Below are 48,479 nucleotides of genomic sequence, written 5' to 3'. Positions count from 1 at the left end.
TGTGATTAATACCTTCTCAAAAGGAAGCCAGCCTGCAAGAGACGGATTCCGCATTAGACGCGAATCTGTTGAAAATGGTATTCCATGCTTAACATCTTTAGATACAGCAGAGGCTATTCTTCGGGTAGTCGAATCCATGACTTTCTCTACAGATGCAATGGAGCCAAGCAAAATGCAACCGGAGGCAGTGTTAGTATGATTAAAAATGAAATCTGCACAGTAGTCGAACAGAAAGTAATAGCTGAAAATATTATGGAGCTCACCTTAACTGGTGAGCTTGTCTCTGAAATGAACGAGCCAGGGCAATTTGTTCATATTAAAGTAAGTGATAGTGTAACGCCTTTATTAAGACGTCCGATTAGTATTTGTCGGATTGATCAGGAAAGAAAAACATTTACGATGATTTACCGAGCAGAAGGAGCGGGCACAAAGCTTCTTGCCAAAAAAACAGCAGGAGAGACGGTTGATATTCTTGGACCTTTAGGGAATGGATTTCCAGTCGAAGAATGTGAATCAGCACAAACAGCCTTATTAGTTGGTGGAGGAATCGGTGTGCCTCCTTTATATGAATTAGCTAATCGTCTAGTTGCCAAAGGCGTGAAGGTTATTACAGTATTAGGATTCCAAACAGAATCCGTTGCTTTTTATGAAGAGAAGTTTGCTTTACTTGGCGATACGTATGTTGCAACAGTGGATGGCAGCTATGGGACACAAGGATTTGTCACAGATGCAATTTTTCAAGAAGGGCTGGAATTTGACGTATTATACTCCTGCGGTCCAACTCCCATGCTTAAAAATCTAGAAAGAACATTTCCAGACAAAAAGGTCTTCATTTCTTTAGAAGAAAGAATGGGCTGTGGGATCGGTGCATGTTTTGCTTGTGTATGTCATACAGCAGATGATCCGACAGGCTTTAGCTATAAAAAGGTATGTACAGATGGACCAGTATTTAGAACAGGGGAGGTTGTCCTATGAACCGACTTGAAGTAAATCTTCCGGGATTACAGCTTAAAAACCCAATTATGCCTGCTTCTGGCTGTTTTGGATTTGGACGGGAATACAGCAACTTATATGATTTAAGCAAGCTTGGTGCCATCATGATTAAAGCAACTACATTGGAGCCACGTTTCGGAAATCCAACACCACGAGTAGCAGAAACAACTTCTGGGATGCTCAACGCTATAGGTCTTCAAAACCCCGGTCTTAAAAAAGTGGTTGGCGAAGAATTGCCTTGGCTTAGCCAGTTTGATATACCGATAATTGCAAATGTTGCTGGATCAGTGGAAGAGGATTATGTTGCTGTTGCAAAAGAAATATCAAAAGCATCAAATGTTAAGGCACTAGAATTAAACATTTCTTGTCCGAATGTAAAAACAGGAGGCATTGCTTTCGGAACAATTCCAGAAGTTGCAAAGGAATTAACGAAAAAGGTAAAGGAAGTATCAGAAGTTCCGGTATATGTAAAGCTTTCACCAAATGTAACGAATATTGTTGAGATGGCTCGTGCGGTGGAAGCTGGAGGAGCAGATGGGATTACCATGATTAACACCCTTGTTGGCATGCGTCTTGATTTAAAGACAGGTCAGCCGATTTTAGCTAACAAAACGGGAGGATTATCTGGACCAGCCGTTAAGCCTGTAGCAATCCGGATGATTTATGAAGTAAGTCAGGCTGTTAACTTACCGATTATCGGCATGGGTGGAGTAACCACTGCTGAAGATGTATTAGAGTTTTTCTATGCAGGCGCAAGTGCAGTAGCAGTTGGTACAGCAAACTTTGTAGATCCATTTATTTGCCCGAAAATAATAGATGAATTACCTGAGCTGTTAGACAAATACGGATTTGAACATATTTCAGAAGTAACGGGAAGGAGCTGGGGAAAGCATGAACAATTCGCTTATCATCGCGCTTGATTTTGCAAGTAAGGACGAGGTGCATTCCTTTTTAAAAGGCTTTAACGGAGAATCATTATTCCTTAAAGTTGGGATGGAGTTATTTTACAAAGAAGGACCAAGCATCATCCACGAATTAAAGGAACAAAATCATCAAATTTTCCTAGACTTAAAACTACATGATATTCCAAACACGGTTGGAAGTGCTATGAAAAATATTGCTAGCTTAGGTGTTGATTTAGTGAATGTTCATGCAGCTGGTGGAATCGACATGATGGCTCGTGCAGTTGAGGGACTCGTAGCAGGTACACCTTCTGGAATGAAGCGAGCGAAATGTATTGGTGTGACACAGCTAACAAGTACTTCGGAAGCAAGCATGCAGAAAGAGCAATTAATTAAAGTTCCTTTACATGAATCCGTATTGCATTACGCAGCGATTACGAAAGAGGCTGGGCTAGATGGCGTCGTTTGCTCAACTTTAGAAGCGGCAGCGATTCGTGAGCGATTAGGGGATTCATTTTTAACAGTAACTCCAGGGATTCGTTTAAAAACAGATGAAGTGCAGGATCAAGTACGTGTAGCAACACCAAAGGTTGCGCGTGCAAACGGGGTATCAGCAATTGTTGTAGGGCGTTCGATTACAAGAGCAGATAATCCATATGAAAGCTATTCATTATTTAAATCAGAGTGGGAGGGCATCACGATATGAAACATGAAATTGCAGAACAACTATTAGATATTAAAGCCGTTTTTTTACAACCAAATAATCCATTTACATGGTCTTCAGGGCTGAAATCACCGATCTATTGCGATAATCGCCTAACCTTGTCCTATCCAAAGGTGCGTAAAAATATTGCAACTGGATTAGCTGAATTAATTAAAGAGAAATTTCCAGAAACAGAGGTAGTGGCAGGAACTGCAACAGCAGGTATTCCCCATGCAGCATGGGTGAGTGATATTCTTGATTTACCGATGGCCTATGTACGCTCCAAAGCAAAAGCGCACGGAAAAGGGAATCAGATCGAAGGAAAAGTGGATAAAGGGCAAAAAGTAGTAGTAGTCGAAGATCTAATTTCAACAGGCGGAAGTGTTATTACAGCTGTTAATAGTTTACGAGAAGCAGGCTGTGATGTTCTTGGGGTCGTTGCTATTTTTACATATGAATTACCAAAGGGAAAAGAGCTCCTTAGTGATGCTGAAATTGCAGCATATTCATTAACAGACTATACAAGTTTATTAGAAGTAGCACAGAAAAAAGGCTATATTGAAGAATCAGATTTAGTAAGCTTAAATGCTTGGAAGGAAAACCCAGAGAAATGGTAAAATAATTAAATGGAAAAAGGCGAATTCGTGTTGGATTCGTCTTTTTTCATGTTGTTTTCGTATATTTCCATTTAATGAAGTTTAACAGATAAAAGGACAAAGTTCTATTTCGCAGCAGACACTGTCCTTTCAATACTTCTATAGGCTACTGTTCCTTTCCATTCACGAATTTAATTAATAATAATTAAAATCGCAATATAGTAGGAAGTACGAATTAAGCTTCTAAAAAATTTGTGCAAATGTACAAAATTTTTAGTAAATATGACTATATCAATCCAAAGAAAAATAGAGTAATATTTTTAAATAGAAAGCGCTATCTATACTTTTTTATTTAAAAAGAAAGGGGTGAGTAATCATAAAAAACGATTTTGTAATTGTTTTAGCTCCAGACTCTTTTAAAGAGAGCATGACAGCAAGAGAAGCATGTGAGGCTATGGAAAGAGGGATTAAGAAAGCAAATAATCGGATTACCTGTCTCCAAGTGCCAATGGCAGATGGTGGAGAAAGCACAATGGAATTGCTAGTAAATGCTAATAAAGGTAAAATATACAATGTAAAAGTATTAGATCCTCTTGGGCGTGAAGTGACAGCATCATATGGTATTTTAGAAGATAGCCAAACAGGAATTATTGATATGGCTAGTGCAAGTGGCATTCATTTGGTAGCAAATGAAGAAAGGAATCCGCTTATTACGACTACTTATGGAACTGGTCAATTAATAAAAGCTTGTCTAGATCATGATATTAAAAAACTTATCGTAGGTATTGGTGGAAGCGCTACAAATGATGGTGGTGCTGGGCTGGTACAGGCTCTAGGTGGAAAGTTTTTTGATGAAAATGGAAAGGAGCTCGGGTTTGGAGGTGGAGAATTAGGACGGCTGGCAAGAATAGATATAAAAAATTTAGATTCGCGCATAAAAGATCTATCAGTTGAGGTTGCGTGTGATGTTAATAATCCCCTCTGTGGTGAGCAAGGAGCATCCTATGTGTTTGGACCACAAAAAGGTGCGACATTAGAAATCGCTCAACAATTAGACAGAAATTTAATGAATTATGCGGCTATAATTAAAGAAGAATTTCACATAGACATTCTTAATGTACCAGGTGCAGGAGCAGCAGGAGGCTTGGGTGCTGGATTGATGGTGTTTTTAAATGGAACGTTAAAAAAAGGCATTGATATTGTCATTCGATATTCATCATTGGAAGAGAAAGTGAAGGGGGCGGATATGGTCTGGACAGGTGAAGGCTGTATAGATTTCCAAACCAAATTTGGAAAAACCCCTATAGGTGTTGCTTCGGTCGCTAAAAAGTATAATAAACCCGTAGTGGCCTTTGCTGGTAAAATCGGTAATAATATTGATTCATTATATGAAAAAATTGATTCTATTTTTTGTATCATGCAAGGAGTAACCACGCTCGAGGAGGCATTAGCAAATGGCAAGCAGAATCTAGAGCGTACTTCTGAGAATATGATACGATCGATGAATTTAGTCATGTAAAATGGATACCTCGTAAGAAAAGGTGATGGGATGAAATTATCGAAACAAATTGCGGAAAAGGTAGCAAAGGAAATGATGAATATCATCCCTTATAATATTAATCTTATGAATGAAAAAGGAATCATTTTTGGAAGCGGAGATAAGAAAAGAATCGGAACTTTGCATAAGGGAGCATCAAAGGTTCTTGTTACTCAAAAAATCTATGAGGTTTATATGGAAGAAGAGTCAATGAAACCTGGAGTCAATGAACCTATTGTAATTAATGATGAAATTATAGGAGTTATCGGAATTACTGGGCATCCAGATGAAGTGAGACCATTTAGTAAGTTGGTTGGCGCTACCGCCAAATTACTAATTGAACAGGAAAGCGTAAATAAGAAAACGCAAAACGACAGAATGAGGCGTGAGAAATTTTATAACGAATTATTACTAAGAAAAACATGCTATGACGATGAATTTTTGCAACAAGGAAAATTTTATGGAATTGACCTTACGCAGAAATGTCAAGCAATCGTCATCAAAGGAAATTTAAATACAAAAGCTTTTAAGACATTTTTAGAAGATTTTAGACATTACTCTACCATTAATCCTAATAAAATTGTTCTATTTATTACGGAACAAACTAAAGTGATGGAAGTAATAAAAGGCTTAATAGAAAGAATAGAAATAGAAAAAATAGCAATCGGTGACAAGGAGGAGTTAGCTGCTGTTTCATTGGAACAAGCAGACAGTGCATGGGAGGTCGGAAATAAAATAAAGCCATCAGAAAAAGTCTATTACTATGATGATTTTAAATTATTTATTCATCTTACTTCCTATGAAAGAAATAATATTGATTCCAGTTTAGCAGGGTTAGATAAGTCAGGAAATAATAAAGAGCTTTTTCATACATTGCAAATATTTATAGAAGAAAATGGCGATATTCACAACACGACGAAAAAATTGAATATTCATAGAAATACTTTGAACTATCGATTAGAAAAAATTAAGGATTTAACTGGGAAGAATCCGAAAGTGTTTTTAGAATTATTCGAATTATTTTGTTCAATCATTTGGTATAAATAATAGCGATAAGTATAGATAATAAAGCTCTTTTTGATTTGATCATTTTGTAAGCGCTAATATGGAGTGAAATCAAAAGTATCACTGATATAATGGCATACTTTGCTAGTACTACCATCCTACATAAGAAATCGATAACAATTTAAAGGTGATAGTAGGCATTGTGTTTTCGTATTGAATGGACGATAGGCTTAATTTAGAAGAGCTGTGAGAGAAAAAATTTTTTATCTAATCTTTTGTTCGATAAATAACTATTTTTGGAAAGGTGATAGAAATCACTCCAAATACGAGGAAGCATTCATATTGTATGAATGGAACAATAATTAGCAAAAAGGGGGATAAATATGAACACAAGACTTGCAGAGAACATTCCGGTGGTTCCCACAGTAAAAATTAGAACGAAAGAAAAACTTGGCTATGCCACTGGAGATTTAGCTTGTAATTTTATCTATCAAACAGTGAGTAGCTATCTATTATTCTTTTACACGGACGTTTTTGGAATCACAGCTGCAGCAGCTGGATTGATGTTCTTAATCGTTCGGCTAATTGATGCCGTTCTCGATCCATTTATTGGAACACTTGTTGATAAAACCAATACAAAATACGGAAGATTTCGTCCATATCTTTTATATGGTGCTTTTCCCTTTGCAGGTGTAGCAATTCTTTGCTTTACAACACCAGGATTTTCTGACCCGATGAAACTTGTTTATGCCTATATAACTTATATTTTATTATCAATAACCTATTCCGTTATTAATATTCCGTATACAGCCCTTACGTCAGCTATCACTCAAGATAATAAAGAGGTTGTTAGTTTAACTTCTTATAGAATGCTATTTTCCAATACTGGTGGATTAATTGTTTCTTTCGGTGTGCCACTTTTAGCTGGAATCTTTACAGGTGTATCTGGCGCAACAAGTACTGGTTGGCAAATCACGATGTCTATCATGGGAATTGTCGGAGCCTTTTTATTGATTTATAGCTTTTATAATACAAAAGAACGCGTACCTATTTCTCATAAGGAAGAAGATAAGATTACATTTAAGGATATATTTATTCAATTAAAGAGTAATCGTCCGCTTCTCATCGTATGTTTATTCTTTATTCTTAACTTCGGCGTGAATTCGATTGTTAACTCTGTTGGTATTTATTATGTTACGTATAACGTTGGGAAACCAGAACTTGTAAAATGGTATGGGTTATTAGGAACACTTCCAGCACTTGTTCTTATGCCATTAATGCCAATGATGTATAAATGGATGGGAAAGAAAAAATTACTATTTACAGCTTTATCTTGTAAGGCTATTGGTTTGATTGCTCTATTCCTAGTGCCAGCTTCCATGGTTCCACTTGTTTTTGCATCAAGAGCTATTGCAGCAATTGGTACAATCACAGCAGGCGGTTTTACATGGGCGTTAATTCCGGAGACGATTGATTATGGTGAATATAAAACGGGTAAACGTGCAAGCGGTGTCATTTATGCTTTAGTTGGTTTCTTCTTTAAGTTCGGTATGGCTATTGGCGGAATCGTTCCAGGTTTAATCCTAGCTAATTTCGGCTATGTTGCCAACCAGATTCAAACAGCAACTGCATTACATGGAATTTTAATAACAATGACAATTATTCCAGCAGTCTTTGTCATAATTGAACTATTTGCTATCTATTTCTATAATCTTGATGAAAAGGAACATAAAAGAGTACTTTCTGTGTTAAGTACTAGAAAATAATTCTGATTGCATAAGGTTATATTTAGAAAAACTATTAATCTTTCAGCGTTTATTGGATTTTTCCATTTGGAAACAATATATTTCCCGTTAGTTTAATAAAATAGTCAATTAATAAGCAAAGTTACCCGCTGTTTTTTGACTATTTTATGTTTGAAAAATAAAACATTTGCTAGGAAAGGATGGTTATAATAATGGAATTACTTCAAGTAGAAAATAATAAAATTATCGGTGCATCAGGTAAACCAATTCAGTTAAGAGGGACATGTATTGGTGGTTGGATGAATATGGAAGACTTTATTAATGGGTATACAGGAACAGAACACGCACTTCGTTATACAATGGCTGAAACGATTGGTAAAGAAAAAGCTGAATTTCTATTTGATCGATTATTACATTATTTTTTCGGAGAAGATGATATAAAATTTATTAAAAGTTGGGGAGCAACTGCAATCCGCATTCCTTTAAATTACCGACATTTTGAAGATGATGAAGCACCATTTATTTATAAAGAATCGGGATTTGAACGTTTGGATAAAATCATTGATTTATGCGAAAAGCATAAGCTTTATGTTATTCTCGATCTCCATGCAGTCCAAGGGTATCAAAATACGCATTGGCATTCAGATAATGATGTACGCCATAGCTTTTTCTGGCATGATAAAACCTACCAAGATCGATTTGTTGCTTTATGGGAAGAATTTGCAAGACGCTATAATGGCAGAAGTGTGATTGCAGGCTATAATATCATGAATGAACCATGTGTGAATACTCCCCACGGAGACTTCCCTCACACCTTCTTTAAGAATTATAAACCAGACTGGGAAAGAATGAATCGAATCTACAGAAGAACGGTGGAAGCAATCCGTGATATTGATTCTGACCATATTATCTTCCTTGAAGGGGATAACTACTCGAAGTTATTTGAGGGATTAGAAGCGCCTTTCGCTACCAATTTAGTTTATAGTAGTCATAATTATACTGCTGCAGGGTTTGGACCTGGTCCATATCCAGGTGTAGCTGATGCTAAGACTGCTCGGGTTGAAAGTGGAAAGCATTGGGATTTGGATGTTCAAAAGGAAGTATTTAATAGCCATGAAGGAACACAATTTGCAGACAAATATAATGTTCCTCTTTGGGTAGGAGAATTTGGTTCCGTATATAATGGGCCAGAAAATGAGATTTCCGACCGTTTAGACGCCATGGATGATCAATTAGGTATCTTTGAGGAATTTGGTGCACACTGGACAACTTGGACCTATAAAGATGTAGGAGTAATGGGCTTAATAACCCTTGATGCAGAGTCAGAATATTTACAGAAGATTTCATCGATTTTCAAAATGAAGCATTTGCTTAATACAGATGATTGGATGATTTGGTTACCAGGATTTAAGGCAAGACAATCTGTTGAAGAATTAGCGACTCACCTTGAAGAGGTGGTTAATCCAGAATTGTCACATAGCTTTAATCTTTCCAGCCTGTCACAAGCAATTCTAACTATTTATGCTGGGGCATTAATCCAGCCTGAGTATGCAAAGATTTTTAAGGATCTTTCTGAAGAAGAAATTGATCTTATCATACAGTCGTTTGCTTTTAAAAATTGTAAAGTCAATGAAGGTTTGCTAAATGTATTGGAAAAGCATACAAATAATAAACACAGTTCTTTAAAAGTAGGGCAGTAATAAATAAAAAACTGGGAGAAAATAGATTTTTCTCCCAGTTTTTTTATACTGCTGTATTATTACGTTTCTCTTTTAATCGAATCACTGTTTCTTCATCTGGCGTTACATAAACAGTTTGCTGATTATCATAAATGACAAAGCCTGGTTTTGCACCGCTAGGCTTTTTCACATGGCGGACTAGGGTGTAGTCTACTGGAACAGAGCTTGATTGACGGGCTTTGCTAAAATAAGCGGCTAATTTTGCTGCTTGCAGAATTGTTTCCTCCGAAGGTTCCTTGCTCCGTATCACGACATGGGATCCAGGAATATCCTTTGTATGCAGCCAAATTTCATCTCTTGCAGCAACTCGATTGGTTAAATAATCATTCTGTTTATTATTTTTACCTACGATTATTTCCGTTTGATCATCGGAAAAATAATAATCTAGTACTGGCTTTACATTTTGCTGTTTTTTTGTTTGTTTTTTCTGTCTTTCTCGCAGGTAGCCTTCTTCTACTAACTCTTCGCGAATTTCCTGAATATCTTTCGGTGAGGCAGCGAGAATTTGCTGGTATAATGTTTCGAAATATTCATATTCTTGTTCTGCTAGTCGAATTTGTTCTTTGATAATTTCAATAGAATTTTTCGCTTTTTGATATTTAGTAAAATATTTTTGGGCATTTTCAGAAGGGGATAGTCTTGGATTAAGGGGAATCTTAATCGTCACCCCGTCCTCATCATAGTAATTGATTACTTCTACTTCTGCTAAGCCTTTTTTTATGGCGTATAAATTAGCTGTCAAAAGTTCACCAAGTAACTGATACTCCTCTGCATTTTCTGCTTCCGATAAAGAACGTTCAAGCTTTTTAATCTTTTTGCTGTTTTTATCACGTTCATTTACGATAAAACGTTCAAGATCATTGCTTTGCTGTTTCACTCGGTCACGTTCTGCTTTTCCGAAATAATAGCGATCGAGCATTTTGCTTAATGTAGGGAAAGGTTTAACTTCGCCTTTCACATGCTCGATTGGCTGACAGTAAAAGTATTCTTTGTCTGCAGTATCCATAATAGAAGGAGCGTAGTTTCTTTTCTTTATTGGATCCATTATGGCAAGAAAAGCTTTTGGCAAGGTTTCGCGGTTAGCAAGACCGGCATGGTAGAAAATTTCTTTAGCGATTAACGGAGAGAATCCGGCAAACTGCTGTACAAGCTGCTTATCTAATTTCCCACTATTAAAATCAATTGCTCGTAAAACGTCTTCCTCTGTAGCTGTATAAGGATCCTGCTTCTCTTGTTTTGGTGGAGCTTTGTATTCATATCCAGGGAGAATGGCTCTGTGGCTATTAACAGCATAGGAAATATGTTTAATACTATCTAAAATCGTATTTTTATCTCGATCGACTAAAATAATATTGCTGTGCCGTCCCATAATTTCAATCATCAGTTTTTTATAGGAAGTATCGCCAATTTCATTTCTTCCTCTAATTTCTAAAACAATGATACGTTCATTGTCGATTTGATAAATGTCTTCTATAAAATAACCTTCTAAATGCTTGCGCAGGAGCATACAGAACATTGGTGGTTCTTTCGGATTTTCATAGGATTCTTCGGTGATTTGCACTCGTGCATAGCTTGGATGTGCAGATAAAAGCAATTTCTGATTTTTTCCATTTGCACGAATGGATAAAATAATTTCATTTGTAAAAGGCTGCTGAACTTTGTTAATTCTGCCTCCTAGTAAAAGCTCTTTTAATTCAAGAGACATTGCTCTTGTAAATAAACCATCAAATGACATAACTAACGACCTCATTTATAATAATTTCCCTCTTTACTCTATCTTTAATTCCGAATAAATACAAGGATTTGGCAAGCGTATCTAGAGAAAAGTTAGGATTAGAGGAAGATGAAATGGCGATTTTTGTATAAATGAAATAAAAATCCATCCCGATAGCATTTTTTCGGCCAAGCCTGAATATGATTTCCATAGAGTGGTGTTGGGACAACTATGTATGTTAGTTAGAATTGCTAACCTTTTGTTCAGAACTACTACGCATTACTTCGCAAAAGTGCTATTCGCGAACGGTGAATGAAAAAGGGGGAAGTGAGATGGCCGGATGAACTATCATGAAATGAACGAAAAAGAAGTAGAACAAACATTGAATACTGATTTTTCGGCTGGGTTAACGGATGAAGAGGCGGAAAAGCGACGAAAGAATTTTGGATTCAACGAATTAGAGGAAGGGGAAAAGCAATCCCTATTGCTTATTTTCTTCAGTCAATTTAAGGATTTTATGGTACTTGTTCTTTTAGCTGCTACGCTTGTTTCAGGTTTATTGGGCGAATATATTGATGCGATTGCCATTATTGCAATCATCATTCTCAATAGTTTTCTTGGTTTTTTTCAAGAAATACGGGCAGAGAAATCTTTGTCTGCGTTAAAGGAGCTATCACAGCCCCATGTACATGCACTTCGTAATGGGGAATGGATCAATATTTTATCGAAGGAATTGGTTCCAGGTGATGTTATTAAATTCGCTAGTGGCGATCGAATTGGTGCAGATGTAAGAATAATAGAGTCTAGAAGTTTAGAGGTAGAGGAATCTGCATTAACAGGTGAATCTGTACCTGTTCCAAAGACTGTATCTGCCATTAAGAATAATAATTTAGCGCTCGGTGATATGGAGAACATGGGATTTATGGGTACGATGGTCTCTCGGGGGAGTGGCGTTGGTGTTGTAATTGGTACGGGAATGAAGACAGCGATGGGGCAAATTGCCGATTTACTGCAAAATGCAGATTCGGTGACAACTCCATTGCAAAGACGACTGGAGCAATTAGGAAAAATTTTAATTGTTACTGCCTTGCTATTAACGGTATTAGTTGTTGTGATTGGTGTTCTTCAAGGAAATGATTTATACACAATGGTGCTTGCAGGAGTATCATTAGCTGTCGCGGCAATACCAGAAGGGCTACCTGCGATTGTAACGATTGCCTTATCACTCGGTGTTCAGAAAATGATCCGCAAAAATGCGATCGTCCGTAAGCTGCCTGCAGTAGAAACGCTAGGATGCGCTTCTGTTATCTGCTCAGATAAAACAGGTACATTAACGCAAAATAAAATGACAGTGACAAGAACGTGGATTGGTGGAAAAACGTATACAGTAGATGGAACAGGGTATGAACCTCAAGGGAAATACTATGTAGACGAAAAATTAGTCAATCCTACTAAAGATAAGGCACTGCAACAACTTTTAACATTTGGAATGCTTTGTAATCACGCAGAGATTCTGCAAAAGGATGGAGAATATGTTTTAAATGGCGATCCGACAGAAGGGGCTATTTTAGTAGCTGGCATGAAAGCAGGATTCACTCGCTCCCAATTATTAAATCAATTTACAATTGTTAATGAATTTCCTTTTGATTCGACTAGAAAAATGATGAGTGTTATTGTGAAGGATCCATCTGGACGACAGTTTGTCGTTACAAAAGGGGCACCAGATGTGTTAATCGGTCAGAGTAAATCGATTCTTTTTGAAAATCGCTCTCAAGTATTAGGAAGTGAACAGAAGAAAGTAGTTCAAGAAGCGATTAACGGCTTAGCTTCACAGGCACTTCGTACGATTGCTATTGGTTATAAGGAAATATCTCCAAACACAATTATTTTGCATGAAAGAGAAGCGGAAAAAGATTTGATTTTTATCGGGCTGCAAGGAATTATTGACCCGCCAAGACCAGAAGTAAAACAAGCTGTCAAAGAGTGTAAAGAAGCTGGCATTAAGACAGTTATGATTACCGGAGACCATGTCATTACGGCAAAAGCAATTGCCAAACAACTTGGTATTGCCAATAACCGTTCGAAGGTAATGGAAGGAAAAGAACTTACAGATTTAAGTTTACAAGAATTAGAGGATATTGTGGAAGATGTTGCTGTATTTGCACGGGTGTCACCAGAGCATAAACTGAAGATTGTGCAAGCATTCCAAAATAGAGGACATGTGGTTGCAATGACTGGAGACGGTGTGAATGACGCTCCAGCAATCAAGAAAGCAAACATTGGAATTGCGATGGGAATCACAGGTACAGATGTAGCAAAGGAAGCTTCTTCTTTAGTTTTAATGGATGACAATTTTGCAAGTATTAAAGCAGCCATTGTAGAAGGAAGAAATATTTACGAAAATATTCGTAAATTTATCCGTTATTTACTTGCTTCAAACGTTGGGGAAATTTTAGTTATGCTATTTGCGATGCTATTAGCAATGCCACTACCCCTTGTTCCAATCCAAATTTTATGGGTGAATTTAGTAACAGATGGATTGCCAGCAATGGCTTTAGGTTTAGATAGACCGGAAGATAATGTTATGAAAAGAGGACCTCGAAGTCCAAATGAGGGCGTATTTTCAAGGGGATTGGGATGGAAAGTGATATCGAGAGGTTTCTTAATCGGAATTTCCACGATATTAGCATTTATGTTTGCGTACGATAATAATCCCGCAAATCTAGAATACGCCCAAACCGTTGCTTTTATCACATTAGTGCTTGCCCAGTTGATTCATGTATTTGACTGTCGCAGCGAAAAATCGATTCTTTCAAGAAATCCATTTGGCAATATGTATCTCGTATGGGCCGTAATCTCTTCCTTGGTACTGGCTCTAATTGTCCTTTACGTACCATTCCTACAAGAGATTTTCCATACCCTGCCAATAGCAATGAAAGATTGGCCAATGATCATCGGATTCGCCTCCGTACCAACTTTTTTACTCGCAGGATCATTTTTATTAAGTAAATCAAAATAAAATATGTTATAATCCAAAAGGTAGTAGAGACCACTCTATTACCTTTTATTTATTTAATGCTGTTTTTAGCTAATATTCTGTAAGATTGTAGTCATATTTAAAGATGAAAATTCTTTAGTTGATTGTAGCCTAGGGGACTTAACTCCTGCGGGAAGTGAGGAAATCAACGGGCCTTGTTCGAAGGCACAAAACATCGATCTTTGCGAAACTAGCTTTTAAAAAGCAACATTAATTCGCACATTTTAAAGAAAACGGATGTGTCAGCATGATAAAAAGTATGACTGGATTTGGAAGAGCAACAAAACAATATCACCATACAACACTTCACATCGAAATAAAATCGGTCAATCACAGGTTTAGCGATCAGATAATTCGGATGCCAAAGCAATTTCTATATTTGGAAGATCAAATAAAGAAAATTATTTCAAACTATTTACATAGAGGTAGAGTAGAAGTATTTGTAACATTAGAAGATGAAGAGAAGAAAGGCCAAGAAATTATCGTCGATTGGCCATTACTCGATCAATATTATCAATTATTTCATCAATTAAAAGACAAATATTCCATCAAAGAGCCTATCTCGCTTCGTGATCTATTAAATCAAGAAGAATGTTTTCAGGTAGCAGAACGCGAGTTAGATATGGAAGAATTATCAGAAGTATTGCTTGCTACAGTAGAAGAAGCTGTCGTACAGTTAAATAATATGCGGATTATAGAAGGACTAGAGTTATATAAAGACTTAGAAAACAACCTGAAGCAAACAGAAGGTTGGGTTAAACAATTACAGTCATTAGCTCCTGAAGTGATTAAGCAATACCGCGAAAAGCTAAAAACACGGATTGAAAGCTATTTACCAGAACCGATAGATGAAGCCCGTCTAATTACAGAAGTGGCAATCTTTGCAGATAAAGCAGATATTAATGAGGAATTGGTTAGATTACATAGTCATATTAGACAGTTTTATCAAATAATGGAAGAGAAAAGTCAAATTGGTAGAAAGCTTGATTTCTTATTGCAGGAAATGAACCGAGAAATCAATACCATTGGGTCAAAAGCTAATTCAGCGGATATAGGAACAATTGTTGTGGAAATGAAAAGCTGTTTGGAAAAAATGAAAGAGCAAATCCAAAACATTGAATAAAACGGGTTTAGAATAAATCTTCCTAGTTAAAACTAAAAATATTAGGATTGGAGAAGGCGAATGTCCATTAAATTAATTAATATTGGTTTTGGAAATATAGTTTCTGCAAATAGAATTATCTCTATTGTCAGTCCAGAATCTGCCCCAATAAAACGCATTATCCAAGATGCTAGGGATAGAGGGTCATTAATAGATGCTACTTATGGTAGAAGAACGCGAGCTGTTATCGTAATGGATAGCGATCATGTTGTTCTTTCAGCAGTTCAACCAGAAACAGTTGCACATCGATTAAACGATCGTGATGAGATTATAGAGGAAGGGTAGGAGAAAGATTTGATAGAAAAGGGACTTTTAATCGTTTTGTCTGGACCTTCTGGTGTAGGGAAAGGAACAGTGAGAAAGGAAATCTTCTCACAACAAAATACATCCTTTGAATATTCTATTTCCATGACAACAAGATCTCCACGCGCTGGCGAAGTAGATGGAGTAGATTATTTCTTTAAATCAAGAGAAGAATTTGAGGATTTAATCGAACAGGGAAAATTACTAGAATATGCAGAGTTTGTTGGAAATTACTACGGTACGCCTGTTGATTACGTACGAGAAACAACATTAAAAGGCAAAGATGTCTTTTTAGAAATTGAAGTAGAAGGTGCAAAGCAGGTTCGTGAAAAGTTTCCTGATGGTTTATTTATCTTCTTAAGCCCGCCAAGTTTATCAGAGTTAAAAAATCGTATTGTCACAAGAGGAACAGAATCCGAAGAGATTATAAATAATCGAATGAATGTGGCAAGAGAAGAAATTGAAATGATGCACTTATATGATTATGTTGTAGAAAATGATACAGTAGAGAATGCATGTGAAAAAATAAAAGCAATCATTGTTGCTGAGCATTGTCGCAGAGAAAGAGTAGAACCAAAATACAAGAAAATGCTGGAGGCTAAATAAATTATGTTATATCCATCCATTGATAAATTAATGACAAAAATCGATTCTAAATATTCATTAGTATCTGTAGCAGCGAAAAGAGCAAGAAAGCTACAAGTAAATGCAAAACCACAATTAGCAAAGTATGTTTCTCATAAAAATGTAGGGAAAGCATTAGAAGAAATCAATAAAGATCAGCTTACTTATCGTGTGAATACACCAAGTGGTTCAAGCGAAGATTAATTAATTTTTTTGTGAAAAATATAGTACGGAATAAAAGGCTTAAGTAAAAGGAACAATTCCATTTACTAAGTCTTTTTTCATGGACATAATGATTATTTAATTATATGCTAACATTAATAATAGAAATGCAAATCTTACATATGGCTAAAGTTTGAGAATATTGATTCTACTAAAGTTGGGGAATTTCCGTAAAGGATGCCCGCATCTTCTATTAGTAACATGCTTATCCAATAGGCCTTATCATAAACAAACAATATATCTCACTCTTAACGGACAAAATAAGATTCATATATGTCTGACAGATACAAATAGTTCAACTAATCCGGTCAGAGAGGGTGAAGGACAACCTCTCTGACTGATGACGATCATAAACTTTAGAATAAAAAGAAAGGAAGGAGGCACATGATGTTGAATGGCAAGAAGATTCTTCTGTGTGTAACAGGGGGCATTGCGGTATATAAGGTATGTGCTTTAACTAGTAAATTAACGCAAAAGGGTGCAGATGTGAAGGTTATTATGTCGGAATCGGCAATGGAATTTGTGAATCCATTAACCTTTAAAGCCCTCTCTAAAAACGAAGTATATACAGACACCTTCGATGAAAAAGATCCAAAAGTGATTGCACATATTGATTTGGCTGATTGGGCTGATTTAATTTTAGTGGCCCCAGCAACGGCCAATGTGATTGGAAAGATTGCAAACGGTATTGCGGATAATATGATTACCACAACCTTGCTTGCAGCAACAAGTGACGTTTGGATTGCTCCAGCGATGAATGTACATATGTATGATCATCCTGCTGTTATTAAAAATATTAACACGCTTCATGACTATGGTTATCGCTTTATCAACCCAGGTGAAGGCTATTTAGCATGTGGCTATGTAGGAAAAGGAAGATTGGAAGAACCGGAAATGATTGTTCAGCATATGGAGGACTATTTTTCCGATAATAACAAGAACAAAATCCTAACTGGAACAACCGTACTCGTGACTGCTGGACCAACTCGCGAAAAAATTGATCCAGTTCGTTTTATTTCCAATCACTCCTCTGGAAAAATGGGATATAGTATTGCTAAAAAAGCCATTGCGTATGGGGCAGATGTTATTTTAGTATCTGGACCTACGAATCTAACTCCACCAAAAGGTGCTCAAGTTATTTCAGTGGAAAGTGCGGAAGAAATGTATAACGCTGTAATGACATACAGAGAAAAAGCTGACATTATTGTTAAAACAGCTGCGGTAAGTGACTATAAGCCCACGATTGTTTATGACCACAAAGTGAAAAAGCAAAGTGGTCCAGAAACAATTGAATTCACGCGGACCCAAGATATTTTATCCGAACTTGGAAAAAGAAAAGAACAGCAGATTCTAATTGGCTTTGCAGCAGAAACACAAAATATGGCTGCGTATGCAATGGATAAATTAAAGCGGAAAAATGCTGATATGATTGTTGCCAATAATGTAAATAGACAGGATTCTGGCTTTGGAACAGATACAAATTTAGTAACAATGTATAAGAAAGATGGGACTTCCATCGAACTTCCCCTTCTTTCGAAAGACGAAGTAGCGGAAAAAATATTGGAACAAGCCATTTTGATGAAGGAAGCTGTTCAAAAATGACGGTAGCGAAAGTAATTGTCGATGTTCCGGCTAAACAAACGGACAGGGCATTTGATTATCTTATTCCACAAGAACTAGAAGATGTTATTCAACCAGGAATGCGGGTAATTGTTCCATTTGGTCCTAGAAAGGTACAAGGCTTTGTGGAAAGCTTGGAGGAAACATCTAATTTTAAATCGCTAAAAAAAGTAATCGAACCGATGGATTTAGTGCCTGTTTTAAATAAAGAGCTTCTATCTCTTGCTGATTGGTTGTCCCATTCGACTCTTTGCTATAAAATTTCTGCTTTTCAGGCGATGTTGCCGCCGGCTTTAAAGGCTAAATATGAGCGCAAAGTGAAAAAAGTAGCAGGTCAGGAACAAGACATGGCAGAAGGGGTAGCTGCTCTTTTTAGAAATACAGAAGAATTGGTGTGGGAGGAAGCTCTAAAAAATGTGTCTCTTTCTGCTTTACAAAAGGAAGTGAAGAGAGGAACAATAGAGGTTTCCTATGAGGTTCAATCAAGAGGACAGAAGAAGAAGGTAAAACATATTTATCCCCTTGTAAATGGAAAAGCTTTAACCGATTACGAAGAATCACTGAATAAAAACGCAAAGAAACAAAAAGAATTGCTTGCGTTTTTTAGTGAGCATCCAGAACCAATTGAACAAAAACAGCTCTTAACGAAATTAAATATTTCTACTGCTGCTATTAAAGGATTAGTCGAAAAAGGACTTCTCGGTGAAATGGATAAGGAAGTATATCGAGATCCTTATCAAGAGCGTGAGTTTGAGAGAACGCATGCCTTGCCTTTAACCGATGATCAAGCAAAAGTGGTTGCACCTATCCATCAGGCTGTGGAAGAGGATAGACATGAAGTGTTTCTCTTATATGGTGTAACCGGTAGTGGGAAAACAGAAGTTTATTTGCAATCCATTGAAAAAGTATTGGCAAAGGGAGAGGAAGCGATTGTGCTTGTCCCTGAAATCGCCCTAACTCCCCAAATGGTAAACCGTTTTAAAGGGCGATTTGGTGAACTGGTTGCGGTTTTGCATAGTGGATTGTCAGTGGGAGAAAAGTATGATGAATGGCGAAAAATTCAAAGAAACGAAGTGAAAGTTGTCGTAGGAGCTAGATCCGCAATTTTTGCTCCGTTTACGAATCTTGGCATTATCATTATTGATGAAGAGCATGAAATGACCTATAAGCAAGAGGAGAATCCACGTTACCATGCAAAGGACGTTGCCATCGAAAGAGGGAAAAAGCATGGTTGTTCGATTATTTTAGGTAGTGCAACTCCTTCTTTAGAAAGCTTTGCACGAGCCCAAAAAGGCGTATATACTTTACTATCCCTTCCTAATCGAATGAATAATCAAGCTCTTCCTAATGTTGAAATTATTGATATGCGGGAAGAACTTAGAAACGGCAATCGCTCCATGTTTTCCGAAGTATTGCTAGATAAGCTGAAAGATCGCCTTGAAAAGAAAGAGCAAACGGTCTTATTTTTAAATAAGCGAGGACATTCGTCCTTTGTCATGTGCCGTGACTGTGGGTATGTTGTTAAATGTCCGAATTGTGATATTAGCTTAACCTACCACCGTTTTCAAAATCAGATGAAGTGTCATTATTGTGGATATGAAACATATACGCCTACAACTTGTCCAGAATGTAGCAGTGAGCATATTCGATATTTTGGAACAGGAACACAAAAGGTAGAGGAAGAGCTGGCGAAAATTTTGCCTGAAGCAAGAGTTATTCGGATGGATGTGGACACAACTAGTCGAAAGGGAGCCCATGAAAAGCTGCTGCAAAAATTCCAAGATGGAGAGGCAGATATTCTATTAGGCACCCAAATGATTGCCAAAGGACTAGATTTCCCAAGAATTACGCTAGTTGGCGTACTGTCAGCTGATACAATGCTCCATTTACCAGATTTCAGATCGTCAGAGAAGACCTTTCAATTACTGACACAAGTAAGCGGAAGAGCAGGCAGACATGAATTACAGGGCGAAGTTATTTTTCAGACCTATACGCCAGAGCATTATAGTATTGAGCTTGCGAGTGAACAGGATTATGATCGTTTTTATGAAACGGAGATGATGATTCGCAGACAGCATGCCTATCCTCCATACTATTTTCTTACCATGATTACGATTAGCCATGAAGAGCTAATGAAGGTAGTCGGGGTTGCGGAAAAAATCACGCAGATTGTTCGAAATAGATTATCACCTCAAACGGTTATTTTAGGACCAGTCGCTTCACCAATCGCAAGGATAAAGAATAAATATCGTTATCAATGCCTAATAAAATATAAACAAGAACTAAACTTAGAGGAAGTGCTAAAGTCGATTTTAGATCATTACCAGACAGAAATAAGCACAAATGGACTGCAAATCTCGATTGATGTTAATCCGTTTATTTTGATGTAGAGAAGATTGCTACAAACGATGCTACTGTTGCTATTAACCTTCAACGTGAAAATGAAAATAAAAAGAAATGACAGAATGGAAACGGTCATTTCTTTTTATTTTGCTATATTAATTTTCCTTCTCCAAATAATAAATCCCAATCTGTATATTTTGCTTATGGTTTCCAAAATGTTCCCCAAATAAAGTCATCCCACCAACTCTTTCTGAATCTTCTTTAACCGCAATTTTCAAAGTGAGAAAGGGGGAGTTCTCTAATTGTAAATCATTAATCGTGACACTAGAAAACGGCTCCCCATCAATTCCAGTATCCATTTTATTTACCCTGATCGTTTTTAAAAGGCCGTACTGACTAAATTTATCATTCCACCATTTTGGTGTATAGCGACCTCTCACGTCAGAAAAATTTCCGGGCACAGTGTAGGTGCCAATCTCCACGTTATTTAAGTAAAACGTTATATCACTTGGCCACACATTATTGGAAATCGGAAATTCAGATGCAAGCTCTAGACTGATTTCTACCATTTCTGGAATTTCATTTGGTCCAAGTAAATTTGGGATTTTGTACTCTACATAACCTTGGGATAACCATAATAGCTGTGCATCCACTCTTTGGCTATCCATAAAATATTTTGGATCATCCGCTTTCCCGATGATTTCTTTTTCTGTTGCAATGCCACAGGTAGGTTTAGCAGAAAAATCAGTATAATGCCCAATTTTCAAATCCGTATGGTGAAGTAAATACTCTTTAAATATTTTTCTTGGAAAATGAATTTCGATATTGTCTATCGCTAAAAAAACAATTTTTTGCAAGCCTGATTTACCAGGTGATCTTTCAGATTTTACGATGCCTGCTTCTTCTAATTTTTGAATATGGCGGGTAACGATGGCAGCACTTATGCCCAATTGCTTCGCTAAATCAGATATATTCATATTGTTTTTGGCAAGGATTTCGATGATCTCTATTCTAGTTTCACTAGCAAGGGCTTGATAAATATGAAAATAATCCTTCGAAATTTGAATTTGCATAGGATCCTCCTTTAACTTTATGGTTAAATACTTGCTTGTCTCTTTATTTTAGCATTCGTAGTGTTTAACTACAATAGTAAACATAAAAAATATTGTTAAAATAGGATTGACAACGCTTTCCTATGTTGTTAAATTAATAGTGTAAAGTGCTTTATTTAACAAACTTTAACTTTTAAGTTAAAGACTTTTATTGAGTAATGAGTTAAATAAAAAGGAGGAATTATTGTGGGGGCAAAGAGAAAGCTTTGGAAGTATGTTGGAGTGATCGGACTCTCGATCGGTATTTTAGCAGGCTGTGGAGATTCAAGTTCAGGATCTAGCAGCTCAAAAAATGAAATTACGTTTTGGAATCCATTCACAGGGCCAGATGGGAAAAACATGCAGGCTATGGTAAATGAGTATAATAAAACGAATCCTGAGTACAAAATCAAAAACGTTTCCTTAAAAGAAACGGACATGTATACGAAAATTCCAACGATTGTAAACTCTAAGAAGAATATTCCAGATTTAACAATCGTCCATGCAGAAAGAATTAAACAGTTCAAAGATAATGATATGTTGACTTCTTATAATGATTTGCTAGCAGATTTCCCAGAAATTAATGGCGATAATTATGTAGCAGAGGCTTGGAATATTGGAGAACTAGATTCAGAGCGTTATAGTGTTCCGTTAGATATTCATACTTTCGGAATGTACTACAACAAAGATTTAGTAGATAAATATTTGCCAACAGCATTAGATGATAATATTGTAACGTTTGATGAGATTAAACAAGTTGGAGAGCAAGCGCAACAAGATAAGATCAGAGCATTAGGAGTAACATGGCTAAAACCTAATTTCTTGTCACTATATGCTCAAAATGGTGGGGAGTTAACAGAAGATGGTATTCAACCAACTTTAGTTAACCAAGCTGCGAAAGATACCTTTAATTTATGGAGAGATTACGTGAAGGCTGGTTATACAACAAAGGATGGTGAAGATCCAACACAAATGTTCTTAACTGGAAAAGTAGTTTTTCTTCCTGAAGGAATTTGGATGCAAAATCAAATTAAAGAATCAAAGGTAAATTGGGGATTAACAAATGCTCCTCAATTATCAGATGACTTATCTAAAGCAGTGAACTGGTCTTCTTCTCACCAATTTATCATGTTGAAAGATGATTCTCGTAGCGAAGAAAAAGCAAAAGGTGTGGTTGAGTTTTTAGATTGGGTTCGTGATAATTCAATGGAATGGGCAAAATCCGGACAAAATCCAGCAACACTTTCTCTTTTAGAAAATGAAGAATATAAAGCAATGCCACAATCGTTCTTTTTAGCAACACCAGAACAACAAGCAACATTAAAAATCTTTGACTACAAATACAATGGCTATGTTTCTGAATTACTTGATTCTAAAGCTGGCGATGTCGTATTCTCAAAAGCGGAAACAGACAAAGCATTAGAGGATATGGAAAAAGAAATATCCGCTAAAGTGGAAAAAGATAATTCGAATAAATAATTTCTAGATGAAAATGAAAGTGTTTACTTTTGATTAGGGTTTTAGAAATCCATGGCTGTTTTGAAAAGATAGTTGTTTTACTTGGAGGAAAAGTAATAGTAATAAATCCTTAGACGACTAAAATACACGAAAGACGCCGCGGGGGGGGAGTGAGCGAGACAGGTGTGACATCACTAGCTATGCCCGAGGAAGCTAAAAGTTTATCTGGGGAAAGCGAAGTGTATTCAGGTTACGGGTAATCTCAACAAACTTTACCAAAACAGCCAAGTCAATAAAAAATAGTAAGCAGCCTAATTACAGAAACCACAGTTGCTAGTAGGTAAGCTAATGTATTTAGGCTGTAAGCTAAAAAGGTATAAGATCTACGAATCTTATTCTAATAGAAGCAAGAGGAAAGGAAGTAGGGCGTATGGAAATTGTTCCCGCTACGAAAAATGTAAAACAAATGAAAATAAAAAAGTCTAGAAATACCTCTTTTGCACCATGGCTATTTTTAGCACCTCATTTGATCATTTTTGGAGTGTTTTTTCTGATTCCAATCTTTTTTGGAATCTATATTTCTTTTACAGAATGGGATTTAATTAGTTCCCCGACCTTTGTTGGATTGGATAATTATAAAGAACTATTACTTCAATCTGATTCCGTCTTTTATGAACAACTTCATAATGGTTTGAAAAACACCTTTTTATTTGTTCTATTTGCTGTCCCATTTTGTATTATTGTACCTCTGTTTCTTGCAGCAGCATTGAATACAAAACCAACTCTATGGAAAGTATTTCAGTCTTTATTCTATTTACCATCGTTATTCGCAATTTCTGCAGTCATCATCATCTGGGGACTTATGTTTAATGTAACGTATGGTCCAATCAATAATATTTTCAATCTTGAAACAGTTTGGACTGGTACACAGCCATATGCATGGATTGCGCTAGTAGCTGTAACGGTTTGGTGGACGATTGGTGGAAATATGATCATTTACCAAGCGGCATTGAATGGAATTTCGAAAGATTATTATGAAGCAGCGGATATTGATGGCGCTTCTTCTTTCCAGAAATTTATTAAGATCACGCTTCCAAGTATTAAAGGGCAAATTCTTTATACGGTTGTTATCACAACAATTGCTCAATTTAATGTCTATGGTCAGCCGTTAATGTTAACTGGTGGAGGTCCAACAGACTCAACAAGAGTATTATTAATGGATATTCAGCAAAATGCCTTTGGTTCAGGTCAATCGATTGCTGGGATCTCGTCTGCAATGGCTGTTATTCTTGGAGTTTGCATAATGGTTGTTGCATCATTACAATTCTTTTTCTTAAGAGAGAGAAAGAATTAATTAGAGGAGGAAGAGTATGAGCAGTAAAAGAACCAATCCACTACCTAAAATCATTGCGTTTGCCTTTTTGCTTATCATGGCTGTGATTTGGATTATTCCTTTATTATGGGGAGTTGTAACCTCCTTTAAATCAGAAATAGAACTACAAACAGTGGGCTTTAAATTTCTTCCGATTGAATGGGTGCTTACAAATTACACAACATTATTAGTTGATAATGCAAGTACACCATTGGTTCGCTGGTTTACAAATTCAGTTTTTATTTCTGTATCACACACATTATTAGTTTTAATTGTTGTTACATTATCTGCTTTTGCTTTTAGTAGATTGAATTTTAAAGGGAAAAATGGTTTGTTTGCTTTTTTAATGGCAACGATGATGTTTCCAGGAGTAGTAAATCTAATTCCTCTTTATAAAATCATCGATATCCTTGGGTGGGTAAATTCACCGATCGCGATGATTGTTCCTGGAGCAGCAGGTGTATTTAATATCTTTCTAGTTAGACAATTTATGAATAATATTCCCCTCGAATTTGATGAAGCTGCCCGTATGGATGGTGCAAGTGATTTTCAAATTTTAGGAAAAGTAATTCTGCCATTGATAAAACCGGTTCTCTTAGTTGTTGCTTTATTCTCCTTTACGGGATCATGGAACGACTTCTTATGGCCATCCATTGTATTTAATGATATAGAAAAGATGCCGATTACACCAGGTCTGCAGTTATTGCAAGGAATGTATCAAGCACAACCAACCTTATTAATGGCAGGTGCATTGTTTGCGATTATTCCAACCTTTATCTTATATCTATTCGCACAGAAATATTTCTTGGAATCTATGTCCTTATCCGCTGGGGTGAAAGGCTAATGAGCAGAAAGCTAGAAAGAAATCTAGTGAGAATAGTAGGTATTTGGCAAATCGTCGATGGTCTCTTTACGATCCTGTTATATGGAACATTAAAAAAAGTCGAAGGTGCAAAGCTTGTTGAAGACTCTGCTTTTGCCTATATGAAAGCGATGGAATCTTATGTTGGAAGTATCTATATATTTATAGGTATGTTTGGCGCCTTGTTAATCGGCCTGGGGTTAATTAATTTAGTTTGTGCAAAGAAATATATGATAGATGATCAAGCCCATGTGAAGGTTGCGGTTTGGCTGTTCGTATGTGGAGCGCTATCCTATATCATCATGGATATTATTAGCTTAGTTTTATGTATGGCAGCAGGTATCTTAGTTTTAGCGAAAAATAAAACAATTCGAAAATTAAATATGACAAGAAATGAACAAATCGGAGGTATAAATTAATGAATGAATTGCATCCAAATCCTCAATTCCACAGAGCGGAATGGGTTTCACTAGATGGAGAATGGAAATTTGCTTTTGATGATAATAAAGTAGGAGAGAAGGAGAGATGGTATGCATCTTTTCCAGAGAGTACAACGATAAATGTACCGTTCACATATGAAACGAAAGCAAGTGGCATTAATCAACAAGAACATCACGAAACGGTTTGGTATGAAAGAACGATTACAATCGATGATGCAAAAAGGCATCCGATCGTCCATTTTGAAGGAGTAGATTATGAGGCATTTATCTATGTAAATGGTAATCTCGTAACAATCCATCAAGGAGGTTACCATGGTTTTTCCGTAGATGTAGCTGACTATGTGACAACTGGCGAGAATAAACTGACTGTAAAAGTCAAAGATTCAAAGGATTGTTCACAACCGAGAGGAAAACAACGCTGGCATGAAGAGAATTTTGGCTGCTGGTATGTTCAAACAACAGGAATATGGAAATCCGTTTGGTTAGAATATGTAAACGAATTTCACTTAAATCATGTGAAAATTACGCCATTATTTGATGAGCAAGAAGTAGCAATTGAAGTAGAAACAAAAAATATCCCGCTTACAGCAGAAGGATATAAAGTAGTGGCATCTATCCAATTTAATGGCAAAGTAATCAATGAATTAACGGCTAATATCGTTGATAATGCTGCCGAACTTAAAGGAAGTGTATTAGAAAGACTGGATCCATGGACAATGAAGGTTTGGAGTCCAGAACATCCTAATCTATATGATTTAACGCTTAAATTGTACCACCAAGATGTATTACTTGATGAAGTTCAATCCTATTTTGGTATGCGTAAGATATCCATTGAAGGAAACAGAATCCTTCTTAATAATAGAGAGCTATATCAACGCTTAATTTTAGACCAAGGCTACTGGGAAGAATCAGATTTAACGCCCCCAAGTGTTGCGGCGTTAGAAGAAGATATCGATAAAGTATTAGAATTGGGATATAACGGAGTCCGTAAGCACCAAAAAGTAGAGGACAGCAGATTTTTATATTTAGCGGATAAAAAAGGTCTTCTTGTCTGGCTAGAAGTTGGTTCAACGTTTGGATTTAGTGACAAAGCAGTTCGTAATTTTACCCATGAATGGTTGGAAATTGTGAAGCAAAACTACAACCATCCGAGTGTGATCACATGGGTACCATTTAATGAATCATGGGGGGTTGGTAATATCCATCATGACAAGCAACAACAAGCTTTTACGGAAAGCATCTATCATTTAACAAAAGCATATGATAGCAATCGCCCTGTTATCACAAATGACGGCTGGGAACATACTATTTCCGATATTATCACACTGCATGACTATGAAGAATACGGAGCACTTCTTGCAAGTAGATATGAAGATAACGAAAAATTAATGTCTAATGCTATCCAGTTTAATAAAGGTTTCTATGCCTTTGCAGATGGTTATTCGTATAAAGGCCAGCCGATCCTTATTTCTGAATTTGGCGGAATCGCTTTTCAAACAGAGGAAGGTTGGGGATATGGAAATCAAGTAAAGGATGAAGATGCGTTTTTTAAACGTTTTGAAGACATTCATCACGCTGTTCAGGATCTAGAATATGTATGTGGTTATTGTTATACACAACTAACCGATGTACAACAAGAAGTAAACGGCTTGCTTACAATCGATAGAAAACCAAAAGTTTCCGTTGAGAGAGTAAGACAAGTAAATACCCGAAGATTATAATCATAGGAGTGTATAAGATGACGAGACAAGAATATCCGCGCCCTCAGTTTGTGCGTGAAGAGTGGATTAACTTAAATGGAACATGGCAATTTCAGTTTGATGATGACAATATTGGAGAAAAAGAGCAGTATTTTAATAAAGAAACACTGGATAAAGAAATTCAAGTACCATTTGTTTACCAATCTGAGCTAAGCGGTATTGGGGAAAGAACGATTCATGAGTATGTATGGTATAAGAAAGAAGTAGTTATTTCTAAATCTTCGGATAAAAGAACAATCTTGCATTTTGGTGCGGTAGACTACTATTGCAAAGTCTATGTGAACGGACAATTCGTGGGAGACCATGAAGGCGGGCATACTTCGTTTTCATTTGATATTTCGAATTATTTAGCAGAAGAAAACCAAACTATTACGGTTAAGGTCTATGATCCTTTAAAAGATGAAACAATCCCAAGGGGCAAACAGTTTTGGGAAGAGGAGCCACGGGCAATATGGTATACGAATTCTACAGGAATTTGGCAAACTGTTTGGGTGGAACAAGTAAATAAAGAACATATTGAAAAAGTTCAATTTACTTCTGATCTTGATCATGGTGTCGTATGGATGGATTTTGCTTTAAATAAAGAGACAGAAGTTTCTAAAGCTAATTATTATGTGAACTACAAAATAATGTTTAAGAATACTTTGATAGCAGAAGATCGAATGAAAATGAATAATATTGCCGAAAAACGTGCAGTTGACATTATCCAAAATAAAATTTTTCGTACAAATTTTCATGGTGGCGGCTACACTTGGTCACCAGAACATCCAAATTTATTTGATGTTTCCATCGAGCTCTGTGATGAAAGTGGAACAGTTTTAGATAAAGTGGAGTCCTATTTCGGCTATCGAAAAGTTCATACGGAAAATGGAATGGTCTATTTAAATAATAAACCATATTATCAAAAACTTGTACTTGATCAAGGTTATTGGCCAGAGGGGCTTTTAACAGCACCAAAAGCAGAAGATTATAAAAAAGATATCGAACTCGCGAAAGAAATGGGATTTAACGGCTGTAGAAAACATCAAAAAACAGAAGATCCTCTATTCTTACATTATGCAGATACATTAGGTTTCTTAGTATGGGGAGAATGTGCATCAGCTCCTGTTTATACAAAGGAAGCTGCAAAGAGATTAATGAAAGAATGGATGGAAATTGTGGAACGAGATTATAATCATCCGTCCATCATTACATGGGTACCACTAAACGAAAGCTGGGGTATTCCAGATATTCATTTTGATAAAACACAGCAGCACTTTTCAACAACTATGTATCATATGCTCCATGCAATTGATGGCACACGTCTAGTAATTTCCAACGACGGTTGGGAAGCGACCGTTACTGATATTTGTGCGATTCATAATTACGGTCATGGAAATGCGGATGAAAAGGCAAAATATCAATATTTCAAGGAGTCCATTTCAACTGTTGAAAATTTACTTACCCATGCACATAGTAAATGGGAAGTGTATGCAGAAAATCACTCCCATCAAGGAGAACCGATTCTGTTAACAGAATTTGGAGGCATCGCATTTAAAATGGGCGATCAAAGTGGTTGGGGGTACACTTCTGTAGAGAATGCAGAAGATTATGTAACAGAATACCGCAAAATCATGGAAGCGGTTTTCCAATCAAAAGGACTATGGGGCTATTGCTATACACAGCTAACAGATGTCGAACAAGAAATTAACGGTATCTTGACATATAACCGCGTTCCAAAATGCGATTTAGCGAAAATCAAAGAATTGAATAATTTGTTTTTCCCGGATCGATTGGCAATTAAGGGGTAAATATTTCGTTAGGTACTATAATCAAGTTAAGGAGCGGGAGCCGCTCCTTTCTTTTTGGATAGTTATATGTTAAAATGTTCAAGGCTCATGACAGCGAAAATGACGGATGGTTTAATGTTATCCTGAGTTTCCTGACATGGGTTTTTATTTTGTTGACCTGAAATGAATCAATGAACTTATTAATTTCCAAAAGGAATACATAGCTATTTAGTAGCAGGGTTTGATAAAATACAAAAAGGAATGAGTTTTAGTATAGGGTGGTTGTCCGAACTTTATTTGAATAACATGTACACTAATTTTAAAACAGTCTTTGTTTAAATATATAAATTTTAACCAACTATCGCTCTAAACGTTTGGAGGAAATAATGTGGCAGTAAAACAAATTGTAATGTTTCCGGATCCGGTGTTAGAAACACCGTGCGAGGAAGTTACAGTCTTTGATAAAAAATTGGCAAAACTATTAAACGATATGTATGATACGATGATCGAATTCGATGGAGTAGGTCTTGCTGCTCCACAGATTGGAATAGCAAAGCGCATTGCCGTAGTAGATATTGACGATGAAATGGGTACACTGGAATTAATTAATCCAAAACTATTAGAAGTAAAAGGCGCGCAAGTAGGACCAGAAGGCTGCTTAAGTTTTCCGGGATTATTCGGAGATGTGGAAAGACCTTTTTCCATAATAGTAGAAGCTCAAAATAGAAAAGGTAAAAAATATATAATAGAAGCAGAAGAATATTTAGCTCGAGCGATTTTGCATGAAATGGATCACTTAGATGGAGTATTATTCACTTCAAAAGTAATTCGCTATCTAGAGGAAGAGGAGCTAGAAGGAGTGGAAGCAAATGACTAAGGTAGTATTTATGGGAACTCCGGACTTTTCCGTTCCTGTATTACAAAGATTAATAGAAGAAAAGTATGATGTAATTGCAGTCGTAACACAGCCAGATCGTCCGGTTGGCAGAAAAAAAGTGCTCACACCACCTCCAGTAAAGGTGGAGGCGCTAAAGCATAATATTCCTGTTTATCAACCAGAAAAGATTCGTCAATCAGAAGAGCTGAAAGCAATTATCTCTCTTAACCCTGATATTATTGTGACAGCTGCTTTTGGACAAATTTTACCAAAAGAATTATTAAATGCACCGAAATTCGGTTGTGTAAATGTTCATGCGTCCTTGCTTCCTGAATTAAGAGGAGGAGCACCAATTCACTATAGTATTTTACAAGGAAAAGAAAAAACCGGTATTACCATTATGTATATGGCAGAGAAGTTAGATGCTGGTGACATTATCTCCGTTGCAGAAGTGAAAATTGAGGAAGAAGATACGGTAGGAACACTTCATGATAAATTAAGTGTTGTTGGAAGTGATTTATTAGCTGAAACTTTGCCTAAACTGTTAGCAGGTGAAATGACGCCAATTCCACAAAAGGATGAAGAGGCTACGTTTGCACCAAATCTGAAACGTTCGGATGAAAAAATCGATTGGTCGGCTTCAGGAGAAGACATTTACAACAAAATTCGTGGATTAAATCCATGGCCAGTGGCCTTCACTTTATATCAAGATAAAGTAATGAAAGTATGGGCAGGAAAGAAAGTCGCGAAAAAGAAAGATGCTGCTCCTGGAACGATTGTAGAAATAACAGAGCAGGGACCAATTATTGCAACTGGAAATGAGACATATATTCAATTAACAGAAGTACAGCCAGCAGGGAAAAAGAAAATGGACATTGGCCAATTTTTACGCGGTGCTGGCAGCAAGATGCAAGTAAATGAGATACTGGGAGTAACAAATGAAGAAAACTAGAAAAAATGTTCGGGAAGCAGCGCTAGATATTTTGGAGAGCATTCAAAAAAATCAAGCGTACAGTAATTTATTATTAAATACAACGATTAAAAAAAATGAGATTCCATCTAAGGATATCGGTTTGCTAACAGAAATCGTTTATGGAACGCTTCAACGAAAAATGACGCTCGAATTTTATCTTCAACCTTTTATTAATAAAGGAAAGAAAATGGAAGCTTGGGTGCATATTCTTTTGCAGATGACGTTGTATCAAATGGTATATTTGGATCGCATTCCAGATCATGCTGCAATAAATGAAGCGGTAGAAATTGCGAAAAAAAGGGGTCATAAAGGAATTAGCGGTCTTGTAAATGCCGTTTTACGAAATATCCTTAGACAGGGCTTGCCGTCTTTTAGTGAGATTCAGGATGAGACTGAACGTCTGGCTATTGAAACAAGCCATCCACTTTGGTTGGTAAAAAGATGGGTAAATCAGCTTGGCTTAGAAGAAGCAAAGAAAATGTGTGAAATTAACTTAACGGCGCCGATGCAAACAGCAAGGGTGAATACAACAAAAATTTCTGTCGATGAATGCTTATCTCTTTTAACAGAAGAAGGCTTCTTCGTTGAAGCAAGTGAAGTAATTCCAGAAGGGGTTAAGATTTTACGAGGAAATGTAGCCCATTCTTCTGCTTTTGAAAAAGGATTTTTAACGATTCAAGATGAAAGCTCGATGATTGTTGCCTATGCTTTAGATGTCGACAAGCCTTATTCCGTATTGGATGCTTGTGCTGCTCCTGGAGGTAAATCGACACATATTGCGGAAAAGATGAATAAAGAGGGACAAGTACTTTCCATCGATCTTCATGAGCATAAAGTGAAGCTTATTAAGCAAAATGCAGACCGTTTAGATTTACCAAGCATTCAAACAAGAGCAATGGATTCAAGAAAATTGGATAGTACCTTAGAAAAAGAAAGCTTTGACCGTATTCTACTGGATGCTCCATGTTCAGGATTTGGGGTAATGAGAAGAAAACCGGACATGAAATATACGAAAACAGAGGCTGACGTTAGTCGCCTGCAGAAAATCCAATTAGATTTATTAGCTTCTGTTTCACCGCTCTTAAAAAAAGGTGGATTATTAGTATATAGTACATGTACGATTGATAAAGCTGAAAATGAAGAAGTGGTTGAAAAGTTCTTGGCAGCCAATTCACAGTTTGAAAGAGACGTAAACTTAGCTGAACGATTACCATCCGAATTAAAACAATATACAAATGGAAATGAATTACAGGTTTTACCGCAATATTTTGGCTCCGATGGCTTTTATATTGCAGCATTAAGAAAGAAGGTGCAATGATGGAACAAGTAAAAACATCATCAAGAAGAAGACAAAAGGCAGAACCAACAATTCCCTCGATTTACTCGATAGAATTGGAAGCATTAAGGGATTGGCTAAAAGAACATAATGAAAAGGCATTTCGTGCCGACCAAATTTTTGAATGGCTATATAAAAAGAGAGTAACCTCTTTTGAAGACATGTCGAACTTATCGAAAAATTTACGTTTGCTTTTGCAAGAAAATTTTACGATTACAACATTAAACACGCTTATTCAGCAAACATCTAATGATGGAACGATTAAGTTTTTATTCGAATTACATGATGGCTATTCCATTGAAACAGTTTTAATGCGCCATGATTATGGCAATTCTGTATGTGTAACGACACAAGTAGGCTGTAGAATTGGTTGTACATTCTGTGCTTCTACCTTAGGTGGATTAAAAAGAAATTTAGAAGCAGGAGAAATCGTTGCTCAAGTCGTAAAAGTACAACAGGCATTAGATGAATTAGGCGAACGTGTAAGTTCAGTTGTTATCATGGGAATTGGGGAACCGTTTGATAACTTTACTAGTATGTTAAGTTTCCTAAAAATTATTAATCACGAACAAGCATTAAATATCGGGGCAAGACATATCACCGTATCTACTAGCGGAATTATCCCGAAAATCTATGAATTTGCTGATCAAAATATGCAAATTAACTTTGCTGTTTCCCTTCATGCTCCAAACACAGAGCTAAGAAGCAGACTAATGCCGATTAATAGAGCTTATAAATTGCCTGATTTAATCGAAGCAATCCGTTATTATGTGGATAAAACTGGAAGACGCGTTAGCTTTGAGTATGGCTTGTTTGGTAATGTCAATGATCAAGTGGAGCATGCGGAAGAGTTAGCTGAGCTTGTGAAAGGAATAAAGTGCCATGTCAACTTAATTCCGGTAAACTATGTACCAGAAAGAGACTATGTAAGAACACCGAAAGATCAAATCTTTTTATTTGAAAAAACGTTAAAGAATCGTGGAGTAAATGTGACAATCCGTCGTGAGCAAGGTTCAGATATCGATGCTGCATGTGGACAGCTTCGTGCGAAGGAGAGAAAAGAAGAGACGAGGTGATCACCTTTGAGTCAAATTTTTATGACTGATAAGGGGAAAGTTAGACAGCATAACGAGGATAGTGGAGCAATTATTAGAAATAAAAGCGGTCAACGCCTTGCCATCGTAGCAGATGGCATGGGCGGACACCGTGCTGGTGATGTTGCAAGCTCACTCACTGTTGAAAAACTGACAGAACTTTGGAATATGGTAGAGGAGATTAAAACAGCAGAAGAAGCAGAAAGCTGGCTAAAAACGAATATTTTAGCAGTAAATCAATATGTCTTTGAATATGCCTCCAGCCATCCAGAATGTGAAGGTATGGGAACGACCATAATTGGTGTGATCAGTACAGAGAATTTTTCGACGATTGCCCATGTTGGAGACAGCAGATGCTATCTTTATAATGAAGATGGCTTTAAACAAATAACAGAAGATCATTCCTTAGTAAATGAATTAGTTCGCATGGGTCAGATTTCCAAAGAAGATGCTGAGCATCATCCGCGCAAAAATGTTGTTTTACGAGCACTTGGGACAGATGCTCATCTAGAAATTGATGTGATGACTATTATGTTTGAAGAAGGAGACATCATTTTCATTTGTTCAGATGGATTATCGAATAAAGTAACAGATCAACAAATTAAAGATATTCTTGAAAAAGAGAATACCCTTGAGGAAAAAGCTTTTACATTAATCAAAACTGCCAATATAAATGGCGGGGAAGATAATATTACGGTCGTTATATTAGAGCATGGGGATGGTCATCAAGCAGGTGGCGTGCAATGATGATCGGGAAAAGAATAAGTGGTCGATATAAAGTATTAGATATGGTTGGCGGAGGTGGAATGGCGAACGTCTATCTTGCCCGTGATATGATTTTAGATCGTGATGTAGCTGTCAAGATGCTTAGACTTGATTATGTTAATGATGAGGAGTTTATTAAACGATTTCATCGTGAAGCACAGTCAGCAACAAGCTTAGCCCATCCGAATGTCGTCAGTATTTATGATGTTGGGGAAGAGGGAGACATCTATTATATTGTCATGGAATATGTGGAAGGCGATACATTAAAACAATATATACATAAACATTCACCGCTTTCTGTAGAGACAGTTATCGCAATTATGCAACAAATCACATCGGCAATCGCACATGCCCATCAAAATAATATTATTCATAGGGATATAAAACCCCATAATATTTTAATAGATAAAGATGGGAATGTGAAAGTAACAGATTTTGGAATTGCTATGGCCTTAAGCGCGACTAGTATTACGCAAACAAATTCTGTCCTTGGTTCTGTTCATTATTTATCCCCTGAACAGGCAAGAGGAGGAATGGCGAATAAAAAGTCGGATATCTATTCCCTTGGGATTGTGATGTTCGAATTATTAACAGGGAGACTTCCGTTTTCAGGAGAATCCGCTGTTTCGATTGCGTTGAAACATTTACAGTCAGAAACACCTAGTGTTAGAAGATGGAATGAAGCGATTCCGCAAAGCGTGGAAAATATCGTCTTGAAAGCTACAGCGAAGGATCCTTTTTATCGATACAATAGTATGGAAGAAATGTCAGAGGACTTGCGAACAGCTCTTGATTTAGAAAGAATGGATGAACCTAAGTTTGTGATCCCGATTGATGATGAAGCAACAAAAGCAATTCCAGTCATCACCAATGATGGTTTTCATAAAAGTTTTGATGAAACGATTGTTCATAAACAGGAAAAAGAAGATCCAGGAAAGCAGCAAGTAAAAGAAGAACCGAAAAAGCCAGAAAAGAAAGAGAAAAAGAAAAAAAGTAAGAAAAAAGGCAAGAAAATAGCTGCCATTATTGTTTCGACGTTCATCGCGTTAATTTTAATAATTGGAATAGTTATATTCGTCCTACCAGATTTACTTGCTCCAGATGATATTATCATTCCTGATGTTACGGACCTAGAAGTAGATGCTGCAAAGACAGAGTTAGAGGGTAAAGGCTTTGTAGTATCAGATACGATCACTTTAAATAGCGATGAAGTAGAACAAGGTCATGTCATTAAAACAAGTCCTAGTGCGGGGAGTGCACGAAGAGAAGGGACAGAAATTACCATTTACGAAAGTCTTGGAAAAGAGACAGTAGTCTTTAGTGATTATGTCGGTAGAAAATATGATGATGTCGTTAAGCTACTAGAATCAGAAGGCTTTGAAGAGATCGAATCGGTAGAGGAATTTGATGATAATGAGCCAGGCACTATTTTAGAGCAAAACATTGATCCGGATGAGGAAGTAGTTCCAAGTGAAACATCCATTGAGTTTACCATCAGTAAGGGTGCAGAGTTAATTAGTGTGAAGGATTTAACGGATTATACGAAAAAAGAAGTAAATGATTATGTTGATGATGTTGGGCTAACGGTAACATTTACAGAAGAGTATAGTGATTCAGTAGAAAAGGGACTAGTCCTATCCCAATCTCCAGAAGCTAGAACGAATTTGAAAAAAGGGGCAGAAATTTCTGTCGTTCTCTCTAAAGGAAAGAAAGAAGTACAACCACAGGAAGTGATGAAAGAAATTTCGATTCCTTATGAACCAACTGAAATGACTCCTGATGGGAAACCAGTAGAACAAACAGTAAGAATTTATATTGGTGATTTTAATAACAGCATGACAGAACCTGCTGAGACGTTTACGATTACGGAAAATACGAAAAAGACGATCTATCTTCAAATTCCAGAAGGGGAAAAAGGATATTATCGAGTGCAAATTGACAGTGTTGTCATCCTTTATGAAGAAGTTCCTTACCCAGATTAATGGATAGTTAGCTTTTGGTTTGAATTCCAAGGAAAAGGGAATGCTTCTTTTTAGAAACACTCTAGGGAATGTTTCAAGAGGCTAAAAGTAGTAAGGAGCGTTATATGTATGCCTAAAGGCAAAATCATTAAAGCATTAAGTGGATTTTATTATGTATTAAGTGAAGGTCAATTAATACAATGCCGAGGTCGAGGTGTTTTCCGCAAAAATAAGGTAACTCCTTTAGTAGGGGATGAAGTAGTTTTCCAGGCGGAAAATGCAACAGATGGATATATATTAGAAGTGAAAGAAAGAAAAAATGAACTAGTAAGACCGCCAATAGCAAATGTTGATCAGGCTATTCTTGTATTCTCTAGTGTAGAGCCGGAGTTTAGCACAGCATTATTAGATCGTTTTCTTGTATTGATTGAATACAACAGTATTGATCCGTTAATCTGTATTACGAAAATGGATTTGGCAAGTAGCGGTGAGGCGGAGAAGATGAAGGAATTTGCTGCCCAATATGAAGCAGTTGGTTATCCTGTTATTCTAACATCTTCTGAAACAGAATTAGGGGTAGAGCAGCTATTGCCTTATCTAAAGGATAAAATATCCGTATTTGCTGGACAATCAGGTGTTGGAAAGTCTTCCCTATTAAATGTAATAAGACCTGATTTAGAGTTGAAAACAAATGAAATCTCTTCCCATTTAGGAAGAGGGAAGCATACAACGAGACATGTAGAGCTTATTTCAATCGGAGACGGACTTGTCGCAGATACACCAGGGTTTAGCTCATTAGAATTTCTTGATATTGAAGCAGAAGAGCTGAATTATTGTTTTCCTGAAATAGAAAAGACAAGCGAAAACTGCAAATTTAGAGGGTGCCTCCATCTTTCAGAACCAAAATGCGCCGTTAAAGAAGCCGTTGAAAACAATGAAATCCCATCCTATCGTTATGACCATTACAAGGATTTTCTACAAGAAATTAGAGATAGAAAACCGAGGTATTAGTTTATTAGATTTCGTACCATATGCACAACAAAATCCTGATTTTAAGTAGAATTTATATTTGTTAAGTTAGAATTGCAGATTCTTTATATATAGCCATTTGTAGTGATTTTCTGAATTGATCGATTGTCAAAGCAGATAAATAAACAAAGGCATATTTAAGAGTCTGCATTTTTGTATAAGGCTGTTTTCTAAAAGGTTATTGCTTTTCAATAGGAGAAAATAAATTGATTAGACATACTGAGCAGCCTGAATACACGTAGACGCCACAGGGAGCTGCGAGAAAGTCCGAGACACCGCAGGAACGTGAGTGACGAGGGGGCTTGGCGCTCGCCCCATGGAAAGCGAAGTGTATTCTGGCTGCGGGGCATAGCAACAAACTTTACGAAAACAACCTTGTATAGAAAAGAAACAAGAGGAGGAGAAACATGATTGTACATATAATGGCTGGTGGACCCAAGCAGTATATTCCTAAATTAGACAACTATCCGAAAGATGTTTGTTGGATTGGCGTTGATAGAGGTGTTATTTATTTAATGGAAAAATCCATCCCGATTTATGCAGCTTTCGGGGATTTTGATTCCATTTCCCAAGAAGAGCTACACACGATAGAAGAAAAAACAGGAATCATTAAACGCTTTAAACCAGAAAAAGATGAAACAGATATGGAGCTTGCTCTTCTATGGGCGATCAAAGAAGGAGCAACGGTCATTCGACTATTCGGGGCAACTGGCGGAAGACTTGATCATACAATAGCCAACCTACAGCTATTATTAAGAGAAGCCATCGACAATAAAAAGACCACAGTCGAAATAATCGATAAACAAAATAGCGTAGCCGTTGTCCAAGCTGGTTCATATACCCTGAAAAAGATGAGGGAGTACAAATATATTTCATTTTTTCCTTATAGTACAAAGATTATAGGTCTAACTTTAGAAGGTTTTAAATACCCTTTAGTAAGGAGAAATCTTCCTGCTAGCAGCACATTATGCATTAGTAACGAACTAATTCGAGAAACTGGTACTTTTTCCTTTGATAAAGGCATATTAATGGTAATAAGAAGTTGTGATTAAAATTTGATTAATGATGGTACTAATTTTTTTTATCTGAATAGGATATGTAAGTGCTAGCGATGCTTATTGATTAAGGAGGGACAGTATTCATGAGATTTTATACCATTAAATTGCCGAAATTTTTAGGAGGACTTGTCCGAGCAATGTTAGGAACCTTTAAGAAGGACTAACAAAGATTCTGCGAATTTTTTTTGTAAAGACAACCTTTCGCGAATGAGGCGGGGAATTTCGAAATCTTACTGTACTTATATGGTTTGGCTTGTAGTGTGGTTAAAAAGACGAAATAAAAAAGGACATGTAACATGTCCTTTTTTATTTCGATCTGATTAAACGCGTTCTACTTTACCAGATCTTAATGCTCTAGCAGATACCCAAACACGTTTAGGCTTACCGTCTACTAAAATACGAACCTTTTGAAGGTTAGCTCCCCAAGTACGTTTGTTAGCGTTCATAGCATGGGAACGAGCATTACCTGTAGTTGTTTTTCTTCCAGTGATAACACATTTACGTGGCATGTATATTTCCCTCCTTATTACAGAAACCCATTAAAAATGAGTTTGAAAAGTCATAGATAGCAATTTACTTATAGTCTGCTAAATAATCCTCGTTACAGATACCTTAATAATTTATCATACAACTTAAATGAATGCAATAGTTGGATTAAAAGCTTTCAAGAAAATTTCCTTGACATCAAATCTAATGCGTTTAGTACAAGTCTTTATGGGAATAGTAAAATTAGTAACTGTTTTCTGAATTTATGCCAATACTTTAATAGAAGTATTGTTTTGTTATATAATAATGGTAAGCTTTTTAACTATAGCTTTCAAAAAAGTATTGGTTATAGTAAAATGTCAGTAGTCAAGGAGCAATTCCAAAGGGGGAAAACTCATGTCCATTGAACTAAAAACAAATTTCGGACAAATCGATATATCTACAGAAGTGATCGCTACAATCGCAGGTGGTGCAGCAGTAGACTGCTACGGTATCGTTGGAATGGCGTCGAAAAATCAAATAAAAGACGGTTTAACAGATATTTTGCGAAAAGAAAACTTTACACGTGGTGTAATCGTTCGAAAAGTTGAAGAAGAAGTACATATTGATATGTATATCATTGTAAGTTACGGAACGAAAATCTCCGAGGTTGCGCACAATGTTCAATCAAAAGTAAAATACACGCTCAATAAGACAGTTGGACTTGCCGTTGACTCGGTTAATATTTACGTTCAAGGAGTTCGTGTGACGAACCCGTAGTAGAGGAGGAAACACAGTGTCAATTACAGTTTTAGAAGGAAAGCGTTTTGCCGAAATGGTAATCCAAGGAGCAAACCATTTATCCTCTAATGCTAAATATGTAGATGCGTTAAATGTTTTTCCAGTGCCAGATGGAGATACAGGAACGAATATGAATTTATCAATGACTTCAGGTGCAAAGGAAGTTCAAAAGAATATTCAATCACATATCGGTAAAGTTGGAACCTCATTATCTAGAGGTTTATTAATGGGAGCGAGAGGAAATTCAGGGGTTATTCTTTCTCAATTATTTCGTGGATTTTCCAAGCATATTGAGCAAAAGGAATCAATAACCGGCCAAGAATTTGCTCAAGCTTTACAATTTGGCGTGGAAACAGCATATAAAGCAGTAATGAAGCCTGTAGAAGGAACGATTCTAACGGTTGCAAAGGATGCTGCAAAGAAAGCGGTTCAATCTGCAGAAACGAACGACGACATTATTGTAATTATGGAAGATACGGTAAAAGAAGCAAAGGCTTCTTTAAATAGAACGCCTGAACTTCTGCCTGTTTTAAAAGAAGTAGGCGTTGTTGACAGTGGTGGTCAAGGATTAGTATTTGTCTATGAAGGCTTCCTTGCTGTGCTTAAAGGAGAGAAACTTCCTGATGCCGTACAAAACGTCGTATCAATGAACGAATTGGTAAATGCGGAACATCATAAAAATGTACATAGCTATATCAATACAGAAGATATTGAATTTGGCTATTGTACAGAGTTTATGGTCCGTTTAGAACAGGATAAATTAGGAAACAAGCCGTTTTCAGAAGAGGACTTTAGACAGGCTTTAAGCAAATATGGAGACTCTTTACTAGTTATCGCAGATGATGAGGTCGTGAAAATTCACATCCACTCTAATCAGCCAGGGGAAGTATTAACTTTTGGTCAAAAATACGGTAACTTGGTAAAAATGAAGATTGAAAACATGCGCGAACAACATAGTAGTTTAGTCGATGCTGCTGAAGGCAGTGAGACAACCACAGCTCCTTCTGTAGAAGAACAAAAAGAGTATGGGATTGTAACAGTTTCAATGGGAAGCGGAATCGCAGATCTTTTCAGAAGTATTGGTGCTCATTATGTTATTGAGGGCGGCCAAACGATGAACCCAAGCACAGAAGATATTGTTAATGCTGTAAAACATATAAATGCGAAAAAAGTATTTATTTTACCAAATAATAAAAATATTATTATGGCAGCGGAACAAGCGGCGGAAGTGTTAGACCAAGATGTGGTTGTCATTTCTTCTAAAACGGTTCCTCAAGGAATGTCCGCATTGCTTGCTTTCAATCCTTCTAGTGATCTAGAAACAAATGAAAAGAATATGAAAGCAGCACTTGCTCATGTGAAGACAGGACAAATCACGTATGCAGTTAGAGATACTAGTATTGATGGTCTGGCGATTGAAACTGGAGACTTTATGGGACTTGCAGAAGGCAAAATCGTTGTAAAGAGCAAGGATAAAACAGAATCAGCAATGGAGCTTTTAAAGTCAATGATTGATGAGGATTCTGAAATTGTAACGATAATTAAAGGAGAAGAAGCGACAGAAGAAGAGGTTGAAACGCTTGTATCCTTTATCGAAGAAAATTATGAAGACGTGGAAGTAGAAGTTCATAACGGAAAACAACCACTCTATTCCTTCATTTTCTCAATTGAATAAGCATTAGCTTTAAAAGGTGTGCCTGTACAATGTAGGCATGCCTTTTTTTGTATTTTTGGGGGTGGGAGGGTCGGACAGTCGCTCCATTTTGTTTGAAGAAGAGAGCTGGGGAAGGAGTCTGTTACTTTGTAGGTGATTGGTTGAACGAAAAGGTAACAGAGAAGCAGTCTCTGAGCCCGCCCAGTCAAGAAAAAGCCGCACAAGGTAACAGACAGAGGAATCCCTACCAAGATCCAAAAAAGCAAACAAAACCTTACTATATAATTGTCTTATATCAATCAACAAACACAACCGCTATATCATTCCATTTATCAAAATAAACGGAACGATAAGAATTAGAACCATATATTAATATAGTATGATATTATATAGTGTAATGAATTGAAATACCGCAATACTTTAAAGACTTGTATCAGTTGATTTTAGGGCATTTAAGGGGAGAAAAATCCATGAAATATAAAAGTGTTTTTGATATTATTGGTCCGGTCATGATTGGTCCGTCCAGTTCTCATACAGCAGGTGCTGCTAGAATTGGAAGAGTGGCACGCAATCTTTTTGAAAGAGAACCGAAATGGGTGAACATTCATTTTTACGGTTCGTTTGCTGAAACATATAAAGGCCATGGGACAGATGTGGCAATCATTGGGGGAATTCTTGATTTCGATACCTTTGATGAACGCATTAAACAGTCCTTGGAAATCGCAGAGCAACATGGGATAAAGGTAGAATTTCATATAGAAGAAGCCATCCCAGAGCATCCGAATACAGCTAAAATTCATTTAGGGGACGAAAACGGAGAAATGGAGCTTGTCGGTATATCCATTGGCGGCGGAAAAATAGAAATTACTGAGTTGAATGGTTTTCAGCTAAAGCTTTCTGGTCACCATCCTGCGATATTGGTTGTTCATAATGATCGTTTTGGGGCAATTGCGAAGGTTGCGAATGTGTTGGCTAAATATGAAATAAATATTGGCCATATGGAAGTTAGTCGGAAAGAAAAAGGGAAATTGGCTTTGATGACAATTGAAGTCGATCAAAATATAGAAGAATCGATTTTAAAGGAGCTCAAACAGTTGGATTCGATTGAAAAAGTCACAACAATTGTAGAGTAAAGAGGGAGGGGTAAATATGTTCCGTAATGTAGCAGAATTGGTAGAAATCGCAACAACTAGAAATTTACCTATATCAGAAATTATGATTGAACAAGAAATGCAAGTAACAGGAAAAACAAGACAAGAAATTATAGCCCAGATGGAAACGAATCTGCAGGTGATGGAACAAGCGGTCGAAAGAGGGTTAAATGGAGTCGTATCCCATTCTGGATTAACTGGTGGAGACGCTGTGTTGCTCCAAGACTATATAAAAAAAGGACAATTTCTTTCTGGAGAAATTATATTAGATGCGGTCAGCAAAGCTGTTGCAACAAATGAAGTGAATGCTGCAATGGGGATGATTTGTGCGACTCCAACAGCAGGATCAGCAGGAGTTGTACCTGGTACGTTATTCGCTGTGCAAAATAAACTAAACCCTTCGAGAGAGCAAATGATCGCCTTCCTCTTTACATCTGGAGCATTTGGATTTGTTGTAGCGAATAACGCATCCATCTCTGGTGCGGCAGGTGGATGTCAGGCAGAGGTAGGATCCGCGGCAGGAATGGCAGCTGCTGCAATTGTTGAAATGGCAGGTGGAACACCAGCACAATCAGCACATGCCATGGCAATAACGTTAAAGAATATGCTTGGTCTTGTGTGCGATCCAGTTGCAGGTTTAGTGGAGGTTCCATGTGTGAAACGAAACGCAATGGGAGCAGCTAATGCAATGATTGCTGCAGATATGGCGCTTGCAGGTATTAAAAGTCGCATTCCATGTGATGAAGTAATCGATAGCATGTATCGCATTGGTCAGGCAATGCCAACAGCGCTTAAAGAAACAGCACGGGGAGGGTTGGCAGCAACACCAACTGGTCGTAGACTGGAAGCTGAAATCTTTGGTAGTGCCGCTGCCGCTAACAAGTGAACGAATCCCTACAAGTATCCGTCGATCACATAAAAGGCGTTGGAACCGAAACAAAAAAACAATTAGAAGAAATGCATATTCATACAATTAATGATTTGCTAGAATATTTTCCTTATCGCTATGAGGATTATCGTCTGAAAAACCTCGAAGAAATAAAGCATGAAGAAAAAGTGACGGTAGAAGGGAAGGTTCATAGCGAACCATCCCTTATTTTTTATGGTAGAAAGAAATCTCGGTTAACAATAAAGCTGTTGGTAGAACAATATTTAATTTCGGTTGTATTTTTTAATCAGCCCTATCTAAAAAGTAAATTGGCTGTGCAAGAATTGATCACTGTAACCGGAAAATGGGACCAGCATCGCCAAACGATAACGGCAAATCATTTGCAAATTGGCAGTAACCAAAAGGGGCATTTATTTGAACCAGTGTATGCTGTGAAAGGAAATATAACAGTTAAGAATTTAAGGAAGTATATTTCTTCCGCGCTAAGCCAATATGGGGATTTAGTAGAAGAAAATTTTCCTGCTTCTATGCTGACAAAGTATCGGCTGTTGCCAAGGAAGGAAGCCCTGCAAATTATTCATTTTCCTGAAAAAAGAGAAGATCTTACCCAAGCTAGGAGAAGGTTTGTTTATGAGGAGTTTCTCTTATTCCAATTAAAAATGAGTGCGCTAAGAAAATATGAAAGAGAGCATTCAGGTGGAAAAAGTCAGCGTTATTCTCTTGAAAAATTAAACGTGTTTATAGAAGCTTTGCCTTTTCCGTTAACTAATGCCCAAAAAAGGGTTGTGAACGAAATCTTAACGGATATGAAAGCAGAGGTTCGAATGAATCGCTTGCTGCAAGGGGATGTAGGGTCTGGAAAAACAATTGTAGCTGCCATTGTTTTATATGCTTCCATTCTGTCTGGTCATCAAGGTGCGTTAATGGCGCCGACAGAAATTCTTGCAGAGCAGCATGCTGATTCGCTGCACAGTATCTTTTCAGATTTCGGCGTAACTTGCGGCCTGTTAACAAGCTCTGTTAAAGGGAAAAAGCGAAAAGAATTGCTTGCCCAATTAAAAGAAGGAAAGATAGATATTTTAATAGGCACACATGCCCTCATTCAAGATGATGTGGAATTTAAATCTTTAGGATTAGTCATCACAGATGAACAGCATCGCTTTGGAGTAGAGCAAAGAAGAGTCTTACGGGAGAAGGGAGAAAATCCTGATGTCCTATTTATGACTGCAACTCCAATTCCGAGAACTCTTGCCATTACTGTTTTTGGCGAGATGGATGTCAGTATTATTGATGAAATGCCAGCAGGGCGCAAAAATATTGAAACATATTGGGTAAAGCATGATATGTTAACAAGAATTCTGCAGTTTATGGAAAAGGAATTGCAGCAAGGAAGACAAGCATATGTTATTTGTCCACTAATCGAGGAATCAGAAAAGCTAGATGTCCAAAATGCGATCGATGTTCATGCTATGCTGTCTACCTTTTTCCAAGGTAGATACAATGTTGGCTTAATGCACGGAAAGCTGCACGCAGATGAGAAGGATAATATGATGAAACTGTTCAGTCAAAATGACATTCAAGTCCTTGTGAGTACAACCGTTGTTGAAGTTGGCGTAAACGTGCCAAATGCGACATTTATGCTCGTGTATGATGCAGAACGTTTCGGATTATCTCAACTGCATCAGCTTAGAGGAAGAGTCGGTCGTGGAGATGCCCAATCCTATTGCGTGCTAATAGCAGATCCAAAAACCGATGTTGGAAAAGAACGCATGAAAATTATGACAGAAACAAGCGACGGCTTCATCCTAAGTGAGAAGGACTTAGAGCTAAGGGGACCAGGAGATTTCTTCGGAAAAAAACAAAGCGGTCTACCTGAATTCAAAATGGGCGACATGGTCCACGATTACAGGATCCTAGAAACAGCCAGAAACGACGCAACCATCCTAATCGAATCAACCGCATTCTGGCAAAATGATGACTATAAAGCTCTAAGGGATACCCTAAAAGAAACAGGCGTCCTAAACGGAGAAAAACTAGACTAACAGCACAATATTTCCCAGTAAATAACAGCCTTAGTATTCCAACGTATTAAGAATGAAATATGAGTTTAAACACTGAGCAGGCTGAATACGCGTGGCTTCCGGTGGTATTAGCGAGGCGGATGATACGCCGCTGGTATTGGGAGGATTAAGTGAAGCTACGGAAAGGGAGTGTATTCAGCCTGCTGGTTACTATTAGAATTCTAAAATCTCCACAAGCAGTTGGAACAAAAACTTCGGCTTGCATTCCAACTGCATAAATTATATACTACTATTAGTACCTAGTCTTAATAGTGCGGTGGTGTTAAAAGATGAAGAGAAATAAACGAGAACGCCAACAGCTGTTGGTGGAGACGATTAAAGAAACACCTTTTATTACAGACGAGGAATTGGCGGAAAAATTCTCTGTTAGTGTACAGACGATTAGACTAGATCGGTTAGAATTATCCATTCCAGAGCTTAGAGAGCGAATTAAAAATGTGGCAAAAAAATCACTTGAAGATGAAGTGAAAGCATTGCCCATTGAAGAAGTAATTGGCGAAATAATCGATATGGAATTAGACAATTCAGCTATATCTATCTTTGAAGTACAACAAGAGCATGTCTTTAAAAGGAATGGAATTGCAAGGGGACATCATCTCTTTGCACAAGCTAATTCTCTTGCTGTAGCCCTTATAAACGATGAACTTGCACTTACAGCTAAAGCAAATATTCATTTTACGAGATCGGTAAATTTAGGTGAACGAATTATTGCAAAAGCAAAAGTAAGTCATATAGATAGTATAACAGGAAGAACAACGGTAGAAGTTAATAGTTATGTGAACACGGAGCTAGTTTTTAAAGGTGAATTTGATATGTACCGTGCCAAAAAATAAAGGAGCAATCGTTATGATGAAAATTGCAATCGATGCAATGGGCGGAGACAATGCCCCAAAAGAAATAGTAATTGGTGCCCAAAAAGCAATAGAAGCTTTTTCAGATTTAGAAATACTCCTTGTTGGAGACGAAAAACAGATTCAATCTTTTCTTACCAATAAAGAAAGAATCGGAATTTTACATACAGAAGAGCAAATTTTAGCAACAGACGAACCAGTAAGAGCAGTCCGTAGAAAAAAAACAGCTAGTATGGTGCTTGGCGCAACAGAAGTAAAAGAGAAAAGAGCAGATGCGTTTATTTCTGCAGGGAATACAGGTGCTTTAATGGCAACTGGATTGTTTGTAGTTGGCAGAATGGAAGGAATAGACCGTCCAGCATTGGCTCCGACTTTACCGACAATTGGCGGAGAAGGCTTTCTTTTACTAGATGTTGGTGCAAATGTAGACGCCAAACCAGAAAATTTAGTTCAATATGCAATGATGGGAAGCATTTATTCGGAAAAAGTGAGAGGAATTGCAAAACCAAGAGTTGGCTTATTGAATATTGGGACAGAAGAGAAAAAGGGGACTGAATTAACGAAGAAAACCTTTGAACTTCTTCAAAACACAAATATCCATTTCATTGGAAATATAGAAGCACGTGATTTGCTTGATGGAGTATGTGATGTTGCTGTTACAGACGGATTTACAGGGAATATGATTTTAAAAACAGTTGAAGGTACAGCAATGTCGATGTTTAAGATGATTAAAACAGAGTTAATGAGCAGCTTTACATCTAAAATGGCTGCTGCTGTATTAAAGCCGAATTTAAAACAAATTAAAAACAAATTGGATTATTCGGAGTATGGGGGAGCTGCTTTATTTGGCTTAAATGCCCCAGTAATCAAAGCCCATGGTTCTTCTGATAGCCAAGCAATCTTCAGTGCAATCAGACAAACAAGAGAGTTTGTGCAATCAGGTGTAGTAAATCAGATCAAAGATGCAATGGAGCATCAGGCAGAATAATTTTTAATGAAACTGCAAACTCAGGTCTCGAATGGGAAGAAGAAGGAGAGTAGAAACGAATGGGTAAAATTGCTTTTGTTTTTCCAGGACAAGGCTCACAAGTAGTGGGAATGGGAAAAGATTTATTTGAACAATTTGAACCGGCAGCAAATGTATTTAACGCAGCGGATCAAAAATTAAATGTTTCTTTAACAGAATTAATTTTTGAGGGACCAAAGGAAGAGCTTACACTTACACATAATACACAGCCAGCGTTACTTACAACGAGTATCGCCATCTTAGAACATTTTAAGCAATTTAATATACAGCCAGATTACGTTGCTGGACATAGCTTGGGTGAATATTCTGCGTTAGTGGCAGCAGGTGTACTATCTTTTGAAGATGCTGTTTATGCGGTTCGTAAACGTGGAGAATATATGCAAGAAGCAGTTCCAGCAGGTGAAGGCGCAATGGCAGCTGTCCTTGGGTTAGACAGAGAACTATTGACTGCTGTAACAAAAGAGGTATCGGATGCAGGTGATTCTGTACAGCTTGCAAATCTTAACTGTCCTGGACAAATTGTTATCTCAGGAACAACGAAGGGCGTTGAATTAGCAGGAGAAAAAGCGAAAGAGGCAGGCGCTAAGCGTGCAATTCCTCTTGAAGTAAGCGGACCTTTCCATTCAGCGTTAATGAAGCCAGCAGCGGATAAATTTGCTTCCGTATTGGATAGCTTGGAATTAACGGATGCTAAAATACCTGTCATTGCCAATGTTACGGCAGCTCCAATTCATGAACAGGTAGAAATTAAAACGAAGCTTGTTGAACAATTGTATTCTTCTGTACTATGGGAAGATTCTGTTATTAAGATGCTTGATTTAGGAGTAGATACTTTTATTGAAATTGGACCTGGTAAAGTCCTTTCTGGTTTAATTAAAAAAATTGATCGAAAAGCAAAAGTATATGCTGTTAATGATATGGAAACAAGTAAGAAGGTTGCAGAAGCATTAAAGGGGGATATGTAAGTGAAATTAGCTGGTAAAGTGGCTGTTGTCACTGGAGCATCTCGAGGAATTGGGAAATCGATTGCGATCGAGTTAGCGAAGCAAGGTGCAGACGTTGTCGTTAACTATGCAGGAAGTGTAGATCGTGCCAATGAAGTAGTGAAGGAAATCGAAGCTTTGGGCAGAAAAGCAATTAGTATTCAATGTGATGTATCTGATAGCGATGCTGTAAATGCCATGATGAAAGAGGCATTAGAAGCGTTTGGCAACATTGATATTTTGGTGAATAATGCTGGGATTACGAGAGATAATCTATTAATGCGTATGAAAGATTCAGAATGGGATGACGTTATTAATACGAATCTAAAAGGTGTTTTCCTTTGTACGAAAGCTGTAACGAGACCGATGATGAAGCAAAGAAAAGGAAGAATTATTAACATTACTTCCATCGTAGGAGTAACAGGAAATCCTGGACAAGCTAATTATGTTGCAGCAAAAGCTGGAGTCATCGGTTTTACAAAAACGA

The 48,479-nt window shown here is 37.1% G+C and carries 43 protein-coding genes and 1 pseudogene; 41 read left to right on the top strand and 3 right to left on the bottom strand.

Translation table 11 applies throughout. The features are described from left to right. The 9 genes and pseudogenes from RTL21_RS08550 to RTL21_RS08510 form a co-directional block, all read left to right on the top strand. Window positions 1-199, top strand: a pseudogene (locus RTL21_RS08550) (carbamoyl phosphate synthase large subunit); the annotation flags it as partial. Beyond that, window positions 196-975: a dihydroorotate dehydrogenase electron transfer subunit gene (locus RTL21_RS08545; protein ID WP_312095267.1), complete on the top strand. Its 780-nt coding sequence runs from the start codon at window positions 196-198 to the stop codon at window positions 973-975. The pseudogene RTL21_RS08550 and the gene RTL21_RS08545, both read left to right, overlap by 4 nt. Next, the gene (locus RTL21_RS08540; protein ID WP_312095265.1) at window positions 972-1,913 is read left to right on the top strand and encodes a dihydroorotate dehydrogenase; all 942 of its coding nucleotides are present in this window, start codon (window positions 972-974) and stop codon (window positions 1,911-1,913) included. The genes RTL21_RS08545 and RTL21_RS08540 overlap by 4 nt, the downstream gene beginning before the upstream one ends. After that, window positions 1,885-2,601: an orotidine-5'-phosphate decarboxylase gene (gene pyrF / locus RTL21_RS08535; RefSeq protein WP_312095263.1), complete on the top strand. Its 717-nt coding sequence runs from the start codon at window positions 1,885-1,887 to the stop codon at window positions 2,599-2,601. The genes RTL21_RS08540 and pyrF overlap by 29 nt, the downstream gene beginning before the upstream one ends. Next, window positions 2,598-3,215, top strand: a complete 618-nt coding sequence (gene pyrE / locus RTL21_RS08530; protein ID WP_312095261.1) for an orotate phosphoribosyltransferase — start codon at window positions 2,598-2,600, stop codon at window positions 3,213-3,215. The genes pyrF and pyrE overlap by 4 nt, the downstream gene beginning before the upstream one ends. A 355-nt stretch (window positions 3,216-3,570) precedes the next feature. Further along, window positions 3,571-4,713 carry a glycerate kinase family protein gene (locus tag RTL21_RS08525; RefSeq protein ID WP_312095360.1) on the top strand — a complete coding sequence of 381 codons (1,143 nt, stop codon included), beginning with the start codon at window positions 3,571-3,573 and terminating at the stop codon, window positions 4,711-4,713. Window positions 4,714-4,743: 30 nt separating this feature from the next. Next, window positions 4,744-5,778, top strand: coding sequence for a CdaR family transcriptional regulator (locus RTL21_RS08520; RefSeq protein WP_312095259.1), 1,035 nt, complete (start codon window positions 4,744-4,746; stop codon window positions 5,776-5,778). Window positions 5,779-6,119: 341 nt separating this feature from the next. After that, complete coding sequence (locus RTL21_RS08515) at window positions 6,120-7,502, top strand: glycoside-pentoside-hexuronide (GPH):cation symporter (protein WP_312095257.1); 1,383 nt, start codon at window positions 6,120-6,122, stop codon at window positions 7,500-7,502. 191 nt (window positions 7,503-7,693) lie between these two features. Continuing rightward, complete coding sequence (locus RTL21_RS08510; RefSeq protein WP_312095255.1) at window positions 7,694-9,181, top strand: glycoside hydrolase family 5 protein; 1,488 nt, start codon at window positions 7,694-7,696, stop codon at window positions 9,179-9,181. A gap of 43 nt (window positions 9,182-9,224) precedes the next feature. Here RTL21_RS08510 and RTL21_RS08505 read toward each other — a convergent pair whose 3' ends face one another. Beyond that, entirely contained in the window at window positions 9,225-10,955 is a 1,731-nt protein-coding gene (locus tag RTL21_RS08505) for an Rqc2 family fibronectin-binding protein (RefSeq protein ID WP_312095253.1), read from the bottom strand. A gap of 319 nt (window positions 10,956-11,274) precedes the next feature. Between RTL21_RS08505 and RTL21_RS08500 the strand changes: the two genes are divergently transcribed. From RTL21_RS08500 to priA, 7 genes are all read left to right on the top strand, one after another. Continuing rightward, window positions 11,275-13,953, top strand: coding sequence for a calcium-translocating P-type ATPase, SERCA-type (locus RTL21_RS08500; RefSeq protein WP_312095251.1), 2,679 nt, complete (start codon window positions 11,275-11,277; stop codon window positions 13,951-13,953). Between the two features lie 265 nt (window positions 13,954-14,218). Beyond that, window positions 14,219-15,094, top strand: coding sequence for a YicC/YloC family endoribonuclease (locus RTL21_RS08495; RefSeq protein ID WP_312095249.1), 876 nt, complete (start codon window positions 14,219-14,221; stop codon window positions 15,092-15,094). 60 nt (window positions 15,095-15,154) lie between these two features. Continuing rightward, window positions 15,155-15,418 carry an extracellular matrix/biofilm regulator RemA gene (remA, locus tag RTL21_RS08490; RefSeq protein ID WP_016201046.1) on the top strand — a complete coding sequence of 88 codons (264 nt, stop codon included), beginning with the start codon at window positions 15,155-15,157 and terminating at the stop codon, window positions 15,416-15,418. 9 nt (window positions 15,419-15,427) lie between these two features. Further along, complete coding sequence (gmk, locus tag RTL21_RS08485; protein WP_312095247.1) at window positions 15,428-16,042, top strand: guanylate kinase; 615 nt, start codon at window positions 15,428-15,430, stop codon at window positions 16,040-16,042. 3 nt (window positions 16,043-16,045) lie between these two features. Then, window positions 16,046-16,264, top strand: coding sequence for a DNA-directed RNA polymerase subunit omega (rpoZ, locus tag RTL21_RS08480; protein WP_312095245.1), 219 nt, complete (start codon window positions 16,046-16,048; stop codon window positions 16,262-16,264). A gap of 405 nt (window positions 16,265-16,669) precedes the next feature. After that, window positions 16,670-17,884 (top strand): bifunctional phosphopantothenoylcysteine decarboxylase/phosphopantothenate--cysteine ligase CoaBC, encoded by a 1,215-nt coding sequence (gene coaBC, locus RTL21_RS08475; RefSeq protein ID WP_312095243.1) that lies wholly within the window; start codon window positions 16,670-16,672, stop codon window positions 17,882-17,884. After that, a complete protein-coding gene (gene priA / locus RTL21_RS08470; protein WP_312095241.1) occupies window positions 17,881-20,292 on the top strand; it encodes a primosomal protein N' in 2,412 nt (803 codons plus the stop codon). Before coaBC ends, priA begins: the two co-directional genes overlap by 4 nt. 108 nt (window positions 20,293-20,400) lie before the next feature. Here priA and RTL21_RS08465 read toward each other — a convergent pair whose 3' ends face one another. After that, on the bottom strand, window positions 20,401-21,318 hold the full coding sequence (locus RTL21_RS08465; RefSeq protein ID WP_312095239.1) for an ArsR/SmtB family transcription factor: 918 nt from the start codon (window positions 21,316-21,318) through the stop codon (window positions 20,401-20,403). 225 nt (window positions 21,319-21,543) lie between these two features. Between RTL21_RS08465 and RTL21_RS08460 the strand changes: the two genes are divergently transcribed. From RTL21_RS08460 to spoVM, 15 genes are all read left to right on the top strand, one after another. Next, entirely contained in the window at window positions 21,544-22,815 is a 1,272-nt protein-coding gene (locus RTL21_RS08460) for an extracellular solute-binding protein (RefSeq protein WP_312095237.1), read from the top strand. Between the two features lie 409 nt (window positions 22,816-23,224). Continuing rightward, on the top strand, window positions 23,225-24,148 hold the full coding sequence (locus tag RTL21_RS08455; protein WP_312095235.1) for a carbohydrate ABC transporter permease: 924 nt from the start codon (window positions 23,225-23,227) through the stop codon (window positions 24,146-24,148). Between the two features lie 16 nt (window positions 24,149-24,164). Next, window positions 24,165-25,010: a carbohydrate ABC transporter permease gene (locus tag RTL21_RS08450; RefSeq protein WP_312095233.1), complete on the top strand. Its 846-nt coding sequence runs from the start codon at window positions 24,165-24,167 to the stop codon at window positions 25,008-25,010. After that, window positions 25,010-25,447 (top strand): hypothetical protein, encoded by a 438-nt coding sequence (locus tag RTL21_RS08445; RefSeq protein ID WP_312095231.1) that lies wholly within the window; start codon window positions 25,010-25,012, stop codon window positions 25,445-25,447. Before RTL21_RS08450 ends, RTL21_RS08445 begins: the two co-directional genes overlap by 1 nt. Beyond that, a complete protein-coding gene (locus RTL21_RS08440) occupies window positions 25,447-27,189 on the top strand; it encodes a glycoside hydrolase family 2 protein (protein WP_312095229.1) in 1,743 nt (580 codons plus the stop codon). The genes RTL21_RS08445 and RTL21_RS08440 overlap by 1 nt, the downstream gene beginning before the upstream one ends. Window positions 27,190-27,206: 17 nt before the next feature. Then, complete coding sequence (locus RTL21_RS08435) at window positions 27,207-29,018, top strand: glycoside hydrolase family 2 protein (RefSeq protein WP_312095227.1); 1,812 nt, start codon at window positions 27,207-27,209, stop codon at window positions 29,016-29,018. 367 nt (window positions 29,019-29,385) lie between these two features. Beyond that, window positions 29,386-29,874, top strand: a complete 489-nt coding sequence (gene def, locus RTL21_RS08430; RefSeq protein WP_312095225.1) for a peptide deformylase — start codon at window positions 29,386-29,388, stop codon at window positions 29,872-29,874. Then, window positions 29,867-30,826 carry a methionyl-tRNA formyltransferase gene (gene fmt, locus RTL21_RS08425; protein ID WP_312095223.1) on the top strand — a complete coding sequence of 320 codons (960 nt, stop codon included), beginning with the start codon at window positions 29,867-29,869 and terminating at the stop codon, window positions 30,824-30,826. The genes def and fmt overlap by 8 nt, the downstream gene beginning before the upstream one ends. Continuing rightward, a complete protein-coding gene (gene rsmB, locus RTL21_RS08420; RefSeq protein ID WP_312095221.1) occupies window positions 30,813-32,165 on the top strand; it encodes a 16S rRNA (cytosine(967)-C(5))-methyltransferase RsmB in 1,353 nt (450 codons plus the stop codon). The genes fmt and rsmB overlap by 14 nt, the downstream gene beginning before the upstream one ends. Next, window positions 32,162-33,259 carry a dual-specificity RNA methyltransferase RlmN gene (rlmN, locus tag RTL21_RS08415; RefSeq protein ID WP_312095219.1) on the top strand — a complete coding sequence of 366 codons (1,098 nt, stop codon included), beginning with the start codon at window positions 32,162-32,164 and terminating at the stop codon, window positions 33,257-33,259. The genes rsmB and rlmN overlap by 4 nt, the downstream gene beginning before the upstream one ends. A 6-nt stretch (window positions 33,260-33,265) precedes the next feature. Next, complete coding sequence (locus RTL21_RS08410; protein WP_312095217.1) at window positions 33,266-34,024, top strand: Stp1/IreP family PP2C-type Ser/Thr phosphatase; 759 nt, start codon at window positions 33,266-33,268, stop codon at window positions 34,022-34,024. Beyond that, the gene (pknB, locus tag RTL21_RS08405; protein WP_312095215.1) at window positions 34,021-36,024 is read left to right on the top strand and encodes a Stk1 family PASTA domain-containing Ser/Thr kinase; all 2,004 of its coding nucleotides are present in this window, start codon (window positions 34,021-34,023) and stop codon (window positions 36,022-36,024) included. Before RTL21_RS08410 ends, pknB begins: the two co-directional genes overlap by 4 nt. Before the next feature lie 108 nt (window positions 36,025-36,132). Continuing rightward, the gene (gene rsgA, locus RTL21_RS08400) at window positions 36,133-37,014 is read left to right on the top strand and encodes a ribosome small subunit-dependent GTPase A (protein ID WP_312095213.1); all 882 of its coding nucleotides are present in this window, start codon (window positions 36,133-36,135) and stop codon (window positions 37,012-37,014) included. A 425-nt stretch (window positions 37,015-37,439) separates the two neighbouring features. Further along, window positions 37,440-38,084, top strand: a complete 645-nt coding sequence (locus RTL21_RS08395) for a thiamine diphosphokinase (protein WP_312095211.1) — start codon at window positions 37,440-37,442, stop codon at window positions 38,082-38,084. 89 nt (window positions 38,085-38,173) lie between these two features. After that, entirely contained in the window at window positions 38,174-38,254 is an 81-nt protein-coding gene (gene spoVM, locus RTL21_RS08390; protein WP_016201070.1) for a stage V sporulation protein SpoVM, read from the top strand. Window positions 38,255-38,410: 156 nt separating this feature from the next. On the opposite strand, the gene rpmB is transcribed toward spoVM, so the two are convergent. Beyond that, window positions 38,411-38,599, bottom strand: a complete 189-nt coding sequence (rpmB, locus tag RTL21_RS08385; protein WP_016201071.1) for a 50S ribosomal protein L28 — start codon at window positions 38,597-38,599, stop codon at window positions 38,411-38,413. A 373-nt stretch (window positions 38,600-38,972) separates the two neighbouring features. Between rpmB and RTL21_RS08380 the strand changes: the two genes are divergently transcribed. The 10 genes from RTL21_RS08380 to RTL21_RS08335 all read left to right on the top strand — a co-directional run. Further along, complete coding sequence (locus RTL21_RS08380) at window positions 38,973-39,335, top strand: Asp23/Gls24 family envelope stress response protein (RefSeq protein ID WP_047939960.1); 363 nt, start codon at window positions 38,973-38,975, stop codon at window positions 39,333-39,335. 16 nt (window positions 39,336-39,351) lie between these two features. Continuing rightward, window positions 39,352-41,031 (top strand): DAK2 domain-containing protein, encoded by a 1,680-nt coding sequence (locus tag RTL21_RS08375; protein ID WP_312095206.1) that lies wholly within the window; start codon window positions 39,352-39,354, stop codon window positions 41,029-41,031. A gap of 92 nt (window positions 41,032-41,123) precedes the next feature. Further along, the gene (locus RTL21_RS08370; RefSeq protein WP_312095204.1) at window positions 41,124-41,351 is read left to right on the top strand and encodes a hypothetical protein; all 228 of its coding nucleotides are present in this window, start codon (window positions 41,124-41,126) and stop codon (window positions 41,349-41,351) included. Window positions 41,352-41,480: 129 nt separating this feature from the next. Further along, window positions 41,481-42,143: an L-serine ammonia-lyase, iron-sulfur-dependent subunit beta gene (sdaAB, locus tag RTL21_RS08365; protein ID WP_312095202.1), complete on the top strand. Its 663-nt coding sequence runs from the start codon at window positions 41,481-41,483 to the stop codon at window positions 42,141-42,143. 16 nt (window positions 42,144-42,159) lie between these two features. Further along, complete coding sequence (gene sdaAA / locus RTL21_RS08360; protein ID WP_312095200.1) at window positions 42,160-43,047, top strand: L-serine ammonia-lyase, iron-sulfur-dependent, subunit alpha; 888 nt, start codon at window positions 42,160-42,162, stop codon at window positions 43,045-43,047. Further along, a complete protein-coding gene (gene recG / locus RTL21_RS08355) occupies window positions 43,044-45,092 on the top strand; it encodes an ATP-dependent DNA helicase RecG (RefSeq protein WP_312095198.1) in 2,049 nt (682 codons plus the stop codon). The genes sdaAA and recG overlap by 4 nt, the downstream gene beginning before the upstream one ends. Before the next feature lie 308 nt (window positions 45,093-45,400). Further along, window positions 45,401-45,964 (top strand): transcription factor FapR, encoded by a 564-nt coding sequence (fapR, locus tag RTL21_RS08350; RefSeq protein ID WP_312095196.1) that lies wholly within the window; start codon window positions 45,401-45,403, stop codon window positions 45,962-45,964. Between the two features lie 16 nt (window positions 45,965-45,980). After that, on the top strand, window positions 45,981-46,970 hold the full coding sequence (plsX, locus tag RTL21_RS08345; RefSeq protein WP_312095357.1) for a phosphate acyltransferase PlsX: 990 nt from the start codon (window positions 45,981-45,983) through the stop codon (window positions 46,968-46,970). Between the two features lie 59 nt (window positions 46,971-47,029). Beyond that, complete coding sequence (gene fabD / locus RTL21_RS08340) at window positions 47,030-47,974, top strand: ACP S-malonyltransferase (RefSeq protein WP_312095194.1); 945 nt, start codon at window positions 47,030-47,032, stop codon at window positions 47,972-47,974. Beyond that, a partial coding sequence (locus RTL21_RS08335; RefSeq protein WP_312095192.1) for a 3-oxoacyl-ACP reductase family protein occupies window positions 47,975-48,479 on the top strand: 505 nt, incomplete at its 3' end.

The organism is Niallia sp., assembly GCF_031978665.1.
GTDB lineage: Bacteria > Bacillota > Bacilli > Bacillales > Cytobacillaceae > Niallia.
Note: the sequence above shows the minus strand (reverse complement) of the source record. Positions and strands in the feature narration are given on the sequence as shown.

What these genes read in the sequence shown, in the direction of transcription:
- RTL21_RS08545 (WP_312095267.1), top strand. Translation starts at nt 196, where the DNA reads ATGATTAAAAATGAAATCTGCACAGTAGTCGAACAGAAAGTAATAGCT.
- RTL21_RS08540 (WP_312095265.1), top strand. Translation starts at nt 972, where the DNA reads ATGAACCGACTTGAAGTAAATCTTCCGGGATTACAGCTTAAAAACCCA.
- pyrF (WP_312095263.1), top strand. Translation starts at nt 1,885, where the DNA reads ATGAACAATTCGCTTATCATCGCGCTTGATTTTGCAAGTAAGGACGAG.
- pyrE (WP_312095261.1), top strand. Translation starts at nt 2,598, where the DNA reads ATGAAACATGAAATTGCAGAACAACTATTAGATATTAAAGCCGTTTTT.
- RTL21_RS08520 (WP_312095259.1), top strand. Translation starts at nt 4,744, where the DNA reads ATGAAATTATCGAAACAAATTGCGGAAAAGGTAGCAAAGGAAATGATG.
- RTL21_RS08515 (WP_312095257.1), top strand. Translation starts at nt 6,120, where the DNA reads ATGAACACAAGACTTGCAGAGAACATTCCGGTGGTTCCCACAGTAAAA.
- RTL21_RS08510 (WP_312095255.1), top strand. Translation starts at nt 7,694, where the DNA reads ATGGAATTACTTCAAGTAGAAAATAATAAAATTATCGGTGCATCAGGT.
- RTL21_RS08505 (WP_312095253.1), bottom strand. Translation starts at nt 10,955, where the DNA reads ATGTCATTTGATGGTTTATTTACAAGAGCAATGTCTCTTGAATTAAAA.
- RTL21_RS08500 (WP_312095251.1), top strand. Translation starts at nt 11,275, where the DNA reads ATGAACTATCATGAAATGAACGAAAAAGAAGTAGAACAAACATTGAAT.
- RTL21_RS08495 (WP_312095249.1), top strand. Translation starts at nt 14,219, where the DNA reads ATGATAAAAAGTATGACTGGATTTGGAAGAGCAACAAAACAATATCAC.
- remA (WP_016201046.1), top strand. Translation starts at nt 15,155, where the DNA reads ATGTCCATTAAATTAATTAATATTGGTTTTGGAAATATAGTTTCTGCA.
- rpoZ (WP_312095245.1), top strand. Translation starts at nt 16,046, where the DNA reads ATGTTATATCCATCCATTGATAAATTAATGACAAAAATCGATTCTAAA.
- coaBC (WP_312095243.1), top strand. Translation starts at nt 16,670, where the DNA reads ATGTTGAATGGCAAGAAGATTCTTCTGTGTGTAACAGGGGGCATTGCG.
- priA (WP_312095241.1), top strand. Translation starts at nt 17,881, where the DNA reads ATGACGGTAGCGAAAGTAATTGTCGATGTTCCGGCTAAACAAACGGAC.
- RTL21_RS08465 (WP_312095239.1), bottom strand. Translation starts at nt 21,318, where the DNA reads ATGCAAATTCAAATTTCGAAGGATTATTTTCATATTTATCAAGCCCTT.
- RTL21_RS08455 (WP_312095235.1), top strand. Translation starts at nt 23,225, where the DNA reads ATGGAAATTGTTCCCGCTACGAAAAATGTAAAACAAATGAAAATAAAA.
- RTL21_RS08450 (WP_312095233.1), top strand. Translation starts at nt 24,165, where the DNA reads ATGAGCAGTAAAAGAACCAATCCACTACCTAAAATCATTGCGTTTGCC.
- RTL21_RS08445 (WP_312095231.1), top strand. Translation starts at nt 25,010, where the DNA reads ATGAGCAGAAAGCTAGAAAGAAATCTAGTGAGAATAGTAGGTATTTGG.
- RTL21_RS08440 (WP_312095229.1), top strand. Translation starts at nt 25,447, where the DNA reads ATGAATGAATTGCATCCAAATCCTCAATTCCACAGAGCGGAATGGGTT.
- RTL21_RS08435 (WP_312095227.1), top strand. Translation starts at nt 27,207, where the DNA reads ATGACGAGACAAGAATATCCGCGCCCTCAGTTTGTGCGTGAAGAGTGG.
- fmt (WP_312095223.1), top strand. Translation starts at nt 29,867, where the DNA reads ATGACTAAGGTAGTATTTATGGGAACTCCGGACTTTTCCGTTCCTGTA.
- rsmB (WP_312095221.1), top strand. Translation starts at nt 30,813, where the DNA reads ATGAAGAAAACTAGAAAAAATGTTCGGGAAGCAGCGCTAGATATTTTG.
- rlmN (WP_312095219.1), top strand. Translation starts at nt 32,162, where the DNA reads ATGATGGAACAAGTAAAAACATCATCAAGAAGAAGACAAAAGGCAGAA.
- pknB (WP_312095215.1), top strand. Translation starts at nt 34,021, where the DNA reads ATGATGATCGGGAAAAGAATAAGTGGTCGATATAAAGTATTAGATATG.
- rsgA (WP_312095213.1), top strand. Translation starts at nt 36,133, where the DNA reads ATGCCTAAAGGCAAAATCATTAAAGCATTAAGTGGATTTTATTATGTA.
- RTL21_RS08395 (WP_312095211.1), top strand. Translation starts at nt 37,440, where the DNA reads ATGATTGTACATATAATGGCTGGTGGACCCAAGCAGTATATTCCTAAA.
- spoVM (WP_016201070.1), top strand. Translation starts at nt 38,174, where the DNA reads ATGAGATTTTATACCATTAAATTGCCGAAATTTTTAGGAGGACTTGTC.
- rpmB (WP_016201071.1), bottom strand. Translation starts at nt 38,599, where the DNA reads ATGCCACGTAAATGTGTTATCACTGGAAGAAAAACAACTACAGGTAAT.
- RTL21_RS08380 (WP_047939960.1), top strand. Translation starts at nt 38,973, where the DNA reads ATGTCCATTGAACTAAAAACAAATTTCGGACAAATCGATATATCTACA.
- sdaAB (WP_312095202.1), top strand. Translation starts at nt 41,481, where the DNA reads ATGAAATATAAAAGTGTTTTTGATATTATTGGTCCGGTCATGATTGGT.
- sdaAA (WP_312095200.1), top strand. Translation starts at nt 42,160, where the DNA reads ATGTTCCGTAATGTAGCAGAATTGGTAGAAATCGCAACAACTAGAAAT.
- fapR (WP_312095196.1), top strand. Translation starts at nt 45,401, where the DNA reads ATGAAGAGAAATAAACGAGAACGCCAACAGCTGTTGGTGGAGACGATT.
- plsX (WP_312095357.1), top strand. Translation starts at nt 45,981, where the DNA reads ATGAAAATTGCAATCGATGCAATGGGCGGAGACAATGCCCCAAAAGAA.
- fabD (WP_312095194.1), top strand. Translation starts at nt 47,030, where the DNA reads ATGGGTAAAATTGCTTTTGTTTTTCCAGGACAAGGCTCACAAGTAGTG.